51 protein-coding genes, 1 pseudogene and 1 riboswitch are annotated in these 56,360 nt (G+C 63.8%); of the genes and pseudogenes, 19 read left to right on the forward strand and 33 right to left on the reverse strand.

Annotated features, from left to right (window positions below; translation table 11 throughout):
- From EBB59_RS11495 to EBB59_RS11535, 10 genes are all read right to left on the reverse strand, one after another.
- Positions 1-2,610, reverse strand: a 2,610-nt coding sequence (locus tag EBB59_RS11495) for a phospholipase effector Tle1 domain-containing protein (protein WP_147455572.1), incomplete at its 3' end; no start/stop codon positions are given.
- 14 nt (positions 2,611-2,624) lie between these two features.
- The gene (locus EBB59_RS11500) at positions 2,625-3,173 is read right to left on the reverse strand and encodes a hypothetical protein (protein WP_122102297.1); all 549 of its coding nucleotides are present in this window, start codon (positions 3,171-3,173) and stop codon (positions 2,625-2,627) included.
- Between the two features lie 188 nt (positions 3,174-3,361).
- Positions 3,362-3,907 (reverse strand): hypothetical protein, encoded by a 546-nt coding sequence (locus tag EBB59_RS11505; protein ID WP_122102298.1) that lies wholly within the window; start codon positions 3,905-3,907, stop codon positions 3,362-3,364.
- 189 nt (positions 3,908-4,096) lie between these two features.
- Positions 4,097-4,645: a hypothetical protein gene (locus EBB59_RS11510; protein ID WP_122102299.1), complete on the reverse strand. Its 549-nt coding sequence runs from the start codon at positions 4,643-4,645 to the stop codon at positions 4,097-4,099.
- A gap of 27 nt (positions 4,646-4,672) precedes the next feature.
- Complete coding sequence (locus EBB59_RS13900) at positions 4,673-4,831, reverse strand: hypothetical protein (RefSeq protein ID WP_158601794.1); 159 nt, start codon at positions 4,829-4,831, stop codon at positions 4,673-4,675.
- A gap of 5 nt (positions 4,832-4,836) precedes the next feature.
- Positions 4,837-5,379 carry a hypothetical protein gene (locus EBB59_RS11515; RefSeq protein ID WP_122102300.1) on the reverse strand — a complete coding sequence of 181 codons (543 nt, stop codon included), beginning with the start codon at positions 5,377-5,379 and terminating at the stop codon, positions 4,837-4,839.
- A 27-nt stretch (positions 5,380-5,406) separates the two neighbouring features.
- Positions 5,407-7,158 carry a hypothetical protein gene (locus EBB59_RS11520; RefSeq protein WP_122102301.1) on the reverse strand — a complete coding sequence of 584 codons (1,752 nt, stop codon included), beginning with the start codon at positions 7,156-7,158 and terminating at the stop codon, positions 5,407-5,409.
- A gap of 226 nt (positions 7,159-7,384) precedes the next feature.
- Positions 7,385-7,726 (reverse strand): hypothetical protein, encoded by a 342-nt coding sequence (locus EBB59_RS13515; RefSeq protein WP_147455573.1) that lies wholly within the window; start codon positions 7,724-7,726, stop codon positions 7,385-7,387.
- On the reverse strand, positions 7,723-8,043 hold the full coding sequence (locus EBB59_RS13520) for a hypothetical protein (protein WP_147455574.1): 321 nt from the start codon (positions 8,041-8,043) through the stop codon (positions 7,723-7,725). Before EBB59_RS13520 ends, EBB59_RS13515 begins: the two co-directional genes overlap by 4 nt.
- Positions 8,044-8,904: 861 nt before the next feature.
- The gene (locus EBB59_RS11535; RefSeq protein WP_211327740.1) at positions 8,905-10,290 is read right to left on the reverse strand and encodes a serine hydrolase domain-containing protein; all 1,386 of its coding nucleotides are present in this window, start codon (positions 10,288-10,290) and stop codon (positions 8,905-8,907) included.
- A 218-nt stretch (positions 10,291-10,508) separates the two neighbouring features.
- Here EBB59_RS11535 and EBB59_RS11540 point away from each other — a divergent pair, with 218 nt between their 5' ends.
- From EBB59_RS11540 to EBB59_RS11550, 3 genes are read left to right on the forward strand one after another with little or no spacing between them, the layout of a single operon-like run.
- Complete coding sequence (locus EBB59_RS11540) at positions 10,509-11,852, forward strand: NTP/NDP exchange transporter (RefSeq protein WP_122102337.1); 1,344 nt, start codon at positions 10,509-10,511, stop codon at positions 11,850-11,852.
- A gap of 5 nt (positions 11,853-11,857) precedes the next feature.
- Positions 11,858-12,175 carry a hypothetical protein gene (locus tag EBB59_RS11545; RefSeq protein WP_147455575.1) on the forward strand — a complete coding sequence of 106 codons (318 nt, stop codon included), beginning with the start codon at positions 11,858-11,860 and terminating at the stop codon, positions 12,173-12,175.
- Positions 12,105-12,824 (forward strand): metallophosphoesterase, encoded by a 720-nt coding sequence (locus tag EBB59_RS11550; RefSeq protein WP_147455576.1) that lies wholly within the window; start codon positions 12,105-12,107, stop codon positions 12,822-12,824. Before EBB59_RS11545 ends, EBB59_RS11550 begins: the two co-directional genes overlap by 71 nt.
- 377 nt (positions 12,825-13,201) lie before the next feature.
- Here the strand turns inward: EBB59_RS11550 and EBB59_RS11555 are convergent.
- Positions 13,202-13,640: pseudogene (locus EBB59_RS11555) on the reverse strand (hotdog fold domain-containing protein).
- A gap of 110 nt (positions 13,641-13,750) precedes the next feature.
- Complete coding sequence (locus EBB59_RS11560) at positions 13,751-16,231, reverse strand: acyl-CoA dehydrogenase (protein ID WP_122102305.1); 2,481 nt, start codon at positions 16,229-16,231, stop codon at positions 13,751-13,753.
- Between the two features lie 173 nt (positions 16,232-16,404).
- Here EBB59_RS11560 and EBB59_RS11565 point away from each other — a divergent pair, with 173 nt between their 5' ends.
- Both EBB59_RS11565 and EBB59_RS11570 read left to right on the forward strand, forming a co-directional pair.
- Positions 16,405-16,995 (forward strand): TetR/AcrR family transcriptional regulator, encoded by a 591-nt coding sequence (locus EBB59_RS11565; RefSeq protein ID WP_122102338.1) that lies wholly within the window; start codon positions 16,405-16,407, stop codon positions 16,993-16,995.
- Between the two features lie 70 nt (positions 16,996-17,065).
- Positions 17,066-18,826, forward strand: coding sequence for a phosphoenolpyruvate carboxykinase (GTP) (locus tag EBB59_RS11570; protein ID WP_122102306.1), 1,761 nt, complete (start codon positions 17,066-17,068; stop codon positions 18,824-18,826).
- 134 nt (positions 18,827-18,960) lie between these two features.
- Here EBB59_RS11570 and EBB59_RS11575 read toward each other — a convergent pair whose 3' ends face one another.
- The 6 genes from EBB59_RS11575 to hslO all read right to left on the reverse strand — a co-directional run bounded on the left by EBB59_RS11575 (position 18,961) and on the right by hslO (position 28,220).
- Positions 18,961-20,253 carry a putative 2OG-Fe(II) oxygenase gene (locus EBB59_RS11575; protein ID WP_122102307.1) on the reverse strand — a complete coding sequence of 431 codons (1,293 nt, stop codon included), beginning with the start codon at positions 20,251-20,253 and terminating at the stop codon, positions 18,961-18,963.
- Positions 20,254-20,276: 23 nt separating this feature from the next.
- The gene (locus EBB59_RS11580; protein WP_122102308.1) at positions 20,277-22,250 is read right to left on the reverse strand and encodes an O-linked N-acetylglucosamine transferase, SPINDLY family protein; all 1,974 of its coding nucleotides are present in this window, start codon (positions 22,248-22,250) and stop codon (positions 20,277-20,279) included.
- Positions 22,243-23,241 (reverse strand): class I SAM-dependent methyltransferase, encoded by a 999-nt coding sequence (locus EBB59_RS11585; protein WP_158601795.1) that lies wholly within the window; start codon positions 23,239-23,241, stop codon positions 22,243-22,245. The genes EBB59_RS11580 and EBB59_RS11585 overlap by 8 nt, the downstream gene beginning before the upstream one ends.
- Before the next feature lie 79 nt (positions 23,242-23,320).
- On the reverse strand, positions 23,321-25,984 hold the full coding sequence (locus tag EBB59_RS11590) for a TonB-dependent receptor plug domain-containing protein (RefSeq protein ID WP_147455577.1): 2,664 nt from the start codon (positions 25,982-25,984) through the stop codon (positions 23,321-23,323).
- A 339-nt stretch (positions 25,985-26,323) separates the two neighbouring features.
- Positions 26,324-27,124: an XOO1806 family protein gene (locus EBB59_RS11595; protein ID WP_170156558.1), complete on the reverse strand. Its 801-nt coding sequence runs from the start codon at positions 27,122-27,124 to the stop codon at positions 26,324-26,326.
- Positions 27,125-27,284: 160 nt separating this feature from the next.
- On the reverse strand, positions 27,285-28,220 hold the full coding sequence (hslO, locus tag EBB59_RS11600) for an Hsp33 family molecular chaperone HslO (protein ID WP_122102312.1): 936 nt from the start codon (positions 28,218-28,220) through the stop codon (positions 27,285-27,287).
- Positions 28,221-28,294: 74 nt separating this feature from the next.
- Here hslO and mtgA point away from each other — a divergent pair, with 74 nt between their 5' ends.
- The 3 genes from mtgA to EBB59_RS11615 are packed head-to-tail and all read left to right on the forward strand — an operon-like array spanning position 28,295 to position 30,436.
- Positions 28,295-29,032 carry a monofunctional biosynthetic peptidoglycan transglycosylase gene (mtgA, locus tag EBB59_RS11605; RefSeq protein ID WP_122102313.1) on the forward strand — a complete coding sequence of 246 codons (738 nt, stop codon included), beginning with the start codon at positions 28,295-28,297 and terminating at the stop codon, positions 29,030-29,032.
- Positions 29,029-30,030: a glycosyltransferase family 2 protein gene (locus EBB59_RS11610; protein WP_122102314.1), complete on the forward strand. Its 1,002-nt coding sequence runs from the start codon at positions 29,029-29,031 to the stop codon at positions 30,028-30,030. Before mtgA ends, EBB59_RS11610 begins: the two co-directional genes overlap by 4 nt.
- Positions 30,005-30,436 carry a CBS domain-containing protein gene (locus EBB59_RS11615; protein ID WP_122102315.1) on the forward strand — a complete coding sequence of 144 codons (432 nt, stop codon included), beginning with the start codon at positions 30,005-30,007 and terminating at the stop codon, positions 30,434-30,436. The genes EBB59_RS11610 and EBB59_RS11615 overlap by 26 nt, the downstream gene beginning before the upstream one ends.
- Before the next feature lie 17 nt (positions 30,437-30,453).
- Here EBB59_RS11615 and trhA read toward each other — a convergent pair whose 3' ends face one another.
- The 3 genes from trhA to EBB59_RS11630 all read right to left on the reverse strand — a co-directional run bounded on the left by trhA (position 30,454) and on the right by EBB59_RS11630 (position 33,443).
- On the reverse strand, positions 30,454-31,107 hold the full coding sequence (gene trhA, locus EBB59_RS11620; protein WP_122102316.1) for a PAQR family membrane homeostasis protein TrhA: 654 nt from the start codon (positions 31,105-31,107) through the stop codon (positions 30,454-30,456).
- A gap of 145 nt (positions 31,108-31,252) precedes the next feature.
- Positions 31,253-31,765: a ClbS/DfsB family four-helix bundle protein gene (locus tag EBB59_RS11625; protein ID WP_122102317.1), complete on the reverse strand. Its 513-nt coding sequence runs from the start codon at positions 31,763-31,765 to the stop codon at positions 31,253-31,255.
- 73 nt (positions 31,766-31,838) lie between these two features.
- Positions 31,839-33,443, reverse strand: a complete 1,605-nt coding sequence (locus tag EBB59_RS11630; protein WP_122102318.1) for a peptide chain release factor 3 — start codon at positions 33,441-33,443, stop codon at positions 31,839-31,841.
- A 79-nt stretch (positions 33,444-33,522) separates the two neighbouring features.
- Here EBB59_RS11630 and EBB59_RS11635 point away from each other — a divergent pair, with 79 nt between their 5' ends.
- The gene (locus EBB59_RS11635) at positions 33,523-34,077 is read left to right on the forward strand and encodes a DNA-3-methyladenine glycosylase I (protein WP_122102319.1); all 555 of its coding nucleotides are present in this window, start codon (positions 33,523-33,525) and stop codon (positions 34,075-34,077) included.
- Here EBB59_RS11635 and EBB59_RS11640 read toward each other — a convergent pair.
- Together EBB59_RS11640 and EBB59_RS11645 are read right to left on the reverse strand one after the other, a co-directional pair.
- Positions 34,068-34,322 carry a DUF1272 domain-containing protein gene (locus EBB59_RS11640; protein ID WP_122102320.1) on the reverse strand — a complete coding sequence of 85 codons (255 nt, stop codon included), beginning with the start codon at positions 34,320-34,322 and terminating at the stop codon, positions 34,068-34,070. The two genes, EBB59_RS11635 and EBB59_RS11640, sit on opposite strands and share 10 nt — an antisense overlap.
- Before the next feature lies 1 nt (position 34,323).
- Complete coding sequence (locus tag EBB59_RS11645) at positions 34,324-35,232, reverse strand: M23 family metallopeptidase (RefSeq protein ID WP_122102321.1); 909 nt, start codon at positions 35,230-35,232, stop codon at positions 34,324-34,326.
- Between the two features lie 87 nt (positions 35,233-35,319).
- Positions 35,320-35,426, forward strand: a riboswitch (SAM riboswitch).
- Positions 35,427-35,488: 62 nt separating this feature from the next.
- Between EBB59_RS11645 and metX the strand changes: the two genes are divergently transcribed.
- The 3 genes from metX to EBB59_RS11660 are packed head-to-tail and all read left to right on the forward strand — an operon-like array spanning position 35,489 to position 38,706.
- Positions 35,489-36,481 carry a homoserine O-succinyltransferase MetX gene (gene metX, locus EBB59_RS11650; protein WP_122102339.1) on the forward strand — a complete coding sequence of 331 codons (993 nt, stop codon included), beginning with the start codon at positions 35,489-35,491 and terminating at the stop codon, positions 36,479-36,481.
- 3 nt (positions 36,482-36,484) lie between these two features.
- Positions 36,485-37,663, forward strand: coding sequence for a cystathionine gamma-synthase (gene metB, locus EBB59_RS11655; protein ID WP_122102322.1), 1,179 nt, complete (start codon positions 36,485-36,487; stop codon positions 37,661-37,663).
- Positions 37,660-38,706: a homoserine dehydrogenase family protein gene (locus tag EBB59_RS11660; RefSeq protein WP_122102323.1), complete on the forward strand. Its 1,047-nt coding sequence runs from the start codon at positions 37,660-37,662 to the stop codon at positions 38,704-38,706. Before metB ends, EBB59_RS11660 begins: the two co-directional genes overlap by 4 nt.
- On the opposite strand, the gene EBB59_RS11665 is transcribed toward EBB59_RS11660, so the two are convergent.
- Together EBB59_RS11665 and EBB59_RS11670 are read right to left on the reverse strand one after the other, a co-directional pair.
- Entirely contained in the window at positions 38,696-39,286 is a 591-nt protein-coding gene (locus tag EBB59_RS11665; protein WP_122102324.1) for an RICIN domain-containing protein, read from the reverse strand. The genes EBB59_RS11660 and EBB59_RS11665 overlap by 11 nt on opposite strands.
- A gap of 112 nt (positions 39,287-39,398) precedes the next feature.
- Positions 39,399-40,781 (reverse strand): L-serine ammonia-lyase, encoded by a 1,383-nt coding sequence (locus EBB59_RS11670; RefSeq protein WP_122102325.1) that lies wholly within the window; start codon positions 40,779-40,781, stop codon positions 39,399-39,401.
- Positions 40,782-40,847: 66 nt separating this feature from the next.
- Between EBB59_RS11670 and EBB59_RS11675 the strand changes: the two genes are divergently transcribed.
- Entirely contained in the window at positions 40,848-41,081 is a 234-nt protein-coding gene (locus tag EBB59_RS11675; RefSeq protein WP_122102326.1) for a glutaredoxin family protein, read from the forward strand.
- Position 41,082: 1 nt separating this feature from the next.
- Here EBB59_RS11675 and EBB59_RS11680 read toward each other — a convergent pair whose 3' ends face one another.
- Positions 41,083-41,631, reverse strand: a complete 549-nt coding sequence (locus EBB59_RS11680; protein WP_122102340.1) for a cytochrome b — start codon at positions 41,629-41,631, stop codon at positions 41,083-41,085.
- Between the two features lie 292 nt (positions 41,632-41,923).
- Between EBB59_RS11680 and EBB59_RS11685 the strand changes: the two genes are divergently transcribed.
- Entirely contained in the window at positions 41,924-45,475 is a 3,552-nt protein-coding gene (locus EBB59_RS11685) for a hybrid sensor histidine kinase/response regulator (RefSeq protein WP_158601796.1), read from the forward strand.
- Positions 45,476-45,518: 43 nt separating this feature from the next.
- Here the strand turns inward: EBB59_RS11685 and hemE are convergent, their stop codons facing one another.
- Genes hemE through EBB59_RS11705 form a run of 4 tightly spaced genes read right to left on the reverse strand, consistent with a single transcriptional unit; the run spans position 45,519 to position 48,522 of the window.
- Entirely contained in the window at positions 45,519-46,586 is a 1,068-nt protein-coding gene (gene hemE, locus EBB59_RS11690; protein WP_122102328.1) for a uroporphyrinogen decarboxylase, read from the reverse strand.
- Between the two features lie 10 nt (positions 46,587-46,596).
- Positions 46,597-46,851 (reverse strand): WGR domain-containing protein, encoded by a 255-nt coding sequence (locus EBB59_RS11695; protein ID WP_122102329.1) that lies wholly within the window; start codon positions 46,849-46,851, stop codon positions 46,597-46,599.
- Positions 46,852-46,879: 28 nt separating this feature from the next.
- Positions 46,880-47,968, reverse strand: a complete 1,089-nt coding sequence (aroB, locus tag EBB59_RS11700) for a 3-dehydroquinate synthase (RefSeq protein ID WP_122102330.1) — start codon at positions 47,966-47,968, stop codon at positions 46,880-46,882.
- Positions 47,965-48,522, reverse strand: a complete 558-nt coding sequence (locus EBB59_RS11705; RefSeq protein WP_245979285.1) for a shikimate kinase — start codon at positions 48,520-48,522, stop codon at positions 47,965-47,967. Before EBB59_RS11705 ends, aroB begins: the two co-directional genes overlap by 4 nt.
- Positions 48,523-48,551: 29 nt before the next feature.
- Between EBB59_RS11705 and pdxH the strand changes: the two genes are divergently transcribed.
- On the forward strand, positions 48,552-49,154 hold the full coding sequence (gene pdxH / locus EBB59_RS11710) for a pyridoxamine 5'-phosphate oxidase (protein WP_122102331.1): 603 nt from the start codon (positions 48,552-48,554) through the stop codon (positions 49,152-49,154).
- 64 nt (positions 49,155-49,218) lie between these two features.
- Positions 49,219-50,016 (forward strand): ABC transporter substrate-binding protein, encoded by a 798-nt coding sequence (locus tag EBB59_RS11715; RefSeq protein ID WP_245979287.1) that lies wholly within the window; start codon positions 49,219-49,221, stop codon positions 50,014-50,016.
- 10 nt (positions 50,017-50,026) lie between these two features.
- On the opposite strand, the gene EBB59_RS11720 is transcribed toward EBB59_RS11715, so the two are convergent.
- Genes EBB59_RS11720 through proC form a run of 3 tightly spaced genes read right to left on the reverse strand, consistent with a single transcriptional unit; the run spans position 50,027 to position 51,884 of the window.
- Positions 50,027-50,545, reverse strand: a complete 519-nt coding sequence (locus EBB59_RS11720) for a GNAT family N-acetyltransferase (RefSeq protein WP_245979288.1) — start codon at positions 50,543-50,545, stop codon at positions 50,027-50,029.
- Positions 50,542-51,021, reverse strand: a complete 480-nt coding sequence (locus EBB59_RS11725) for a DUF4426 domain-containing protein (RefSeq protein WP_122102333.1) — start codon at positions 51,019-51,021, stop codon at positions 50,542-50,544. Before EBB59_RS11725 ends, EBB59_RS11720 begins: the two co-directional genes overlap by 4 nt.
- 8 nt (positions 51,022-51,029) lie before the next feature.
- A complete protein-coding gene (gene proC / locus EBB59_RS11730; protein WP_211327741.1) occupies positions 51,030-51,884 on the reverse strand; it encodes a pyrroline-5-carboxylate reductase in 855 nt (284 codons plus the stop codon).
- Positions 51,885-52,056: 172 nt separating this feature from the next.
- Here proC and EBB59_RS11735 point away from each other — a divergent pair, with 172 nt between their 5' ends.
- The 3 genes from EBB59_RS11735 to EBB59_RS13525 all read left to right on the forward strand — a co-directional run.
- Positions 52,057-53,094 carry a type IV pilus twitching motility protein PilT gene (locus tag EBB59_RS11735; protein WP_122102334.1) on the forward strand — a complete coding sequence of 346 codons (1,038 nt, stop codon included), beginning with the start codon at positions 52,057-52,059 and terminating at the stop codon, positions 53,092-53,094.
- A gap of 48 nt (positions 53,095-53,142) precedes the next feature.
- Entirely contained in the window at positions 53,143-54,279 is a 1,137-nt protein-coding gene (locus EBB59_RS11740; RefSeq protein WP_122102335.1) for a PilT/PilU family type 4a pilus ATPase, read from the forward strand.
- Positions 54,280-54,442: 163 nt separating this feature from the next.
- On the forward strand, positions 54,443-56,360 hold a 1,918-nt coding region (locus EBB59_RS13525), incomplete at its 3' end, for a hypothetical protein (protein WP_147455579.1).

Genomic DNA, 56,360 nt, shown 5'->3' on the forward strand with positions numbered 1-56,360 from the left:
GAGCGCCCGCTGCGCCCGGATGTCCTGCCGCGCCTGTTGGATGTCGGCATCGGTGGTGAGGGCGGCGACGCGGATGACGCCATCGTCATCGCGGCGCAGATGGGCGATGGTGCTGTGGACGTCGTATTTGCCGGTGGCGTTCGGGTCGAGCGCGAGGGCGGTGTTGGCCGGGTCAAGCCCGGCCCGGGCACGGGTGGTGTTCACCGCCAGATGGACGGCGGCCAGTGTTTCGGTATGGGGAGCCACGCCGTGGCTGGCATAAGTATTGGCGAGGTGGGCGAGGTCGCGTTGCTCCTGGGTCGGGGTTTGCCAGACGGGTAGGGCGGCCATCGTCCGGGCGTGCTGGGCCAGTTGAGGTCGTAGCGCGGCGCGGGTGGCCGTGAGTTCGGCGGCGATAGGGCCGCTGGCCACTTCATGGCCGTGCCGCCACAGGCCATCGTTGCCGCGTTGGTAGGGGCGGGCGTTGGAGGCTTGTAGGTGGTTGGGGTCGCGGGCGGTGTGAATGGCGGCCGGGATGGAGACGGTCTCGATGTTCGCCCAGCCATTGAGCCGGTGGGCCACGTCGTAGCGGGCGGCAAGGGCGGCGGGGCCGTGGGCGATATTGGCCTGGATGACGTCGGCGGCCTGGCGGTCGAGTTGGGCGGCGCGTTCGGGGTTGGCCACTTCCGGCTGATAGTGATAGCCGCCATTGGGCCGCGCGTCGGTGGCGCGGTTGCGCTGCCATTGCTGGGTATCAGGGTCGTGCAACCACGGGGCGGGGGTAAGGCTGGGGCGATCCTGGTCGTTGGCGTCCAGGCGGTAGGGATTACGCGGGGGCGGCAGGCGGGCAAGACCGATTTCCACGGACTGATTGGAAGCCTTGTAATCCAACTCGCGGCGGGTGTCGAAATCGGCGGCGAACGCTTGCGGAGCGGCCTGGCCGTCGGCGTCGAGGTCGGCTTGCAGGGGGCTGACCCACTCGCGGCGGTTGAACGTCCATTGCCGGCCGAGGGCGTCGGTCTGGGTGGCGACCTCGCGGGCGTCGAGGCGCCGCATGGCTTCTTCGGACAACACATAGCCGGCGATACCGCCCGCGATTCCCCCGGCGACCGCGCCATATACGCCCCGCCGTCCCCCCAGTTCGGCGCCGAGTTTGCCCACGGTATACGCGGCGACCCAGGCGTTGGCATTATTGACGGCATAATCGCGCAATTCGTGCTTCGCGCCGAGCAGATTATCCTGAGCCAGGAGAGTATCGACGCGCTGGCCGGTGTGCATGGCGTCGGTAATGCTGGCGATGGCGCCGACGGCCCCCAAAGCGCCCGCGGCCCTGACGCCGGGGCGCTGGTGCATGGGGGGTTCGTAGGGCTTGAACTCCACAGGCCCCATTTGCCGCAACCGCGTTTCCAGCGTTTCTCCCTCGGTCAATGCCGGTGCGGACACCTGGGCCGTGCGTTGCACGGGTTGCGCTTCGCTCAGCATAGGACGCAACTCGGCCCGCAGGGGTTCCGGTGATTGTGCGGGAGCATGGGCGAGCATGCCTGGAGAGGTATGGTGTGAATAATCCGATGCGAGTTGCCGCACTTGCCCGGCAGGCAGGGCGCGCTCCATCTTGGGGGCGGTACGGAAAAGTAGATTGCCCTCTTCGGAGCGATGGATGACGTTCATCCTGGGGTCTTCCGGCTCGTGCAGGCGTGGCAGGATCGAGTCGCCGAGCAGCCGGTTGTGATAATCGGTCATCAGATTGAAGCTGCGGATGCCGAGCCCGTTGCGGATATAACTCCCGCCGACATCGGAATGCGCGCCGGCCACGGTGACGTTGAGGAATCGGCCATCCTCGGATAATCCTTTAGGGATGATCTGGTCGACTGGAAACAGCCCCCGACGCTCGTTGGCGGCGGTGATCTGGAAACCGGAAACGGTCGAAGACGGCAGCCTGCGGTCGAGCATTTCCATATAGCCGGTGGGCACCGGGTCGTATAGGCCGACGGTGAGTGGGGTTTGGCCGGGTGGTTGGAGGAAATGGGGAAAACTCTTCACCTCGTTACCTTGCGCATCCAGGGTGATGACAGGCCGATCAAGATCGGGAATACCTCTTTCGTCGATCATCCTTGCCAGTAATGGCACCTGGCTGGCGCCTCGACTGAAGCCTTCCAGGTGGATGGCGATCTTTGCATGGGGGTCCGCCTCGTAGATTTTTTGTGCTCGTATAAAAAGGCGGTCATACATTTCCTCGGCGCGGGCCAGGCTGGTATAGCCTGTGGCGCTATCTACGCCCTTTTCAAAAAAGTTTGTCTGCGTGCCTGGGCCCTCAATATATTCGTAATAAATTCTCGATCCGGTTTTTGAATTTATTATGTCGCGTATTTGTTCACGGAACTTCGCCACATTGGTGGCATGCACTGGGTCTTGAGCAATGTCATTTCCAGTGCCGTCCATCAATCCGATCAGTAAGTGCGAGTGAACATCGTTTGGATCGAATAGTTGGGGGGCTTTGAACTTGGATAGCTGATCGGAGGCTTGGTCGAAGCTGCGTAGATGTTCAGGCGTTGCCTCGTAGTGCGAGACATCGTCCATGGGTAAGCCATCCTGGCCCAGCATGAGGGAAACTTTCTTACGGTGCTCGGTCATGTCGCTCACTCCCCTTAATAGGTTTTTGTCCAGGCTAGTAACATGTCATAGTGGGATATTATTTTGTCTGGGCATTCAATGGGGTCTTCTATTATGTTTGTGGGGACGCGAGCTTCAATATAAATATTGATGGTGCGGTCGTTGATCTCTAGATAGATCCACGCATGGTGCTTCATGTGAGTGGCCCAGTATTCATCAACACTTTCGCGTGGCACGTTATGCAGGATTTCATGCCCCGGGAAGACCGTCTCCAGGTCTATCTCCGTTTCGCGTTCGATGCCATCCAATGCCGTCCATTTGATGTCGACAGGCGAAGGGAATCCGCGAGTCTCGAATTCTTCCGTACTGCCAAATCCCGCATTCCAGTGCTCCTTCCAGTCAGGTCTGTGTGGCTCCCCGGAAGGCCCATTTAGCTCTCTGGTTAATGCAAATTGTGTTCGATCAAAAATGATGCTGCATCTGAGTGTGTTGTGGCATCGTGCGTCGAATGAATAACTATCGAACCGGAGCGGCCACGGCTCTTTCGGTTCTTTTCGTCTGAAAAGGTTATCGATGATCTTCATGGTCTGGCTTCCTGGGTGGGGGTGTTTTCACAGGGATAGCTGAGGGGCTTTGAACTTGGATAGCCGATCGGAGGCTTGGTCGAAGCTGCGCAAATGTTCAGGTGTCGCCTCGTAGTGCGAGACATCGTCCATGGGTAAGCCATCCTGGCCCAGCATGATTGAGACTTTTTTAGTCATTGTTTCGCTCCCTAAAACGTTTTGGTCCAGGCCAGTAAAAGGTCGTTAAGTATTTCATGACTTTCCGGTTCGTCTGGTGCATTTCTCAGGTTTTTCGTGCGCACCATCGACTTCATATGGAAGTTGATAGTTCGGTCGTTGACTTCTAAGAAAATTTCGGCATGATGCCCCTTGCCAAAGAATCCTCCCATAGCCCACCACGGCTCCAAATCCGCCTGCTTGGCGTTATGCAGGATTTCATGCCCCGGGAAGACCGTCTCCAGGTCTATCTCCGTTTCGCGTTCGATGCCATCCAATGCCGTCCATTTGATGTCGACAGGCGAAGGGAATCCGTGAGTCTCGAATGCTTCCGTACTGCCAAATGAAGCACTCCAATTCTTCGGAGGACGGGGTTCTCCAGAAGGTCTGTCCAAGTATATGGAGTGTTGGTAGCGGTCAAAAATGACGCTGCATTTGAGCGTGTTGCAGCAATGCACGCCGAATGAATAACTATCGAACCGGAGCGGCCACGGCTCTTTCGGTTCTTTTCGCCTGAAAAGGTTATCGATGATCTTCATGGTCTGGCTTCCTGAGTGGGGGTGTTTTCACAGGGATAGCTGAGGGGTTTGAACTTGGATAGCTGATCGGAGGCTTGGTCGAAGCTACGTAGATGTTCAGGTGTTGCCTCGTAGTGCGAGACATCGTCCATGGGTAAGCCATCCTGGCCCAAAGGGATCAAAATTTTCTTTGGCATTACCATGGCTCCTTTAATACGTATTCGACCATGCAAGCTTCATGTCGGCGCGTACGACAATGGCTTTATGATCATTGCTCGGATCTTTTAAGCGATTGGTTGCTACGAGTGCCTTGATATAAATATTGATTGTGTGATTATTGACTTCGAGGAAAATCCAGGCATGGTGTCGTTCATTTGCGGCCCTGTACTCATCAATCTCTTCCCTGGGAACATCATGAATGATTTCATGCCCCGGAAATACCGTCTCCAGGTCTATCTTCGTTTCGCGTTCGATGCCATCCAATGCCGTCCATTTGATGTCGACAGTCGAAGGGAATCCGTGAGTCTCGAATTCTTCCGTACTGCCAAATCCCGCATTCCAGTGCTCCTTCCAGTCAGGTCTGTGTGGTTCCCCAGAAGGCCCATTTAGCTCTCTGGTTAATGCGAACTGTGTTCGATCAAAAATGATGCTGCATTTGAGTGTGTTGTGGCATCGTGCGTCGAATGAATAACTATCGAACCGGAGCGGCCACGGCTCTTTCGGTTCTTTTCGCCTGAAAAGGTTGTCGATGATCTTCATGGTCTGGCTTCCTAGGTGGGGGTGTTTTCACAGGGATGGCTGAGGGGCCTTGAACTTGGATAGCTGATCGGAGGCTTGGTCGAAGCTACGTAGATGTTCAGGCGTTGCCTCGTAGTGCGAGACATCGTCCATGGGTAAGCCATCCTGGCCCAGCATGAGGGAAACTTTCTTACGGTGCTCGGTCATGTGGTTCACTCCCCTTGGTAGGTTCTTGTCCAGGCCAGCAACATGTCACGGTGAGATATTATTTTGACCGGGCATCCAATGGGGTCTTCTATTATGTTTGTGGGGACGCGAGCTTTTATGTAGATATTGATGGTGCGGTCATTGATTTCTAAGTAAATTCGTGCATGATGCTTCATGTGAGTGGCCCAGTATTCATCAACACTTTCGCGTGGCACGTTATGCAGGATTTCATGCCCCGGGAAGACCGTCTCCAGGTCTATCTCCGTTTCGCGTTCGATGCCATCCAATGCCGTCCATTTGATGTCGACAGGCGAAGGGAATCCGCGAGTCTCGAATGCTTCCGTGCTGCCAAATGAAGCACTCCAATTCTTCGGAGGACGGGGTTCTCCAGAAGGTCTGTCCAAGTATATGGAGTGTTGGTAGCGGTCAAAAATGACGCTGCATTTGAGCGTGTTGCAGCAATGCACGCCGAATGAATAACTATCGAACCGGAGCGGCCACGGCTCTTTCGGTTCTTTTCGCCTGAAAAGGTTATCGATGATCTTCATGGTCTGGCTTCCTGAGTGGGGGTGTTTTCACAGAGACGGCCGGTCTGGCGCTGTCCCCGCACGGATCGATGTTTGCCGTTCGCCACGGATGTTTGCGGTTGCTGCTCGTTTCCCTCGCGGCCAGCATAACCGGCGTGGTCTGCGGGTGTGGACGTCGTATTTGCCGGTGGCGTTCGGGTCGAGCGCGAGGGCGGTGTTGGCCGGGTCGAGGCCGGTCCGGGCGCGGGTGGTATTCACCGCCAGATGGACGGCGGCCAGTGTTTCGGCATGGGGAGCCACGCCATGGCTGGCATAGGTATTGGCGAGGTGGGCGAGGTCGCGTTGTTCCTGGGTCGGGGTTTGCCAGACGGGTAGGGCGGCCATCGTCCGGGCGTGCTGGGCCAGTTGAGGTTGCAGGGCGGCGCGGGTGGCCGCGAGTTCGGCGGCGATAGGGCCAGTGGCTACTTCGTGACCGTGCCGCCACAGGCCGTCGTCGCCACGCTGGTAGGGGCGGGCGTTGGAGGCTTGTAGGTGGTCGGGGTCGCGGGCGGTGTGGATGGCGGCCGGGATGGAGACGGTCTCGATGTTCGCCCAGCCATTGAGCCGGTGGGCCACATCGTAGCGGGCGGCAAGGGCGGCGGGGCCGTGGGCGATATTGGCCTGGATGACGTCGGCGGCCTGGCGGTCGAGTTGGGCGGCGCGTTCGGGGGAGGCCACTTCCGGCTGATAGTGATAGCCGCCATTGGGCCGCGCATCCGTGGCGCGATTGCGCTGCCATTGCTGGGTATCAGGGTCGTGCAGCCACGGGGCGGGGGTAAGGCTGGGGCGATCCTGGTCGTTGGCGTCCAGGCGGTAGGGATTACGCGGGGGCGGCAGGCGGGCAAGACCGATTTCCACGGACTGGTGGGTGGCCTTGTAATCCAACTCTCGACGGGTGTCGAAATCGGCGGCGAACGCTTGCGGGGCGGCCTGGCCGTCGGCGTCGAGGTCGGCTTGCAGGGGGCTGACCCACTCGCGGCGGTTGAACGTCCATTGCCGGCCGAGGGCGTCGGCTTGGGTGGCGACCTCGCGGGCGTCGAGGCGCCGCATGGCTTCTTCGGACAACACATAGCCGGCGATACCGCCCGCGATTCCCCCGGCGACCGCGCCATATACGCCCCGCCGTCCCCCCAGTTCGGCGCCGAGTTTGCCCACGGTATAAGCGGCGACCCAGGCGTTGGCATTATTGACGGCGTAATCGCGCAATTCGTGCTTCGCGCCGAGCAGATTGTCCTGAGCCAGAAGGGTATCGACACGCTGGCCGGTGTGCATGGCGTCGGTAATGCTGGCGATGGCGCCGACGGCGGCCAGTCCCTTGATCGCTGGATGGCCGTGCAGGTTGGGTGTGCGATTGACGTTGCTCAAAATGCCAATCGGTTCACCCAGTCCTTTGGCGACGACGAGTTGATCGTGCAGAGCAAGGTCGTTGCCGATACGAGTGATGTGGACGGCTTCGGAAAACAGCGCTCGATTGGGGACGAGATATTGCTCCGCACCGCCAGCCCGGGTCACGAGGCCATTCAATTCGGATGTGGGGGCGATTGAACTGATGAAGACCTCCGTCGGCCCCTTGGGGGTGATGCGATAGAGGTCGTAGACTTGCGCCTCGCTGGCAATTGGCAGGCCAAAGCGATCGTTGAGCCTGTGGCCCTGGGCCAGGGTGGTTTCGAACTCGGATTGCTTGGAGAAATAAGGGGAGTATGGGGAAACTTTCTCGCCTACGGGGACGATCTTGGTCAGGGGCTCGTCGATGATCTCCATACGGGGAAGTTCCCGGCCGGACATGAGTTGGCCGATAGCACGATCATTAATTTCTCTCATGGATGCATTTGGGTCTGCCTCGATAAGCTTTTTTTGATAAATTCTTCCCTCTGCTGTTAGTAAATAACTCTCAACCTCTTGGGTGCTTACTCCAAGCGTCTTGAAGGTTTTGGCTTCATCAATATCAATATTTCGTCTCTGTCTAACATCGTCTGGAGTCAAGGAGTTATTCATTATTAAATCTCCTTCTCATTTCCTCCAGTTGTTCAATGTTTTTCTTTTCCTTGTCGGTTAGCCCGCCCCTTAATTCTATTCTGAATTCTGTATATGCAGATCCGACACTTGGGTTGCTGTAGGGAATAAAAGCGCCGTCAGAAAAACTGTAGGCTCCGGGGACATCTTGTCTTTCTATCGGTAATGACACCCTTCCTGCTTTGGCGTCTTTAATCAACGGGGATAGGCTTTGCAATAATTCTTGAATATCTTTTATGCCTGGATATTGCCTTAATACCCATTCCAGGTGCTCGGCGGCAGCCTTAAGCCTTTCTGGGTTGATGGTCTTTGTCATGACGTTGCTCTCTGCTGATTGGTAAATTGTTGTCGGTTATTTCTACAGGCTTGGCGAGGTATGGCCTGAATAATCAGATGCGAGTTGCCGCACTTGCCCGGCAGGCAGGGAGCGCTCCATCTTGGGGAAGGCCCGAGCAACTTGCTGTCGGGCATGAACTGGGAGTGGCTGAGCTTGACACTGCTACGAAGGGTATTGAAGCAGCGCACCCCGAAAGAGAGTGACTCAAAACGCAACGGCCACGGTGTGGGGATGGGCGTGAGCTTGGCCCGTTCTTCCTCGGATAGGTCGGATAGATAGACGAAACGCTTTTTCATGCGGGTCTCCCGGTGTTTGCCGCTTGCCGTTCGCCGCTGATGTTTACTGTCGCTTCCCGCTTCCCGCTTCCCGCTTCCCGCTTCCCGCTTCCCGCTTCCCGCTCCCCGCTCCCCGCTCCCCGCTCCCCGCTCCCCGCTCCCCGCTCGGCCAGCATAACCGCTCTGGCTTGCGACCGTGGACGTCGTATATGCGCTAGTATCAGTCGTTATGCGTGCTGCACGAAGCGTCTCCCGCTATCGGCAAGCACGCGTTGACGGGTGGCCGCCCGTCGCACATCCACGCCACGCCGCAAGCCTTGAACTCCGCGAAGAGTACCGCCGTAGCGCAATCGTTCGGTATTCCTTTTTGTTTCCATGGCGCGGCGCTTTTTCGTCGATGCGCGCGAATAGCCGGTCCGTGCCACAGGCCGCCAGGTCGGCCCGCGCTGCGGTCCAGGTAGGCGATCTCTTGTTTGCGTTTGTAGCCGTTTTGGGTGGCCAGTGGCCCGTTTTCGCAGGTGAGTTGTCAGGGGAACGGGCATCCGGGCCAAGTGCGTTGGGCTGTCCCTGCTTGCCCCGAACACTTAAGTGTGGGCTGTTGTTGGTCATGGCTTTGAAGCGACCGGTCTATAGCCATCGCTGGGGCTGCTGCTAGGTTGCCTGCAAAGGCGGAAACTCATGGGGAATCAAGCACCAGTGTGCTTTGGCCCGCGCATTCAGGGGGGCGTTGAACATCGGGCGCAAGTCGCGCTTGCGTTGCCGCGCTTGCGGGGCCATCACGGCCAGGTAAGGGGGCGGCGGCCCATTTTTTGTCGGAATCGACAGTGGCATAAGAGGGCTTTATCCCGGCGCGATGTATTGGCCGGAAACCAATGTCATGCTCTAGCGCGGATTGCTACTGCCAGTGGCGCTGGCGCCCTCGGCCATGTCCTCGAAAGCGTTGGCGCCGGGTATGCTTTCCAGCTTCAGCCAGCTCACCTGGGGCAGGCCAATGGCGCTATCGAGGATGGTCGGCAACAGGCCCGAGGGCAGGCTGCTTTCGCTGTTCCACAAGATCGCCACGCCCAGGTCGCGACCGGGTAGGAGCGCCATTGCCGCTCGATAGCCCTGCACTGCGCCGCCGTGGAAATAGAGCGGCTGGCCGGCGTAGTGGTAAACGCGCCAGCCGATGCCGTAACCAGCCGCGGTCAGGCGCTCGCGTCGCCAACTGGAGCCGTTCATTTCGCCCGGCGTATCGATGAGCGGGGTGTGGATGCTGCTCAACACCTGCGTGGAGAGCACGTCGGGGCGGTGCCCGGTTTGCGCCACCAGGTACTGCGCCATGTCGTGGATGCTGGCGTTGATGCCGGCCGCCGGTCCCAGCCGATAGTAGGTGGGCTTGGGCATCAGCGGACGCCAGCCGGCGCCACCGCGCACATGCGGCTTGGCCCAGCGCGGGCTGCGGGCGATGCCTTCCAGGCCCAGGCTGGCGTCGTTCATGCCCAATGGCTTGAAGATGCGGCGCTGGATGTTGTCGTCGTAAAGCTGGCCGGTGGCGGCGTGAACCACGTCGCCGAACACGCTGAAGGCGACGTTCTGGTAGGAATAGCATTCGCCCGGCCCACAGCGCAGCGGTGCTCTGGAAAGCTTGGCGCGCGCGTCGTAGTAGCTGGCATTGCCCTCGATATCGCGGTCGAAGGCGTTGCGCGGCAGGCCGGTGCTCTGGCTCAGCACGTTGGCGATCGACAGGCGTTGGGTGTAATCGAGGTTCTGTAGGCGGAAGCCGGGCACGTAGCGGGTGACGGGTTGCTGCCAGGCCAGGGTGCCTTCGTCCACCAGCATGCCGGCCAGTGTGCCGGCGAAGGATTTGGACAGCGAGGCCAGGCGGAACACGGTATGCGCATCGACCGGCTCCGGGCGCACGGTATCGGTGATGCCGTAGCCGCGCGCGGAGAGCACCTGGCCGTTCTGGACGATGGCGACGGCCAGACCCGGCACGCGCTGGTTGGCCACCAACTGCTGTGCCAGCGATTCGAAGGTGTGGACATCGAATGGCAGTGGCGCCGTCATCCCCGGCTGCGGATAGAGCGGCGCCTGTTGCTGGCGTTCCTGCAAGTAGCGGTCCAGCGGGGAACCCGGCTGTGCCACCGCGGGCGTGGCGGGTGGCTGGGGCTGGTTGGCGGGCCAGTGCGGATTGCTCTGGGCGGGCGAAACCGAGGCGACCGGCAGCAGCATGGCCAAGCCGCCGATTTGTAGGCCCGACAGGGCGCGACGGAGACGATTCGGCATGGCGGGTCTCATCGGGTTCGTTCCTGCGACATGGGCTGGAGGCATACTAGACCTTGGCTCTGGAAAGTGCATGAACAGGCATAGCTTGTTGTCGCAGGCGGTTGATTTCATAGGGGTATGCCTTGTCCGCGAAGGCCGGGTGGGCGTGACGGCGCGGGCCACGCTGGCCTGTGCGGCCTGCTTCGGCTAACGTGCGCGCCATTCGTATGGAGTCGCATATGCCGGAGCCGGTCGCCAACCAGGAAGTCTCCGCCCTTGCGCGCCTGCGCGAAGAACTGGCGGACTCGCCACCGCTGTGGTGGGCGCTTCTTTATTTCTTCTGCCTGCTCTGTGGCTATTACGTGCTGCGCCCGGTGCGCGATGCCATGGGTGCGGCCGGCAACGCCGTCACGGTGTTCCCGCGGGCGTGGATTGAATGGGCCGGGTCGCATGGCTGGGCGCTCAAGGATTTCACCTTGCAGATCCTGTTCACCGGCACTTTCATCGTCATGCTGGCGTTGCAACCGTTTTACGGCGCGCTGGTGGCGCGTTTCCCGCGCCGGGTGTTTCTGCCGATGCTGTACCTGCTCTTCATCGCCTGCCTGCTCGGTTTCTGGTGGGCGTTCGATCGGCAGATTTCCGGCCGGGGCGCGGTGTTCTTCATCTGGGTGGCGGTGTTCAACCTGTTCGCGGTGTCGGTGTTCTGGAGCTATATGGCCGATGTCTTCTCGCACGCGCAGGCCAAGCGTGTGTATGGCTTCATCGGCGCCGGCGGCACCATCGGCGCGCTGGTCGGCCCGGCGATCACCCGCGAGATGGTCGGGCGCATCGGCGTGGACAATCTGCTGCTGATCTCGGCCGGGTTCCTCGTGGTTTGCCTGCTGTGCATCGTGCAGTTGCGGCCGTGGGCGCAGCGGCGCGAGGGCGTGAGGTGGCCGGGCAACCGTGGCGAGGCGATGGGCGGCTCGATCTGGGCGGGGTTGAGGCTGGTGGCGCGCGATCCGTTGCTGGCGGCGCTGGCGATGCTGATGTTCTTCGGGGTTGGCGTCGGCACGCTGCTTTACAACGAACAGGCGGCGATCGTGAAGCTGGCCTATCCCGACGAGGCTTCGGCGACGCGCTTCTATTCCACCATTGACTGGGCGATCAACATCGTCACCATCGTCGTGCAGTTGTTCGTCACCCGTTGGTTGCTGCGCCGGCACGGGCTGGCGCCGGCGCTGCTGATCCCGGTCTTCGGCATTCTGATTGGCTATTGCGTGCTGGCGATGTCGCCCTTGCCGCTGTTCGTGGCGATCACCCAGGTGCTGACCCGCGCCGGCGAGTTCTCGCTGGCCAAGCCGGGCCGCGAGACCCTCTACACGCGGGTCGACCGCGAGTCGCGCTACAAGGCCAAGGCTTTTATCGATACCGCCGTCTACCGTGGCGGCGATCTCGGTTTCGTCTGGCTGCACAAATGGCTGGCGACGTTCGGCTCGCGGGCGGTGTTCGTGGCCGGCATCGGCGTGGCGCTGGCGATGCTGGCAAGCGCCTGGCAGGTACTGCGGCGGCAGAAGGCGCTCCAGGAGCAGGTCGAGCGGTGAAGCGCATGCGCCTGCCGCCCCGTTTCGTGCTGGCCGTGCGGGTGGTGTTCGTGGCCGGTATCCTGCTGGGCTTGTACGCGTTATCGATTGAGACACGCTGGTTGACCGAGCGTGCGTGCGCGCTCGAACTGCGCGGCTGGTCGAGCGCTTGCGAGGGCCTGCGCATCGATGTCGCCGCCGATTTGCATACCGGCTCGTTTGGAAATGGCACCGGCCAGATCGACACGGTGGTGGCGAAGCTCGTCGCCAGCGATGCCGGGATCGTTCTGCTCGGGCGATTACGTTACCTTCAAGGTGCTGTTCGGCGACTATGTGCCGGGTGAGGTGATCGCCGAGCATCTGAGGTCGCTGACGGCGAAAAAGCGCGTCTATGGCGTACTTGGCAACCATGATTGGTGGAAGGGCGGCAAGGCGGTGGCGCGGGCGATGCGCGCGGCGGGTGTGGAGATGATCGATCACCGCGCGGTGCCGGTGACGGCGGGCGAGTGTCACTTCCAATTGGTGGGCCTGGGCGACGAAATGGAGGACCGCTCCGATATCGCCACCGTGTTCGCGCCAGTGCCGGCGGGCGCGCCGGTCGTGGCGCTGACGCACGAATCGGCCACCTTCGCCCGCCTGCCGGCGCGGGTGGCGCTGACCGTCAGCGGGCATACCCACGCCGGCCAGGTCAACCCGTTTTCATCGCCGTGGCGGACTTCCGGGTTCAGGCCCGACTCGTACTGGCTGAGTGGGCAGGTGCGCGACGGTGAGCGGCTGCTGTTCGTCACGCCCGGTATCGGCACCAGCATCCTGCCGCTGCGGCTTGGCGTGCGCCCGGAAATCTCTTGGCTGACTCAGCGCCGCGAACCATGGAGCGGCAGCGAATGGCGGCGCGCCCAGTACACACCGCGTTCAATGCGCGCACCCGTGGCCGGTTGGCGCGGAGGAACACGAATCGCTCGATCGGGCGGCCGCTCCAGAACAGGCGCATGAAGCCAGGCGGGTGGCCGGCGAATGCTATAGGCGGGCCACGATACCCACGCCAAGCGCGGCTTGAGGATAGGAATGATCGCGCGGTCGGTCGACGGGGCGAATGGCCGCGGGCGTGGCCGGTGGAAGCGCCGCCAGAACGCGGGATGGCACCGCCCGAGTAGGCCGCCAAGAAATCCTGCACGTCGATGATGTTGTCATGGATGTCGTTCACGGCCGAGTGGGCCGCTTAGAAAGATTTGTGCCAGGAAGTGGGGCGCGCGGCGGGGTGCATGACCGCGTAGGCTGCTTGGAAATCAAGCGTTAGGTCGGCGCAGCCGTGGGCCAGGTTCACGGCCGCATAGTGCGCTTCGCGGGGCGCGCCGCCGGCAGCCGGCCGGTCATGCCGCGTGGTCGCGCGCGGCGGGCGATATCCACATTGCGATGTGGGCGCGGAATACTTCCCGGCCGGTCGGATCAGTCACCGAGACCAGAAACGACGGCGCGTAGCCGGCCTCGGCCACGCGCGGGTCGGCTTCAGGTGTCGCCACCGCGGTCATCCGGCCGCGCGCTTTTTTCAGGTATCCCACCTGCATGCCGCGAGGGATCCAGCGCATGCCGGGGGGGGGGGGGTCGCAGGCCAGGCCGCCGATCAACTCGGCCAGATTGCACAGGGCGATGGCATGGACGCCGCCGAGATGGTTGCCGATCGCGCGGCGCTGGCGCATCGAGGCGATGCCGCGGCCCGGCCGCAAATTGCTCGACGCGCGGGACGATGCTGGAGAAACAGGGGGCTTTCAGGCAGACCAGCCGGCTGAACAGCCAGCGGCCGCCATGCAGGTGGGAGAGGCGATTTCAAATGGCGGGGAGGTCCATGCGCGGCTCCGAGAGCGACTCCTGAAAAGACGATCCCCGCGCGCGGCGGGGATCGGTGGGGATGAAAGAGGGGATCAGGCCACTTCGCGCCGTTGGCCCTCCTCGCGGGCGACGAGATCGGCATAGCCTGCCGAGCGCAGTTCCTCGGGGTCGAAGTCGTCCACCGTGATGGTGTCGAGCGTCAGCACCCGCAGTTCCTTCAATTGGGCCGCCTCCTCGCCGGTAATCCAGCCTTCGCGCACGCCTTCGGCCAACTGGTCGTCGAATTCGAGCGCTTCGATGTCGCTGTTCTTCAACGCCTTCTGGAACTTGCGTTCGACCGGCTCGGCCAGCACGAACTTCGGCAGATAGCTGACGATGCGGCCGGCCGGGTTGTTCTCGGTCGGAGTGGTGAACACGCCGCGGGCCAGGCGGTCGCGGGCGTCGGATGGCGTCATCAGCAGGCTGGCGACCTTGTGGCTCAGCCGGTCGGAGGGCGCCTGGGCGCGGCGGCCCCACGGGAAGATGATCGGCCACAGCAGCCACGCCATCGGGCGCGCCGGGAAGTTGCGCAGTGCGGTGGACAGCGCGGTCTCGATCTTGTTGACCGAATCGTGCACCGCCCAGGCCAGCAGCGGGTGGTCGCTCTCCGGGCGGCCTTCGTCCTCGTAGCGTTTGAGCATCGAGCTGACGATGTAGAGCTGGGACAGCACGTCGCCCAGGCGGCCCGACAGCGATTCCTTGAATTTCAGCTTGCCGCCGAGCAGCAGCATCGACACGTCGGCCATCAGCGAGAGGTTGGCGGAATAGCGGTTGAGCTTGCGGAAGTAGCGGCGGGTGTAATCATCGCCCGGCGCGCTGCCGAACCTGGCCCCGGTCAGGCCGAACCAGCAGCTGCGCACCGCGTTGGAGATGGCGTAGCCGACGTGGCCGAACAGCGCCTGGTCGAAGGCGTCGATGCGCTCACCGCGCTCGGCGATCTGCACGGCCTTCATCTCCTTCATCACCCACGGGTGGCAGAGGATCGCGCCCTGGCCGAAGATCATCAGCGAGCGGGTCATGATGTTGGCGCCTTCCACCGTGATGGCGATCGGCGAAGCCTGCCAGGCGCGGCCAGCGAAGTTGCGCGGGCCGAGGATGATGCCCTTGCCGCCGATCACGTCCATCACGTCCTTGGCGACGATCCGACCCATTTCTGTGCAGTGGTACTTGGAGATGGTCGAGGGCACGGCCGGGTTCTCGCCGCGCGCCACGGCGGCGGCGGTGGCTTGCGACAGCGCGCTGATCGCATAGGCATGGCCGCCCATCCGGCACAGCGCTTCTTCCACGCCTTCGAAACGGCCGATCGACAGGCCGAACTGCTTGCGGATGCGGGCGTAGGCGCCCACCGTGACCGCGCCCATCTTGGCGCCGCCGCTGGCGGTGGAGGGCAGGGTGATGGAACGGCCGATGGACAGGCATTCCATCAGCATTCGCCAGCCCTGTCCCGCGTACTCCTCGCCACCGATCAATTGCGACAGCGGCACGAATACGTCGCGGCCCTTGATCGGGCCGTTCTGGAACGGGGAATTGAGCGGGAAGTGGCGGCGGCCGATCTCCAGCCCTTCGACGTCGCGCGGCACCAGCGCCAGCGAAATGCCGATGTCCTTCTTGTCGCCGAGCAGACCGTCCGGGTCGTACATGCGGAAGGCCACGCCGATCAGCGTCGCCACCGGGGCCAGGGTGATGTAGCGCTTGTTGAGGGTCAGCTTGATGCCCAGCACCTGGGCGCCGTTCCACTCGCCCTTGCAGACGATGCCGTAGTCGGGGATCGACGTGGCGTCGGAGCCGGCGAACGGGCCGGTCAGTGCGAAGCAGGGCACTTCGCGGCCATCGGCCAGACGCGGCAGGTATTGGCGCTTCTGCTCTTCGGTGCCGTATTGCATCAGCAACTCGGCAGGCCCCAGCGAGTTCGGCACGCCCACCGTCGAGCTGACCACGGAGCTTATCGAGGCCAGTTTCTGGATCACCTTGTGGTTCATCAGCGCGGAGAAGCCCAGGCCGCCGTATTCCTTTGGAATGTTCAAGCCGAAGAATTTGTTGCGCTTGATGTAGTCCCAGAGGTGCGGCGGCAGGTCGGCGCGGACGTGGTCGATCTCCCAGTTGTCGACCATCCGGCACAACTCCTCGGTGGGGCCGTCGAGATAGGCTTGCTCCTCGGCGGTCAGCTCGGGCTTGGGCTGGTCGAGCAATTGCTTCCATTCCGGCATGCCGGAGAACAACTGGCCCTCGAAGCCCACCGTACCCGATTCCAGCGCGGTGCGCTCGGTATCGGACAGCGGCGGCAGGATGCGCGTATAGAAGGCCAACAGCGGCGAAGTCACCAGCGCCTTGCGCACCGGCGCGATCAGCAGTGGCAGCGCGACGATGGCGGTGATCGCCGCGGCCACGGTGATCGCCGTGGTATTGGCGCCAAGCAGCCAGCAGGCGACCAGGCCGGTGGCGGTCAATGCCGCCCACACCGCTAGACGCCAGCGATGGTAGGCGGCCAGCGCCGCGGCCACCAGGATGACAAGGAAAGGAACGACGATGCTCATACTGCACTCCCGGAGCTGGATGGCAGGGTTTCGGATAAGGATGGAGGAGGTTGCGTCATGACTTCATCAACCTGATGACGCATCCATACGGAAAAGTATGGATTGGTTTGGCGGCTGTCAAGCTGCACTGCCGCATACGCATTCAGACACTTCCGTATGGTTACAATGGCGAGATGAACGACACCGCCAAGAAATCCGAACGCAGCGGCCGCCTGAGCGCCGACGACTGGGCGCAGGCCGCGCTCGAACAGATCGCCGAACAAGGCGTTTCCGCCGTCGCGGTGGAACCGCTGGCGCGCAAGCTGGGCGTCACCAAGGGCAGCTTCTACTGGCATTTCCCCTCGCGCGATGCGCTGCTGCAAGCGGCGCTGGAGCGTTGGGAAACGCATGAGCAGGAAGAAGTGTTCGGCCAGCTCAATGGCTTGTCCGACCCGGCCGAGCGCCTCGGCGCGCTGTTCAAGCTGGTCGCCCACGAGGTGCAGTCCCACGTCATCTACAGCGAATTGCTGAAGGCGCTGGACAATCCTTCCGTACAGCCGGTGATCGGCCGCGTTTCCAAGCGCCGCATGGACTACCTGACCGCCGCCTTCCGCCAGGCCGGTCTCGACGCCACCGACGCCCAGCATCGCGCGCGCCTGGCGTACGCCGCTTACGTCGGCTTCCTGCAACTCAACCTGCAACTCGGCCAGCGCGACATGCAGCGCGAGGAATTCGAGGATTACGTCGACCACATGCGGGCGACGCTGATTCCGCACAAATCCTGAGCGCGGCATCGTCCCGCGCCGTTGTGCCGGAATTTCCGGCCCTACGCCATCGCCAACACACGGATACGCCATGACCGCCACCACCAGCCAGCTTGCGTCGCTCAACCAGTGGATCGAGGAAGTCGCCCGGCTGACCCGGCCCGATCGCATCCACTGGTGCGATGGCGGCGATGCGGAGAACCAGGCGCTGATCGCCCGGATGCTTGAAGACGGCACGCTCCTCAGGCTCAACCAAGAGACCCACCCGAACAGCTACCTGCATCGCTCGCATCCGGACGACGTCGCCCGTGTCGAGCATCTCACCTTCGTCTGCACCGCCAAGCGTGACGACGCCGGCCCCAACAACCACTGGATGGAACCGGCCATCGCCCGCGAGCAGATGCGCGGGCTGTTCGAAGGCTGCATGCGGGGCCGCACCATGTACGTCGTGCCGTACTGCATGGGGCCGATCGATTCGCCGCTGTCGCGTTGCGGCGTGGAGATCACCGATTCGCCGTACGTTGTCGCCAACATGCGCATCATGACCCGCATGGGCGAGGCCGCGCTCAAGCGTATCGAGCGCGAAGGCGGCTTCGTCAAGGGCCTGCACTCCATCGGCGAGCTGAACCCCGACCGCCGCTTCATCATGCATTTCCCGGAAGAGCTGGAAATCCAATCCTTCGGTTCCGGCTATGGCGGCAACGCCCTGCTCGGCAAGAAATGCCACGCGCTGCGCATCGCCAGCCATCAGGCCCGCGGTGAAGGCTGGCTGGCCGAACACATGCTGATCCTCGGCATCGAAAACCCGCGGGGCGAGAAGCACTACATCGCCGCCGCCTTCCCCAGCGCCTGCGGCAAGACCAACCTCGCCATGCTGATCCCGCCGCGGGGCTACGTGCGCGATGGCTGGAAAATCACCACGATCGGCGACGATATCTGCTGGATGCGTCCCGGCCCCGACGGCCGCCTCTACGCGATCAACCCGGAAGCCGGCTTCTTCGGCGTCGCGCCCGGCACTTCGGAAAAATCCAACCCGAACGCACTCGCCTCGCTGCAAAAGAACGCCATCTTCACCAACGTTGCCGTCACCGACGACAACCAGCCGTGGTGGGAAGGACTCGACAAGCGCGCGCCCGCCACCGACTGGAAAGGCAACGCTTTCGATCCCGCCTCGGGCAATCCCGCCGCGCACCCCAACTCGCGCTTCACCGTCAGCGCCAGGCAGTGCCCGAGCTGGTCGCCGATGGCCGAAGACCCGCGGGGCGTGCCGATTTCGGCGATCGTCTTCGGCGGCCGTCGCGCTTCATTGGTACCGCTGGTGTTCGAAGCCCGCGACTGGACCCATGGCGTCCTGATCGGCGCCGCGATGGGCTCCGAAACCACGGCCGCCGCCACCGGCGCGGTCGGCGTGATGCGCCGCGACCCCATGGCGATGAAGCCCTTCTGCGGCTACAACTTCGCCGACTACTTCAATCATTGGCTGTCGTTCGACAAAGCGGGCGCCAACCTGCCCAAGGTCTTCCACGTCAATTGGTTCCGCAAAGGTGAGAGCGGCGATTTCCTCTGGCCGGGCTTCGGCGACAACATGCGCGTGCTGGAGTGGATGCTGAAACGCGTCGAAGGCAAGGCCGGCAGTATCGAGACACCGATCGGCCATCTGCCGAAGATCGAGGACGTCAACCTCGACGGTGTCGAGTTGACCCCCGAGGCCCGCGAAAAGCTGTTCGATTACGACCGCGAAGGCTGGGCCCATGAACTCGCCAGCATCGGCGAATACCTCGACGAGTACGGCGCGCGGATGCCGGAGGCGTTGAGGGATGAGCAGCGGCGGACAGCAACAGCGTTGGGTTGATAGGTCTGGATCAAGCTAGGATGGACTGAATAGCGCCCGATTCGGCACATATCCGAGACTGGGGCTGCCAAAACAGATAATTTGCATGATGGATTCTGAGCTGATTCTGTGATGTTGGAGCATCCTTGGGTTGTTCAGTGACTCGCCAGCGGGATCACATCGAATGCCAAACTGATGCGTGGACGGTTGCCGCGATAGGGGCGAGTGTGGTGGAAAAAGTACGAAGGGAAGCTGAGCAATTGTCCACTGGCGGGGGTGTACACATCCTCGCGTGGTGACAGACAGGCTTGGCTGGCCGGTGGATGGCCAAAGATCAATTGGCCGTCACATGCATCTTCGGCATCGCCGCTATCGAGATAAAACACGCCACTCATCCACCCAGCGGGATGGATGTGTGGACTTTGGTGTCCATCGTGATGAAGAACGGTGGCCCATGATTGTAAACGCCAGCGCTGTGGTATGTGGCTGGCCCAGGGATGAGAACGCAATGCTGAATTATTTCCAATCGCGGCGATCCGTGCGGCTACGTGTTGTTCAATCAAGTGCCCGTAATCGGCGAAGGCTGAGTTCCGGCTCAAATCCAGCATCACGCTTTGTTGGCCGTGGTGGGTGGAACGTCCGGTAGGCTCCCAGTGCAGTGATGGATGGGTGAGTGTGGCATCGCGCAAGGCTGAAATATCTAGAGCATGGTTTGTGTCCGGTTGCGGGCTAAGCAACTGTGGGTAATTCATCAGCTGATCCACCAGCGCGGTATCCCCCAAAGCATCGGCGGCCATGTACAAGCCGGCCAAGGCGGTTTGATCCAATGGACTGATTGCGAACGCGCGCTCGAATCGCAAGCGGGCTTCATCGACACGACCACTGGCCAACAGTGCCATGCCATGGTCGGTGAGGGTAGCTGGATCATGGCTTGCGTGTTGTTCGCAGTGCGAGAGGGCATGGAGGGCTTCTTCGGTTTGACCGGCGCCTCGCAGGGCATTGCCTAGGCTACGTAGGATTGCCAGATTGCTGGGTGCCAATTGTTGTGCGATACGCAAGCTGACAATGGCTTCTGTGTAGTGCTCCATGCGTAGCAGCAGAATACCGGCATTGGCATGGGCATCACTTACTGCCGGCTGCAAACACGCTACATGACAGAAATCTGCCAGGGCTTCTTCGGTGGCATCCACCGCGTTATGTGCTAGTGCGCGGTTGAACAACACTGCGGGATTATCCGGTGAAAGCCGTAAGGAGGCGCTGAAATCGACAATGGCGGCGTACATGTTGTTCAATCGCATCCGTGCCATGCCGCGCAGATACAACAACTCAGGTTGGTTAGCATCGGTGGCCAATGCGCTATCTAGCAAGACAATCGCCGTTGAGTTGTGACCCCGCCGGAGGGCGGTGTGTATGTTTTCCAGCAGGCGATTGACAGGTGGTGTGCCCATGATGGTAGGTGATGTTGCCGTGTTCAGTCGTGAAGTGGTTGCGAATGCGTGATCCAACTGACTGAGCCAGCAATTAATTCCGATGAGATGCGTTCTATTTCGGCTGCACAGCGACGTGGTGAGAGCAGATCGAACTTACTCACTTGCAGGGCAAGCTGTTGCCGTACGGTAGCCAGTTGCTCGCTATTATTTGCCAAGGTGGTGGCTCGCCTGATGTATTGCTCAGTATCGTTGCACAGCAGTTCATCCATGCCTAGATAGTGGTTGATCCCGGCACTCATCCGCGCTGCTGGCGTATTGCCTGCCACGGTGAGGAGTGGCAAGCCGGCAGCTATCGAGAATATCGCGGTGGCGCCCGCTTGATAGCGAAAAGCATCTAGAAACAAATCGCAACTGGCGGCGCGTTGCAGTTGTTCATCAAACGAAACTGCTTCGACAAATTGCAGTCGATTCAGGTCGCCGCCAAGCATATGCCAGGCTTCTAGAAAACCGGATCTGCTAGGTAAGTTGCGCATGAAAACCAGCAAATGCGCCTTTGGTGCACCCTGTAGGATACGTACCCAGGCGGAGAGCAGTGTGGTATCTAGTTTGTAGCTATTGTTGAAGCTGGCTAGGATCGGTGAGTCATGTGGGAAACCAAATTTTGCCCGGTCGGCTTTTGCTTGTGCGGGTTTCCATGCTGGAAACATCGGGGAGTCAATCCATATGATGCGATCCCGATACGGCCAATCGATGCTGGCTGGTGCGCAATACCTATCGAGGATGATGCCATCCAGCCAGGGCGCTTGTTGGCCGTGGATAAACCCCAGCCAGCCAAGCTGATGTTTGGCCGGGCGCATCGCTAGTACTTCGGGTTTTGCGCCTAGTGTATAGCCGCCCAGATCGATTAACAGATCAATGCCATCTCGGTGAATTCTCTGGGCGATTTCCGCAGCGGACATCGATTCGCACATTACGAAATGTTCAACGTCAATAGCGATCTCACGTGCTATCTCGTCCTGATGATCGTGCAGGCTGTAGGCAAATACTTCGAAGCCATCACGCTGGTGGGCTGCAAAATGCTGACGCAATAGCTGACCGACTGCATGGTTGCCTAAATCGGGCGAGAGATAACCAATGCGAATGCGATTGCCCATGTGTGCTGGGGGTGTGGAAGGCAATTCGATGCATGAGGCTTCGGCACGTTTTACCACGCGCGCGGCGTAGGTTGTCAATGCATCGCGCTTGAACGCTTCCGGTAATGGCAAATAGCTGAGCGGGAACGGTTCAATATGGTTGGCATCAAATTCATGGTATGGGTGGGAGGTGAGCTGTGCGACAGTGGCGCAGATGTCTTCCACTTCCTGCAAGTGGCACATTTGGGCGCAAACATTGGCTAGCCGCACTAAAATATCAAGCCGTCCCGGCGTGAGTTTGTTCGATTCCAAATAGTAGGCACGGGCGGCGGGCAAGTCGCCTGAAAGTTCGGCGCATATGCCGATATTGATGATATCGGTGGGCTGTGCCTGTGCAGACCGATGGTAGGCAGTTGCGGCTTCATGGTAGCGGCGCTGTGCCTGCAAGGATTCGCCCAGATAGTGCCAGGCCTCCGCAAAATCAGGGGCCAGTTGCAAAGCCTTGCGCAGGGCCGGCTCGGCGATGGCATGCTGGCTGTTCAACACGTACAGGCTGCCCAACATCAGCCAAGCGAGCGGGTGGTTCGGTAATAGTTGGGCTGCTGCCTTGGCGGCATGCAAGCCATCGCTAAATTGCTGTTGGGTGCGTAATACCGTAGCCAATGCCAACATTGCTTCGGGATGTGAATCGGCTTGTGGCGGGATGGCGGCTAACAGCAGGCCGGCGTCGTCGGGGCGCCCGTCTTGCAGTAAGGCGATGCCCAGATCAAACATCAGTTGGTGGTCGTGTGGTGCCTTCTGCAAGGCCTGCCGATAGAAGGTGACAGCCTGCCCGAGCTTGCCAGCTTGATGTAGTTGCCGTGCGTGTGTGGCTTTATCCATAACGGGCGGTCAAGCTCCAGCCCATTCGAATACCCTCTGCCTGCGTGATGGGGGTAGTTTCCACCACAAGTCCACGCTGGCGAAACCAGCTGGCAATGATGTTTAGGCGCTCAACACTGAGCAGGGCCTGTTGCAGATCGTGCAAGCGCTCATACTCGGCTTCTAGTCCGTCTCGCCAATCAGCGATGCGAGCATCAATGCCTGCATGGTCTGCGTGTTGAGCCATGTGCAGGATGTAGGCAATCTGTTGGGCGGATTGTGTCAGCACATGGGCTTTGGGGGTTTGATCGAGCCGATCCATTAACGAATGGACGGTATGATTGAATGCCAGCCGAACCCGTTCGGCGGCTGGGTTATCAGCCAACGCACGGCGTGCGGCGGGGGTGGCATGCTCGGCCAGTAATCCGGCCATCGCGCGGATGTTATCGAACAGGCTGCTATTGAGTAGGTAATCGATAGCATCGAGCTGAATTGGTGCGGTATGCGCCACTACTGAATCGTCGCTGTGTAGGATGAGGCCGATGCAGCCATCCCGTGCCAACACGCGGACAAGTTCGGCTGCCGTGGACTCGTTTGCGTTGTATTCAAAGCCATATTGCGAGCAGAGTAGATTGGCCGAGTTATCGCGGAATGGTAGTTTGGATATCGAGGTGCGGGGATGGAAGTGAATGTCCATCGATAACGGGTCAATGGTGATTACATCGCGTACGGGGTCTATATCAGCCAGGTCCACGCCGTGGATATCAAGTGCGATACCGTTTTGCTTGCCATACTGAGCTGCAAGGAGTGCCAAAGCACCGTTGCCGGTGGCTAGGTCGATTACCTGATCGCCGCTGTTCAGCGACTGGAACAGATCACCCCAGAAGCGGGCGATGGCGCCATCGTAGTTACCAGCGATGGCTGTAGCGCAAGAGTGTAGTACGCCACGCCGCCACAGGCGTGTCCATGCGTCAGCTTGTGCTGGCGTGTCGAATTCAAGACTGTTCTTCATCCGGGGATGATATGGCAAAAAAGAAAGCGGCCCGCACAAGTCGGGCCGCTCGTTTGTCACTACAGCATCACAACGGCAATCAGAAGCTTTGCTCGTAGCGGATGTATGGGGTGCGGCCCCAGATGTTGTAGATGGTGTTGTCGTAGTACGGGAAGCCGAACAGGCTGTCATTGAACGGAGGCATCTTGTTGCCGATATTGCGAATACCCAAGGTGACCTTGCCCTTCCACGGTGTGGCGACCGAAACTTGGCCGTCAAACGTGGTCCAAGACGGCAGGGTGGTGGCTGGTGTGCCATCGCTGCTGCCGGAGATGTAGTTGGTGATCAGGGCGGTACTAATCACGCTCTTATCCCAGCCGAGATACAGTTGGCCACGGTCCTTCGGAATACCGGCAGTGCCGGCCTGCTTCTGGGCCACGGTGTCGCCGATCGGGGTGAAGTTGCGCTCGATCACATGCGACCATGCTAGCTTGCTGCTGAAACGGCCCATAGTGTCGGTTTCAATACGGTAGCTTGCTTCGAAATCAAGGCCACGAGTGGTGCGCGATGCGCCATTGTCAATTGGCAACAGGATAAGGTTGGGAGCGCCTGGCAGGGTGACACCGGCGGCCGGAGTGAACGGATCAGAACGCGTCACGCCGTAGCCAGGACGTCCTTCATCGCCGTACTTGAACGCCAGTGCGCGCGGTACGGTGGTGATGATGTTATCAATCTTGATGTCGTAATAATCAAGTGCGAACGACAGGGTATTGGTCGGGCTCCACACCACGCCCAACCCCCAGTTCTTGGATTCTTCCGGCTTCAGGTTGGGGTTGGACGAAATCAGCCATGTGTACTGATCACTGCTGTTGCAGGGATTGACCGGGTACGGCTGGTATGCTGTATTTCCCGACGCTTGGCGGTAGGCAGTCAGGGCATCGCATGCCAGCTTGTCGCCACCCGGAAGACCGGCGGAGGCCAGAGGCGGGCTGTTGAGGTTGGTGCTAGAGGCCGACCGATGCAGATCCATCAGGGTTGGTGCGCGGAAGCCCTTGCCCCACGAGCCACGAACCAGCAATGAATCCAGCGGACGGAATTCGAACGAAGCGCGCGGCGAGAACTTGCCACCCACGTCGCTGTAATCATCGTAGCGGCCAGCCACGGTGAGGTTCAGCGAATCGAGAACCGGGAACAATGCTTCCATGTAGACGGCACTGTACTTGCGGCTGCCGTTGCCGCCTGCGCCTGCCGAGCCGAACACTTTGCGGGCAGCACTCTGAGCATCGTAGGTTTGACTCAGAGAGTCTTGGCGGTGCTCGAAGCCGGTAACGAAGCTGGCGGCGCGATCACCGATATTAAACAGATCGAACGAAATATTACCGTCGATGGTTTTGCTGACCAGCTCGGACTCTACGAATACCGTGTGGGCAATCGATGGGGCGGCGGCGGCCACGCTTGGATGGGTCGGGTCGAACGGGTTGTAGGTACCGGAATCGATGGCTTGTTGCAATGCACTGCCGATACCGTAGTTGTAGTTCAGACTGGTCTGGGCGACGCGGCCATGACCAACGCCGATTTGCCAATCTGCGCCACCGAACCAGCCGTTGCTGCCGCGCAGGCCGAAGCTGTAATCGCGCATGGTGTCCCTGCGGATCGTGTCACGGGTGCCTAGCGGGGTGAAGCGGTAGTACAGAGTGCCATCCACGCCATAGGGGTTGAATGGGTTGTTGGCCGAGATGGTTGGCAGCATGCCGGGACCACGACCGCCATTGTCCACCGGTGCCGAGGCATACACGCCCATGCTGGAGGTGCGCGAGGAAATGGCGCGGAAGAAGAACGAGGTGTTGTCAGTGATGTTGTAGGTGGCATTAACCAGTAACGAGTCACGGGTCAGCGATGACTCGTTGGCAGAGGTGGCACCATGATCGAAACCACAGGTGGGATTGGGGCCGGTACCGGTCACGATGCTATTTTCAAAGCTGCCACAATTCGGTGCACCGACTAAACCAGTCTTGGAGCTGAGGAAATTGGCGGCGGAGTTGTAGGCGCTGGTGCCCCATGGCATACCGGCACCGGTCACGATGTCCTTGATGTCGCGGTTGTACATCATTTCGCGCTGTTGATGGTCAAGCACGAAGGTCACGTTGCCGCGGTCTGAACTGATACCACCGGAAATGCTGGCGGTGTTGCCGTTCGGTCCTACTTTCGGCATTTCATAGCCTGCGCTGAAATTCAGACCTTCAAAGTCCTTGCGCAGGATGACATTGATTACGCCGCCGATGGCATCGGAGCCATACACCGCACCCGCGCCTTCACGCAGGATTTCGATGCGTTCGACGGCAGCAGTTGGGATCAGGTTGATATTGGCGGCACCGCCGGCAAGCGCAGCCGAAGTGGTCATGCGACGACCATCCAGCAGCACCAGGGTGTATTGGGAACCCAGGCCGCGCAGGCTGATAGTAGCTTGCGAACCGGTAGCCGAGCCGGACGATTCGCGGGTCGAGCCGAAGGAGTTATACACGTTGTTGCGCAGGTAATCGGCAACCGAGATTTCACCGGCGGCGTCCAGTTCCATGCGGCTGATAACGGTGACCGGGTTCGGGCCTTCAACTTCAGCGCGCTTGATGCGTGAACCGGTCACTTCAACACGGTCAAGGGTCTTCGAGCCTTCCGAGTCCTGGGCTGAGGCGATATTGGGAATGGCGACGCCGACGGCAAGCGCGACGATGATCGCATCGCGAAGTTTGTGGGTTTTGAAGCTCATGATCTCTTTGGTCTCCAAGGGCTGGGACTGCAATAGGCAGGTCTTTCGTAAAGGCCATGCAAGGACCCGGTTGGGGGCCAGTGAGCATGGTCTGCCGGATACTAGCCACTACCAAAGAGAAATTAAAGTGTCGTTAATTTGGACTGCTTGTGACTAAAATATGAATAGGCCGGAATTTTTTTTAACTTATTGATTTTAAAGAAAAAACCGTCTATATGAACGAATTATTAACGAGTTGCCTCAAGGGGAAGGCGAAGGTACTTTGGCGAGATTACGAGGGGAGGGGGAGCTGGACAGAGCCGTTGGGAGGTGCAGTGCGACAGAAATGGAAAGCAGGGTTCAAAGATCCTGCTGATACCGTACATACGGTACCGTGCCTTCGTCTTCGTTCTTGCTGTTTTGAGGCGCAAAGGGGTTGCGACCGCGGGTGACGACGTTCTCGGCGCCGACGCTGAGTTGCCCGCTCCAGGGGGTACGCCAGGTGAGGCCGACACCGAAGCCTGTCCACTTGCCGGGTTGGCCGGGCACTTCGATCACGCGCCCGAAGATGTTGGCGCGGAAGTTGCCAATGCCGCCGCCGACCGATAGGCCCAAGCTGTTCCACTGGGTGAGTGTGTGCGGCAGTTCGGCTGCCGACATCAAGCGGGCGCGGGCGGTGGTGCCGGCGATCGATACCATGCCACTGCGGCCGATGTTGTATTCGGCGAAGAGGGCGATGTCGCTTTGGTCGATCCGACCGCGCTGGCCGGCGGTCAGCCAGTTCAGAAGGTTGCCGCCGCCCTTGCCGAGGGCGATACCGATGCGGCTGCTGCGGTTGCCGTAGGTCGCGCTGGCGGTGGTCGGGCCGATGGTGCCGAGCGCGCAACTGGCGGATAGCCGGTCCATGCGGTTGGGGATGCCGCCGTTGCCATCGCAAAGCAGAGCCAGCGACTGGCCGGAGGACAGGCCGAAGGCGGATTCGAGGGTGTTGCTGCCGAAACGCCAGCGGGCGGCGTTGGTGGGCTGGCCGGTCGGTTCGAGGGCGATCGCGCCTTCCACCTTGCCGCTCTTGCTGTTGACGATGGGCAGTACGGTCACATCGTGACGTTTCACCTGCGCGGCCGCAGACCCGCCCGCGAGGGCAGCCGATATCGCCAGCATTAGGATGGGAAGGTGACGGTGTTTCATGCGTGATCGATTGACTTTGCCCCAACCGGAAAGTTCCCCATTCCGGTAACGGTTTCAACATACCTGATTTATGTTTATTTAACAATCATTCTGTCGGGTCGGATGTGAACGTGATGAGGCCGGAGTGTGGACTTCATTGCAGCCGCGCCGGTGGCTCGCTGTTGGCCGATGGGGCGGCGAACAGGGCCTCGATCTCGTCGGCATTGAAGAAGTGACGTTGGCCGCAGAATTCGCAGCGGACTTCGGCGCGGCCCGCGTGGCCGGCTTCAACCGCGCTGCGGGCTTCGTCGATGCCCAGGGTGCGCAGCACGTCCTCGACCCGCGCCCGCGAGCAGGAGCAGCCGAAGGCCAGAGACCGCTCGCTCAGCCATTGGCATACTTCCTGGTGGAACAGCCGGTGCAGCAGGGTATGGGCATCGAGGGTCTGCAACTCGTCGCCGCCCAGTGTGGCGAACAACTGTTCGATGCGGTTCCAGCCATCCGCGTCGGCTTCGTCGCCCGGCAGTTTTTGCAGTAGCAGGCCACTGGCGTGCCGGTCGTCGGCGGCGAGCAGGAGCCGGGTGGGCAGTTGTTCGGACTGGCGGAAGTAATGCTCCAATGCGCCGGCGAGGTCGGGGCTGTCGAGTGGTACCAGGCCTTGATAGCGCATCGGGTTGCCGTCGAGGGTCGGGTTCTCGATGGTGATGGCCATCAGGGCGCCATCGCCGCTGCGGCGCAGGTCGCGGGCCACCTCGGCGGTTTGTTCGGGCGTGGCGTCCTCGGCCGGCCGGGCCAGCCCGCGCACGGTGCCGGCGGCGGTGCATTCGGCGAACAGGCCGCGCAAAGCGCCAGGCGCGCGCAGTTGCAGGGAGAGCCGGCCATCGACCTTGGCGTGGGCGCTCAGCAGGGCGGTGGCGGCGATGGCGTGTCCGAGCAGGTCGCGCAGGGGGCCGGGATCGTCGCTGCGGGCGATGGCCTCGCGCCAGGCGGGGCCGAGGCGGATGTGGGCGCCACGCACGCCGGCCTCGGGCAGCAGGAAGCGGGTGAGGCGGTCGTCATGGCCGGCGGAAGTGTCGGGGGGCAGGGGCATCGGGTTCTCGCGGCGGCGGCGCGGGCGTTTCTTGCCGATAATGCGCCATCAATGCAGCGAAAAGTGGGGGCGAAGTGAGCCAAGCGCAAGATGCACGACCTGTCCGCCGTCGCCGCTGGTTGTGGTGGGCGACGTGGCTGGCGGCTTTCGCCCTGACGTTTCCGGTCTTGCAGGTGGCGACGCTTCGTGTCATCGATCCGCCTTTCTCCAGTTTCATGGCGATTCGGCTGGCGCAGGCCTGGGGCGGTGGCGATTTTGGCTTCCGCCTCGCTTACCAGTGGCGCGATCTTGGCCGGATGTCGCCTTCGGTGCCGGTGGCGCTGGTGGCGTCGGAGGACCAGACGTTCGCCGAACACAGTGGCTTCGATCTCAAGGCGATCGAACGGGCGCGCGCCGCCAACGAGCGCGGCAAGCGCATCCGCGGCGGCAGCACCATCAGCCAGCAGACCGCGAAGAACCTGTTCCTGTGGAGCGGTTCCGGCTGGAGCCGCTGGCTGCGCAAGGGGCTGGAGACGTATTACACCTTCTGGATGGAGCGCCTGTGGCCGAAGCGGCGCATCCTTGAGGTGTACGCCAATGTCGCCGAGTTCGGGGATGGCGTATATGGCGTGCAGGCCGCCGCGCGCACCTGGTTCGGCCGCGATGCCTCGCGCCTGAGGCCGGCAGAGGCCGCGCGTCTGGCGGCGGTGCTGCCCAACCCGAAGCGTTACAGCGTGGCGAAGCCCGGCCCTTACGTACAGCGGCGCGCGCGTGCGATCCAGCGGCAGATGGGCTACATCGGCGGCCCGTCCTATCTGGGGGAATTGGAATGAGCATGCGCCTGACCGTGGTGGTGGCCGCATTCAACGAGGCCGAGGCGTTGCCGTTGCTGCATGCGCGTCTGATGCCGGTGTTGGATGGGCTTGATGGCATCGAGGCGCGCGTGTTGTATGTCGACGACGGCAGCGGTGATGGCACCTGGGCGACGATGCGGCGGCTGGCCGCGGGAGACCGGCGGGTGGCGTTGCTGCGGCTGTCGCGCAACTTCGGCAAGGAGGCGGCGCTGACCGCTGGTCTCGACCAGGTGCGCGAGGGGGCGGCGATGATCCTCGACGCCGATGCCCAGGACCCGCCGGAATTGATCCCGCGTTTCGTCGAGAAATGGCGCGAAGGCTGCGACAACGTGTATGGTCGCCGCATCGAGCGCGCCGGCGAAAGTTTCGCCAAGCGCGCCACCGCTTCCATGTTCTACCGTGTCATCGGTCGTCTCTCGCGCACGCCGATTCCCGAGGACACCGGTGACTTCCGCCTGCTTTCGCCACGCGCGTTGGCCGCCCTGCGCGAGCTGCGCGAACGCCATCGTTTCATGAAGGGGCTGTTCGGCTGGGTGGGTTTCAATGGTGCCGAGATCGCCTACGAGCGCGAGGCTCGGGTGGCCGGGAAGAGCAAGTTCAATTTCTGGAAGCTGTGGAACTTCGCGCTGGAGGGCATCACCAGTTTTTCCACCGTGCCGCTGCGGGTGGCGACTTATCTCGGCATCGCCACGGCGTTCGTCGCGTTTGGCTATGGCGTGTTCGTGGTGGGCAAGGCATTGGCGTATGGCGATCGCGTGGCCGGCTGGCCGACGATGATGGCGGTGATTTTGTTCCTTGGCGGCGTGCAGCTGATCGCGTTGGGGATGATCGGCGAATATCTGGGCCGGCTCTACACCGAGGTCAAGCGGCGGCCGTTGTACTTGGTGGCCGATTGGCGGCCCGGGGCGGACGCGGGGTATGCTGGCGGCGGTTCCGAAGCGAGGAGCGGCCATGCGCCAGATGCGTCATCTGCTTGAAGCCAAGAACAAACCCGGGGTGGTCTGGATCGCGCCCGGGGCCCCGGTGATCGACGCGCTGCGGCTGATGGCCGAGGAGGGCATCGGCGCGGTGCTGGTGATGGACGAGGGCAGGCTGGTCGGCATCCTTTCCGAGCGCGATTACGCCCGCAAGGTGGTGTTGCTGGGGCGTACCTCGGCCACCACGCCGGTAAGCGAGATCATGAGCCATCAGGTAGTCTGCGGGCGGCTGGGCGACAGCATCGACCAGTCGATGCAGGTGATGACCGAGAAGCGCATCCGCCATCTCCCGATCGTGGAGCACAAGGAGGTCGTCGGTATCGTGTCGATCGGCGACCTGGTCAAGGCGGTGATCGCGGCGCAGCGCGCCGAGCTGCGCCATTTGCAGGACTACATCGCGGGTTGAGTTGCCGGGCGGTTGGTTCAGTCCGGCACTACCAGCGCCCACACCGCCACGAAGTGGCAGACCGTGCCAGCGATGCAGGCCAGGTGCCAGAGCGCGTGCGAATACTTCACGCGCTTGTTGAGATAAAACCCGGTACCCAGCGTGTAGCCGATGCCGCCGGCCAGCAGCCAGCCGAATTGCCAGCCGGTCAGCGCGTGGTAAACCGGTTTGGCGTAGAGCATGACCAGCCAGCCCATCGCGATATACACCAGCGTGGAAACGACGTTGAAGCGGCCGGTGAAGAACAGCTTGAACACGATGCCGACCGCCGCCAGCGACCAGATCGCGATGAACAATGTCCAGCCCGGGCCGCCGCGCAGCACGGTGAGGGTGAACGGCGTATAGGTGCCGGCGATTAGCAGGTAGATCGCGCAGTGATCGACGATCTTCAGCCGGGCGCGCTTGAGCGCTTCGACCGCGCTGTGGTAGGCGGTGCTGGCGAGGTAGAGCGCCAGCATCGAGGCGCTGAACACGATCGCCGAGGCCCATTGCCAGGCATTGCCGCCGCGTGCGACCGACGTTGTGACCATGGTCAGCCCGGCGCCGAGCGCCAGTAGCGCACCGAGGCCGTGGGTCAGCACGTTGGCGCGTTCCTCTTCGGGTGAGTACGCGGAGGTATGGGGTGGGGTCATGTGCCGAGCATACAGGGATGTTGCGTTGCGCAATCGGGCTTGGCATTCGTTGCTTCGCTACGTTCAGTCCTCGCGCATGTTCACGCCCCGGAGGAGCGGCGCGGCGCATCGATCGGGTCGTATGAATGCTGATGAGGCGGAAAAGTTAGACGATGCCGTTGGCCTTCTTCCACTTGCGCAGCCGCGCCCGCGCGTTGGCGTAGGGCGAGGACGTGTTGAGCTGGATCATCCGGCCCTGGGGATATTTTTCGTACCAGGGCGCGCCGTACAGCGATGCGTCGGTTTCGCTTTCCACCAGCGCCAGGATGCGGGCATGCACGTCCGCGAATTGCCGCAACAGCGCCGGGTAGTCCTGGCCGGCGTGGTCGGCATAGAACTTCCGCGCCAGACGTCCGAGCTCGTTCCACCGGTAGCCGGTTTCCGGGAAATCGACCGGCAGCCCGCGGGCCTTGGCGTCGCACCACTTCAGCACGAGCAGGTTCCAGCCGATCAGATAGGCCACCAGGTCGGCCACGCTCATCGATGTGCCCCGGGCATGGCCTTCCATCGTTGCCTGGCGGGCGTGTCCGGCCGGGATGCCGGCCAGTTCGCCGGCCAATTTCCGGTAGGTCGAGGTGATCGCGTCCAGCAATTCCCGTCGGTTTTGCGGCACTGCCATTTCGTGTCTCCGGTATGCGGGGGCATGGGCGCCCGCCTTCGGCGTGGCGCTTCGTCCGGTGGTCGGGCGGGCGTCAGTCGATGCGCTCGGCGTGCGCGTGTTCGCGGGTGGCGAGGAATTGCACGTCCGGCGCGCGCTCCTGGGCCAGTTGCAGGTTGACCCGGGTCGGGGCGAGATAGACCAGTTGGCCGGCGGCGTCGACGCCGAGATTCACCGCGTTCTTTTCGCGGAACTCTTCCAGTTTTCTGGCGTCGTCGCATTTGATCCAGCGCGCGGTGGCGACCGTCACCGGCTCGAAGCTGGCGTCGACGCCGTATTCGTCCTTCAGCCGGTAGGCGACCACGTCGAATTGCAGCACGCCGACCGCGCCCAGGATCAGGTCATTGCTCATCAGCGGCCGGAAGAACTGCGTGGCGCCTTCCTCGGAAAGTTGCGCAAGTCCCTTCTGCAACTGCTTAAGCTTCAGCGGATCGCGCAGACGGGCGCGGCGGAATAATTCGGGCGCGAAGTTGGGGATGCCGGTAAAGGCGATGTTCTCGCCCTCGGTGAAGGTGTCGCCGATCGAAATGGTGCCGTGGTTGTGGATGCCGATGACGTCGCCCGGCCAGGCGTCCTCGGCGATCTCGCGGTCGCTGGCCATGAAGGTGAGTGCGTTGGCGAGCTTGAGGTCCTTGCCGGTGCGTGGCTGGAACGCTTTCATGCCGGCGCTGAACTTGCCCGAGCAGATGCGCATGAAGGCCACGCGGTCGCGGTGCTGCGGGTCCATGTTGGCCTGGATCTTGAACACGAAGCCGGAGAGTTTGGCCTCGGCGGGCTGTACCTCGCGGCTGGTGGTGGCGCGTGGCTGCGGCATCGGCGCGTGCTGGACGAAGAAATCCAGGAGCGGTTGCACGCCGAAGTTGTTGACCGCCGAGCCGAAGAACACCGGGGCCTGTTCGCCGCGCAGGTAGGCATCGCGGTCGAAGGGGTGCGAGGCGCCTTCGACCAGTTCCAGTTCCTCGCGCAGTTCGGCCAGCATGTCGGCGCCGATGGCGGCCTCGACGCCCGGGGCGTCCAGCGAGGCGAAGATGGTGGAATCCTGCCGGGTGTGGTTCTTGCCGGCTTCGTACAGATGCACCTCGCCGGTGATGAGATGCACCACGCCCTTCAGGCGCTTGCCCATGCCGATCGGCCAAGTCACCGGGGCGCACTGGATCTTCAGTACGTGTTCGATTTCGTCCATCAGCTCGATCGGGTTCTTGCCCTCGCGGTCGAGCTTGTTGATGAAGCTCATGATCGGCGTGGTGCGCAGCCGGCAGACTTCCATCAGCTTGATCGTGCGCTCCTCCACGCCCTTGGCGACGTCGATCACCATCAACGCGGAATCCACCGCGGTCAGCACGCGGTAGGTGTCCTCGCCGAAGTCGGCGTGGCCGGGGGTGTCGAGCAGGTTGACGATGTTGCCGGCGTAGGGGAATTGCATCACCGAGCTGGTGACGGAGATGCCGCGCTCCTTTTCCAGCGCCATCCAGTCCGACGTCGCGTGACGCGCGGCCTTGCGGCCCTTGACCGAGCCGGCCATCTGGATCGCGCCGCCGAAGAGCAGCAATTTTTCGGTCAGCGTGGTCTTGCCGGCGTCGGGGTGGGAAATGATGGCGAAGGTGCGGCGGCGGGCCGCTTCCTGTTGGATTTCGGACATGCTGAACGCGGCGTGCGGGCGCCTGCGGATAAGTCGGTGAGGGCGGCGATTATACGGCCAATGGCCTTACCCTTCCGCCATGTCCAGTTATTGCGATATCGCCCCCGGCCACCCCTTGCACGGGCCGTACCACGATCAGGAGTACGGTGTGCCTGAACGCGGGGAGGCGGTGTTGTTCGAGCGGCTGTTGCTGGAAATCAACCAGGCCGGATTGAGTTGGGAAACCATGCTGAGGAAGCGTGAAGGCTTCCGCCGCGCCTACGATGGTTTCGATGTCGACAAGGTGGCCGCTTATGGCGAGGTTGAACGCGCGCGCCTGCTGGGCGACGTGGGGATCGTCCGCAACCGTTTGAAGGTGGGGGCGGCCATCCACAATGCGAAGGTGATTCAGCGTTTGCGCGACGCGCATGGTGGATTCGCCGAATGGCTGGATGCGCATGTCGAGTTGCAGGGCCGGGCGCGCAACAAGGCCGAATGGGTCGCGTTGTTCAAGCGTGATTTCCGTTTCGTCGGCGGCGAGATCGTCGGTGAGTTCCTGATGAGTCTGGGCTATCTTCCCGGGGCGCATCGCGCCGATTGCCCGGCGGCACGGCGGATTGCCCGGCTCGATCCGGTGTGGATGCGTTATCGCTGAAGCGGTGCGGGGCAATCCTCGTCACGCACGATGCGCTGGGTGGACGCCGGGTACTGGGCCAACCGGTGGTTTGGCCCGGCTGGGCGTGGCGAGAAACCACCCCCGCAGTTCGGGCGGACGCCTTGCAGCCGTTCGTGGACGCAGTCCGCGCGGAAGGTGCATTCCAACGAGCAGATGAGCGCCCGGGCCGAGTCGGGCGGAAGGTCGCGTTGGCGGCATTCGCAGTTTGGCCGCATGTCCAGCATGTCATTTTCCGGCGGTGGAATTGCCCGGCATATGCTGCGTGTCCATGTGGGGCAGGCGCAGTTCGCCCTCGTGGCCGAGGATGCGCACGGGCACCGACTCCAGCCGCAGCCCGGTGTTCACCTGCACCGCGAAATGCAGGTGCGGGCCGCTGGAATAGCCCGAATTGCCGCTGCGGGCGATGACTTGCCCGGTTTCCACCCATTGCCCTGGCGTCACTTGCAGGCTGCCGTGTTGCAAGTGGGCGTATACCGCCATGCTGCCGTCGCCGTGCAGGATGCGGAGAAAGTTGGCTTGATCGAACCGGCCGGGGGTGTCGCCGAAGCGGCCTTCGGCCCGCATCACCGTGCCGGCGCGGGCGGCGATCACCGGCGTGCCGACCGGCGCGACGAAATCGATCGCCTCGCGGTTTTCCGCATCGGCATGGCTGAAGGCGCCTTGTGGCGGCTGGCCGATGCGCGGCTGTGGCAGTCGCAGCGGAAAGCGATAGGCGATGTCGTGCGCGCGCGCGCCGGGTGCGCCGGGCACGGCCAGGAGTTCTAGGCGCAGCGCGCCGCCACCGGGCAGGCGGGCGATGCGATACGCGCCGCGCCGTGGCAGCAGCCGCTGGATGGGCAGGCCCGGCACCGGCTGTTTCGCGTTGACGTGTACCTCGACGGGGCCTGAGAGTGCATTGTCGACCCACACCTCGCGCGCGTCGGTCAGCGCCAGGATGCGCAGGCTTACCTCGGGGGCGGGCGGGGAATCCGCCGCCGGCGTGGCGGGCGGCGCTTCCGGCGGCCAGCCGATCCACTGTGCCGGCGCGGCCAACGGCAGCGTGACCAGCAGCCACGGCAGGCAGTTCAGCGCCAGACGGATGGGGCGGGCCAAGCGTGGGTGGCGGGCGGCGGCGGGGGCGTTGCATCGGTGCATGGCGATCAGTATCGCCCGGATGGGATATTGATCGTTTCATCCGAATAAAGCGATTGACTTTGCTGGATGGCGCGGGCAGACTGCGCCCATCCATCGAGATCGGCGGAGGGACAGGCCCTTTGATGCCGAGGCAACCCGGGGGTTTCCCGAAGGTGCCAATTCCTGCGGTGACGCCGTCGCCGCGCAGATGGTCGAGCCGCGCCCCATGCCGCCCGACATCCGCAACCGCAGGACTCGACTCACTTCGGAGTCCGTCATGAGCCTGGTTGCCGCTTCCTTTGATTCTTCCCACGACGAGGCCGCCTGCCGTTTCGTCGGCGCGGCCGCGGCCGAGCCTCTGGCCCTGCGCGGCGTGCATCGTTGCCGGCTGGCGCTGCGCCATGCCGGCGAGCGCGACGTGGCCATCCGTTGGGAATTGTCCGGCCCCGCCGATGCGCCGTTGCTGATCGTCGCCGGCGGCATCTCGGCGCATCGCCACGTCATCGCCAACGAACTGGATGCCGCCCCCGGCTGGTGGCAGGCGCAGGCCGGCCTGCTGGGCCGTCACCGTGTGCTGGCGATCGACTGGCTGGGCGATGGCGATGGGCTCGATGTCGCCATCGACAGCGCTGACCAGGCCGATGCGCTGGCGGCGGTGATCGCGGCGCTCGACCTGCCACGCGCGCACGCTTTCATCGGGGCTTCCTACGGCGCGATGGTCGGTCTGCATTTCGCCGCCTGTCATGCCGGCAAGCTGGGAGCGCTGGTCGCCATCAGCGGGGGGCATCGCCCGCATCCGTGGTCGAGTGCGTTGCGCTCGGTGCAGCGCAAGATCGTGACCCTGGGCGATGACGGCGCCGGTCTCGCCTTGGCGCGGCAGTTGGCGATGCTGTCCTATCGTACGCCGGCGGAGTTCGCCGAACGGTTCGCCGCGCCGGTGGAACTGCGCGAGGCGCGCGCGGTCTGCCCGGCCGAGGATTACCTGGAAAGCTGCGGCCAGCGCGTGCTGGCGCGTTTCGATGCCGCCTCCTACGTGCGCCTGTCGCAGTCGATCGACCTGCACCGGATCGAGCCGGAGCGCGTGCGCGTGCCGCTGTCGGTGATCGCCGTCGATAGCGACCTGCTGGTGCCACGCGAGGACCTGGCCGAACTCGCCGTGCGCGCGCCGGACGCCTGGTTGCAGGTGATCGCCTCACGCTACGGCCATGATGCTTTCCTGAAAGAAACCACGGCGATTTCCGCCGCCCTGACCGCCGCCCTGGATGCCTGAGCTGTGAGCCACGAGAAGAAAAACCACATCGCCACCCGCGCCGTGCGCGCCGGCATCGACAGCGATACCGCCTTCGGCGCGGTGACGCCGCCGATCGTGCTGTCTTCCAATTTCAGCTTTGCCGGTTTCGACGACAAACGTCGCTACGACTACACTCGCAGCGGCAACCCGACTCGCGACCTGCTGGCCGATGCGCTGGCCGGGCTGGAAGGCGGCGCCGGCGGTGTCGTCACCGCCACCGGCATGGGCGCGATCACCCTGGCGCTGAACGCGCTGCTGGCGCCTGGCGATACGTTGGTGGTGCCACACGATTGTTATGGTGGCAGTTGGCGGCTGTTCGATGCGCTGGCGAAGAAGGGCGCGTTCGAACTGATCACCGCCGATCTCACCGACGCCGCCGCGCGCGCCGCCGCGTTCGCCTGTGGGCCGAAACTGGTGTGGATCGAAACGCCTTCCAACCCGCTGTTGCGCATCACCGACCTGGCCCGGGTGGTGGGCGAGGCGAAAGCGGCGGGCGCTTCGAGCGTGGTGGACAACACCTTCCTCTCGCCGCTGTGGCAGCGCCCGCTGGACTTCGGCGCCGACGCGGTATTGCATTCCACCACCAAGTACGTCAACGGCCACAGTGACGTGGTGGGCGGCGCGTTGATCGCACGCGAACCCGCGCTTGCCGAACAGTTCGCCTGGTGGGGCAATGCGCTCGGCCTGACCGGCTCGCCGTTCGACAGCTTTCTCACCCTGCGCGGCGTGCGCACGCTCCCCGCGCGCCTGGCCGTGCACGAGGCCAATACCCGCGCCATCGTCGAGCTGCTCGATGGCCATCCGGCGGTACGCGCGCTGCACTGGCCGGGGTTGGCCACCCATCCGGGGCACGAAATCGCCGCGGCTCAGCAGTCCGGTTTCGGCGCGATGCTGTCTTTCGAACTGGCCGGCGAAGCCGCGGTGCGCGCCTTCGTGGCGGGGCTGGAATACTTCACCCTGGCCGAATCGCTGGGCGGCGTGGAAAGCTTGATCGCCCATCCCGCCACCATGACCCATGCGGCGATGAGCCCGGAAGCGCGCCACGCCGCCGGGATTTCCGATGGGCTGCTGCGGCTGTCGGTGGGTATCGAGCACGCCGGCGATCTGTTGGCCGATCTCGCCGCCGCCCTGGCGCGGGCCGAAGCGGCGCGTGACGCATGAGTCTGCCGAAGCGGCTGGTGCTGCTGGGTACCGGCACCGTCGGCGGCGCCTTCACCGAGCGGCATGCGCGGCTGCGCGCGGCGGGCGTCGCGGTACCGGCGATTCGCGCCATCGCCAATGCGCGCGGCTGGCGCGAGGTCGATGCCGATGGCGATGCGGCGCCGTGCCTGCGCGATCTGCGCGCCGCCGCCGCGCCGCGCGACGGCCAGTGGCTGGCCACCGCGCGCTTCGGCCGTGGCGACGTGGTGGTGGACGCCAGCGCCAGCGATGTCCTGGCTTCCCGCCACGCCGACTGGCTGGCGGCCGGCGCGGATGTCGTCACCGCCTGCAAGCTGGGGCAGGGCACGGCGCTTTCGCGTTGGCGCGCGATTCGTCAGGCCGCCGCCGACGGCGGTGGCGGCTATGGCGATAGCGCCACGGTCGGCGCGGGGCTGCCGCTGATCCGTTCGATCCGCGAATTGCGGGCCGGTGGCGACCGCATCCATGCCATCGCTGGCGTGCTGTCGGGATCGCTGGCGTGGCTGTTCAATCATTACGACGGGATGCGCCCGTTCTCCGGTTTCGTGCGGGAAGCGCGCGATGCCGGTTATACCGAGCCGGATCCGCGAGACGACCTGTCCGGTGAGGACGTGCGCCGCAAGATCGTCATCCTCGCCCGTGCGGCTGGGGTTGAACTGGAGGCGGATGCGGTGCGGGTGGCGTCGCTGGTGCCCGAAGCGTTGGCATCGTTGCCGCTGGCGCGGCTCGACGCCGCGCTGCCGGTGTTGGACGAGCCGCTGCGCCAGCGTTACGCCAAGGCGTATCGCAATGACGAGGTACTGAAATTCATCGCCCGCTACGCGCATGGTGAGGCCAGCGTTGGCCTGGAGGCGTTGCCGCGCGCGCACCCGCTGGCGGCCGGCGGTGGTACCGACAACCGGGTGGCGATCTGGTCGGATCGCTACCGCGCGCAGCCGCTGGTGATCCAGGGGCCGGGCGCGGGGGCGGAAGTCACCGCCGCCGCGCTGCTCGACGACGTATTGCGGCTGACCCTCAGCGGCTGAAGCGCCATTTCTGGTTGCGCCCGCCGTTGCAGCGCCAGGCCACCACGTTGCGGCCCGGGCCGTTCAACGTGGTCGGTGCGCCCAGGGCCACGTCCAGGCACCACTTGTCGCCGCGTGTATGGTTGATGAGTTGCCCGCCGAAGAGTTCCCAGCGTTGGTTTTCGTCGCCGTGGCAGGGCCAGGCGATGACGTTGCGGCCGGCGCCGTTGGTGCCGATGCGGCTGTTGAAATCGACATCCAGGCACCAGTTGCCGCGGCCGGCACGGCTGCGCAACAGCCCGTGATCGAAAGACCATTGTTGGTTGTCGCGGCCATGGCAGGGCCAGGCGATGACGTTGCGGCCGCGCCGGGTTTCGCCGACGCGGCTGTCCATGCCGATGTCGAGACAGCCATAGGCCGAGGTCAGCCGACCGGCGAGCGTGCGGTAAGGCGGGTCGGCGGGCCAATCCGGCCAATCCATCCGTGGCGGGGAGATGATGGGCGGCGGAGGCATGGCCGGGGGCTGCGGCATGGCCGGCGGCGGCGGAAAGAGGGGGCTGGGGGCGAAGAAGGCGGAGAGCAGTAGAAGCGAGGCGTTCATTGGCTGGAAAAGGATGGATGATTGCGCAAGGCGGGTGGATTCGGGGCCGTATTGTGCGGTGCGGAAAATTTACCGGAGTGCAACCGGCCGGCCGCGCGATGGCGGCCCGTTTTCAACACTCGATCACGTTCACCGCCAGCCCGCCGCGCGAAGTCTCCTTGTACTTGTCCTGCATGTCGCGGCCGGTGTCGCGCATGGTCTTGATCACCTTGTCCAGGCTGACCTTGTGCTTGCCGTCGCCGCGCATCGCCATGCGCGTGGCATTGATGGCTTTCACCGCGCCCATCGCGTTGCGTTCAATACAGGGGATCTGCACCAGCCCGCCAATCGGGTCGCAGGTCAGGCCCAGGTTGTGTTCCATGCCGATTTCCGCCGCGTTCTCGATCTGCGAGGGCGTACCGCCGAGTGCGGCGGTGAGCCCCGCCGCGGCCATCGAGCAGGCCACGCCGACCTCGCCCTGGCAGCCCACTTCGGCACCGGAGATCGAAGCGTTTTCCTTGTAGAGGATGCCCACCGCGGCGGCGGTCAGCAGGAACTCGAATACGCCCTGCTCGTTGGCGCCGGGGATGAAGCGGTCGTAGTAGTGCAAGACCGCCGGGATGATGCCGGCCGCGCCATTGGTGGGCGCGGTCACTACCCGGCCGCCGGCGGCGTTTTCCTCGTTGACCGCCAGCGCGTAGAGGTTCACCCAGTCGAGGATGGTCAGCGGGTCGCGCATGCCGGCCTCGGGCCGCGAGCGCAGTTCGGCGTGCAACGTCGGCGCGCGTCGCGAGACGTGCAGGCCGCCGGGCAGCGTGCCGGATTCGCGGATGCCGCGCGCCACGCAGTCTTGCATCGCCACCCACAGCTCGCGCAGACCCTCGACGATCTCCTCGTCGCCGCGCCATGCGCGTTCGTTCTCCAGCATCAGTTGGGCGATGCCGAGGCCGGTGTCGCGCGTGCGCGCCAGGAGTTCGTCGCCGCTGGAGAAGGGGTGCGCCACCTCGGTGGTGTCGGCGACGATGCGGTCTTCCGCGGCTTCGTCCTCGTTGACCACGAAGCCGCCGCCGACCGAATAGTAATCGCGGCTCGCCAGTTCGTTGCCTTCGCCGTCGTAGGCGATGAAACGCATGCCATTGGTATGGAAGGGCAGTTTCTGGCGCTTGTTCATGATGAGGTCGGTTTTCTCGTTGAAGCCGATCTCGTGTTCGCCGTCGAGCCGGATCTTCCGGGTCGAGCGAATGCGTTCCAGCGCCTCGGGAATGATGTCCGGATCGATCCGGTTCGGGCGGTGGCCTTCCAGGCCCATCAGGACCGCCTTGTCGGTGCCGTGTCCGCGCCCGGTGAGCGCCAGCGACCCGAACACCTCGGCGCGCAGACGCGCCACGCGCGCCAGCTTGCCCGGCCGCTTCAGGTGATGGGTGACGAACCGCGCCGCCGCCCGCATCGGCCCGACCGTATGTGAGGAGCTGGGCCCGATGCCGATCTTGTAAAGGTCGAAGACGCTGACGGCCATGGATGCGGCTGCTGTGGGAGGATCGCTATTCTAGGCGCGATCCTCCACCGCACCCGACGCCCGCGCATGGCCCTGATCCTCTACCAACGCGACGATTGCCACCTGTGCGACGAAGCGCTGGCGGTGCTGGCTGCGGCGCGCCTGCCGGAATTCGAGAGCGTCTTCATCGATGACGACGCGGCGCTGGCGTCGCGCTATGGCCTGCGCGTGCCGGTGCTGCGCGACGCCCGGCGCGGCAGCGAGCTGGATTGGCCGTTCGATCCCGCGCAGGTCGCGGCATGGCTGCGCGAGGTGGCCTGAATCAGCCGCGGCGGCCGGGCAGCATCCGCCTGAGGGTGTCGTCGTTCTTGAAGAAGTGGTGGTAGAGCGCCGCCAGCGCATGGCCGGCGGCGGCCACGGTCAGCAGCCAGAACAGGATTTCGTGCAACTCGCCGGCAAGTTCGCGCAGGTCGCGGTTTTCGCCGACCAGCGCCGGGAACCGGAACAGGCCGAAGAAGTCGACCGGCCGCCCGGCCCAGTCCGACAGCAGCCAGCCCGACAGCGGCACCGTCAACAGCAGCAGATAGAGCGCGACGTGGCCAAGCGCGGCCAGACGATGGTTGAGCAAGCTGACCCCGGGCACCGCGCCCGGCCGGCCCGCGCCCAGCGCCCAGGCGAGGCGGGCGAGCGCCAGCAGCAGGATCAGCATGCCGATTGACTTGTGCAGCGGTACCAGCTGGCTGCGTAGTTCGCGGCCGAAATCGCCCATCACCAGCCCGAGAACGCCCTGGCCGAGCAGCAGCAGGACGATCGACCAATGGAAGGATTTGCTGATGGAACCCCATTGGGTGGCGGTGTTGCGCAGGCTCATGACTTGGCTCTCGAACGAATTGGGCGTTGCCTATTCTAGGTTCTGGGCGATGAGGAAGTGGGGACGCTTTCACCTGGAACCTTGGCGCGGCGGGCCAAGGTCCGGCGCGTTGCCCGGAAGGGCGGACATCAGGTCTGATCTGGCGCGTGGCCGGGAGGGGCCGGTGCCAGGTTTGCCCCATGCCGGCCCGGGCGCGGCATCGCCACTGCCGGCGCTGGGCGGACGATCGGCTTGCGCTGAATGCGTTCACGCGCCAGGATCGCCACCTGGGGAGTCGGGCGGGGAGGTCGCCATGCGAAAGATCATCGCCGGTTTCATTGCCTGCCTTGCCTGGATGGCGATGGCCCCGGCGGCGGCGAAAGTGCCGGAGAGTCCGCACCTGCGCGTGCTCGGCTCGCGCGATGGCGTGCCTTCGACCCAGCTCAACGTCATCGATGTCGACCGCGCCGGTTTCGTCTGGATCGGCAGCCTCGATGGCCTGGCGCGCTACGACGGCAATGGCTTCCGCATCTGGCGGCACGACCCGCGCGATTCACGCTCCCTGCCCGGCAACATCGTGCAGGCCGTGCATGTGGATGCCCGCGACCGGGTATGGGTGGCCACCGAGTTCAGCGGCCTCAGCATGCTGGGGCCGGGGCGCAGCGGCTTCACCACCGTGCGCCGGGAGAGCCACCCGATGCTGGGCAGCAACGACATCTATAGCATCGCCAGTCACGGCGACACGTTGTGGTTCGGCACCGCCAACGCCGGCCTTTACCAACTGGATGCGCATGGTGACGATCCGGAGAAATGGCGGTTGCGGCAATTGCCGGGGCTCTCCACCCAGCCGGTTCTGTCGCTGGCGAAGGATGCCAAGGGGCGGCTGTGGATCGGCAGTCTTGATGGCCTGTCGATGTGGGATGGCCAACGCATGGTGGCCCAGCCCCTGCCGGGCGAAACCGTGCCGGGCATCGTCTATTCGCTGCTGGCCGAGGGCGGCCGGCTGTGGGTGGGCAGCGCCGGTGGCGTGTTCCGTCGAGAAGCCGACGGACGCTGGCTGCGCCTGCCCTGGGCCGACATGTTCGAGCGGCCGAATGCGGTGGTGGCGATGGTGCGCGACCACGAGGGTGTGATGTGGCTGGGTAGCCAGCGCCGGCTGTGGCGGGTGCGCGACGACGAAAGCATCCCGTTGCCGGTCAACTTGCTGAAGGACAGCTTCATGCGCCCGTTCATGGCGTTGCGCCTGCAACCCGATGGCGGGCTGTGGGTGGGGATTCCCGGCGTCGGGCTTGGCTATCTGCGCTCGGACTGGCGCGGGATCGCCGAGCTGAGCCACAGTACGAGCGGTCCGGGATTGGCGGGCGAGAGCTATCGCGCCGTCACGCCGGCGCGCGATGGTGGGGTCTGGGTGGCCGGTACCGATGGCCATGTCGAGCGGGTCGATGGACAGGGCGTTGCCGAGAGTCTGCTCGATCGCATCGACAAGGCCACTTACGAACGCGAACTGCAAAAAGCCAAGCCCAGTGGATTCCTTGAGGATGCGCGAGGCCAACTGTGGCTGGGCGATGGCCGTGGCATCCTGCTCAGGATCGATCGTGCGGGTCGCATCGACCACTGGCACCGCAGAAGCCCCGTCGCTCCGGTGCCCCAGGGCGGCGCTATCGACATGATCTGCGCTGGGCCGGGCGATACCCTGTGGCTGTCGGTACAGGGGGGCGGGTTGCAGCAGCGCGACATCGTCAGCGGTCGGGTGCTGCGCAATGTCCCCATCGGCAGCGACAGTGGTTTGGGCGATGGCGACAACGAAGCGCTGCGCCTCGACCGGGAAGGGCGGCTGTGGATCGCCGGTGGCTTTGGCCTGGGCTGGCTGGACGAGGCCACGGGCCGGGTGGTGACGCCTCCCGGGCTGGCCGGCAACCGGGTGTTCGGGTTCGATTTCGACGGTCCCGACAGTCTTTGGCTGCACCGGCTGGATGGGCTGGAACAGTACCGCCGCATCGGTGGGCAATGGCGGCGCGTTGCCCGGGTGCTGGCCGGGCGCGACCTGCCGGCGCTGGAGGCGGCAGGGTTGAGGGTCGATGACCGCCGCCGGGTCTGGCTCACCAGCCAGCGCGGCTTGTTTCTGTGGGACCCCGCGCGCCGCCGCCTGCGCAGCTATGGCATCGCCAACGGCTTGTCCAGCCAGGAGTTCGCCAAGCGCGCCCTGGCGTTTTCGCCCGATGGCATGCTGGCGGCCCCCACCAGCGTCGGCAGCGTGGTACTGGTGGACACCCGCTACCCGGACCCGCCGGCGCATCCCGTGACCTTGCGCATCGACGGCATCGATGTGCGTCAGGCGGGGCGCTGGGTGAGCCGGGTGGACGATGGCAATCTCACCTTCGCCCCCGATGACCGGGAAATCCGCCTGACCGGCCACCTGCTGGCTTTCGACGACCCGGGAGCGATCCGCTATCGCAGCCGACTGGATGGCTTCGAACGCGATTGGGTGGAGCAGGGGGCGCTGGGCGAGCGCATCTTCACCGGGCTTGGCCCGGGCCGCTACGTGCTGCACATGCGCGCCAGCGATGCCGATGGCAACGTAGCCGACGAGCAACGCCTCGAATTCACCGTGACGCCGCCGTGGTGGCGTGCCCCGCCGGCGATGCTGGCCTATCTGTTGGCGCTGCTGGCGGCGGTCTTGCTGGGTTCGCGTAGCTGGCGGCAACGCCTGCGCCGGCGCAACGAATGGCGGTTGGCCGAGCAGCAGCGGGAACTGGCCGAGCAGGCTTCGGAGGCCAAGACCCGCTTCCTCGCCACTCTCGGGCACGAGATCCGCACGCCGATGACCGGGGTGCTCGGCATGGCCGAGCTGCTGCAATCCTCGCCGATGGACGCCCGTCAGCGCGGCCAGGTCGATGCCATCCATCGCGCCGGCCGGCATCTCTTGCGGCTGGTCAACGATGCGCTCGACCTGGCCCGGATCGAGGCCGACAAGCTGGAGCTCTCCGAAGCGGATTTCGATTTCCGCCAGTTGATCGACGATGTGACCGGGCTGATGCGGCCGATGGCCGAACGCAAAGGTTTGGGCTTCCGGCGGGTGCTCGACGCGGCCACCCCACGCGGGTTGCACGGCGATCGCACCCGGGTCGAGCAGATCCTGCTCAACCTGCTCGGCAATGCCATCAAGTTCACCGAGCGCGGCGAAGTGCGGCTGTCGTTGTCAGCGCTGTCGCCACAGGGCGTGGTGATCGAAATCAGCGATACCGGCCCGGGTCTCGACGACGAGCAGCGGCAGCGGCTGTTCCGTCGCTTCGAGCAGGCCGAAGGCGCGCGCACCAGTACCCGTTACGGTGGCAGCGGCCTTGGGCTGGCCATCAGCCAGGAACTGGCAGCGATGATGGGTGGGCGGATCGACGTGGACAGCGCGCCTGGGCAGGGCGCCCGTTTCCGGGTTGAACTGCCGCTGGTGGCGGCGCGGGACACGCGGGCGGCCAAAACCGCGGCCGTGGCGGGAGGCCGGTTGCGGCCGCTGTCGCTGCTGCTGGTGGAGGACGACGCCACCGTGGCCGATGTGGTCGGTGGCCTGTTGCGGGCGCAGGGCCATGCGGTGAGCCATGCGGCGCATGGCCTGGCCGCCCTGAGTCAGGCGGCGACCACGCGTTTCGATGTCGCCCTGCTCGATCTCGATCTGCCGGGCATGGATGGCTTCGAGTTGGCGCGGCAGTTGCGTGCGCAAGGCCACGTCATGCCGCTCTTGGCGGTCACGGCGCGCGCCGATGCCGAAGCCGAACCGCTGGCCGTCGAGGCGGGGTTCGACGGGTTCGTGCGCAAGCCGGTGACTTCGGAGATGCTGGCCGAGGCGTTGGAAAAAGTGCTGGCGGCGTAATCCCGCCCGACCTCGTGCCGGCCAGGCGGGGTGGAAACGGGCGTCAGCGCCGGCTGTAGGCGTGGACTTCGTCCACCAGCACGGCGACGTGTTCCGGGTCCATGTCCGGCGACATGCCGTGGCCCAGGTTGAAGACATGGCCATCGCGCGAGCCGCCGTTGCCGTTGGCGTAGCTGTCGAGCGTTTCGCGCACCTGGGCGCGGATCGCCGCCGGCGAGGCGTACAGGGTGGCGGGGTCGAGATTGCCCTGTAAGGCCACCTTGCCCTTGCTGCGCCAGCAGGCGTCTTCCAGCGAGACCGTCCAGTCCACGCCCAGCGCCTCGGCGCCGCTGGCGGCGAGCTGATCCAGGTACGGCCCATTGCCCTTGCCGAAGAGGATCAATGGCGCTCGTTCGTCGCCTTCGCCGCGTTCCAGTTCCCGGGCGATGCGTTGCAGGTACTTCAACGAGAACTCGCCATACAGCGCCGGCGACAGCACGCCGCCCCAGGTGTCGAATACCTGCAACGCCTGCGCGCCGGCTGCGCGTTGCGCGGACAGGTAGGCGATGACCGCATCGGTGGTGATCGAGAGCAGCTTGTGCAGCAGTGCCGGCGCGCTGTAGGCCATCGCCTTGATGCGGCCGAAATCCTTGCTGCCGCCGCCTTCCACCATGTAGCAGGCCAGTGTCCACGGGCTGCCGGAGAAGCCGATCAGCGGCACGCCGCCATCCAGCTCGCGGCGGATGGTGCGCACCGCGTCCATCACGTAGCCCAGCTCGGTTTCCATGTCCGGCACGGCCAGGTTGGCGATGGCCGCCTCGTCGCGCGCCGGGCGTTCGAACTTCGGGCCTTCGCCTTCGACGAAATACAGACCCAGCCCCATCGCGTCCGGCACGGTGAGGATGTCGGAAAACAGGATGGCCGCGTCCAGCGGAAAGCGGCGCAGCGGTTGCAGCGTCACCTCGCAGGCGATGTCCGGGTTTTTCGCCATCGCCAGGAAACTGCCGGCCGCCTTGCGGGTGGCGCGATATTCCGGCAGATAGCGTCCGGCCTGGCGCATCAGCCAGATCGGCGTGCAATCCACGGGTTCGCGGCGCAATGCGCGCAGGAAGCGGTCGTTCTTCGGGGTCATGTCGGTTCCTTCAGCGAGGGGTGTCGATGCCGCGCGCGAACATCAGCTGGAAGCCTTTCCTCAGTTGCGCGTCGCGGGCTTTTTCCAGTGCGGCCAGCGCGCTCGGCTGGTCCAGGAACTGTTCGCGGCGCAGCGTGCTGCGGCTGCCTTGCTGGCCGCTTTCACGCAGCAATTCCCAGCCGCCGAGCAAATCGGGTTGCAGGGTGAGCTGGGCGAAGCGCGGCGCTTCGCGGCCATCGGGCCGTTGTTGCAGGAGCAGGCGCATGGGGGGATTGTACGGGTTGGCGAGGCCGCTACTTCAACACCGCCCGCACCTCGGCTTCGTCCACGCCGCCCAGCGCGCGCGCGCGCCCCATACCCTCCAGCAACACGAAGCGCAGCCCGCTGGCATTGGCCTTCTTGTCCAGCCGCATCCGCGCAAGCAGCGCATCGGCGTGCAAGCCCGGCGGAATCGCCACCGGCAGGCCGAATTTTTCCAGCAATGCCCGCAGACGCGCGGCGTCCGTTTCGTCCGCCATGCCCAGGCGCGCGGACAGTCGCGCCGCCAATACCATTCCGATGGCCACCGCCTCGCCGTGCACCAGCTCGCCGAAGCCCTGCTCGGCCTCGATCGCGTGGCCGAAGGTGTGGCCGAAGTTGAGCAGCGCGCGCTCGCCTTGTTCGTAGGGGTCGCGCGCCACCACCGCCGCCTTGTAACGGCAACTGGCGGCGATGGCTTCGGCCAGGGCCTCGGCATCGAGCGCCAGCAGCGCGTCGGCGTTCGTTTCCAGCCAGGCGAGGAAGCCGGCATCGAAGATCGCGCCGTATTTCACCACCTCGGCCAGTCCCGCGTGCAGTTCGCGTGGCGGCAGGGTGCGCAGCACGTCGGTATCGATGACGACCGCGCGCGGCGGGTGGAAAGCGCCGACCAGGTTCTTGCCCGCCGGGATGTCCACCGCGGTCTTGCCGCCGACCGACGAATCGACCATCGCCAGCAGCGAGGTCGGCAACTGCACGCAGTCGATGCCGCGCATCCAGCAGGCGGCCGCGAAGCCGGCCAGGTCGCCAACCACGCCGCCGCCGAGCGCGAACACGCAGGCGTCGCGGGTGGCGCCCAGCGCGGCCAGCGCGTCGATCGCGCCGCCGAAGGTGTCCAGCGTCTTGTGCGCCTCGCCGGCGTCGATCACGTGGGTGGCGAGGCGGGCTTCGGGCCTGGCCGCGTGCAGGGTTGCCGCCACGGCTTCGGCGTAAAGCGGCGCGACGTGTCCATCGCTGACGATCAGAGCGTGACGGCCGCGCCAGCGCTCGCCGAGCAGTGCGCCATTGCCCAGCAGGCCGGGGCCGATGTCGATGCGGTAGGGCGATGGCCCGCCGACTTCGACTCGCTGCGCGCGCGCGTTCATGCCGCCTCTCCAAGCCATTGCCGACGGAGCAGCGGCAACAGCATGCGGCAGGCCGTTTCCGGCGTCTGGCCGTCGGTATCGAAGGTGAGGTCGGCGACTTCGGCATACAGCGACGCGCGCGCGCTGGCGAGATCGCGCAGCACCTGCTCACGGTCGGGCCGTTGCAGCAGCGGGCGGGTGCGGTCGCGCGCCAATCGGCCGAGTTGTTCCTCCACGCTCACGCCCAGGTGCACCACGAAGCCGTGCGCCGCCAGTTGCGCGCGGTTGGCTTCGGCCAGCACCGCGCCGCCGCCGGTGGCGATCAACTGGCCGTGGCCGGCCAGCAGTTCGGCGAGCATGGCGGATTCACGCTTGCGGAAGCCGGCCTCGCCCTCGCAAGTGAAGATGTCGGACACGCTGGCGCCGGTGCGCGTTTCCAGCATCCGGTCGGTATCGATGAAGGCGAGGCCCAGCATCTCGGCCAACCGCCTGCCGATGGAAGTTTTGCCCGCCCCCATCGGCCCGACCAGCACCAGATTGGCGTGGCTTCGGGACGGGGCGGAGGTGGCGTGCATCGCGTGGCTCATCGCGAGACAATACCGCAATGGACACGCCTCTTTTGTTGACCGAAGCCCTCGACACCTTCGCCAGGTTGTTCGAGCAAGCCAAGCCGCTGGAAGCCGACGCCACCGGCATGACGCTCGCCACCGTCGACCGCGCGGGGCGGCCGGCGGCGCGCATCGTCCTGCTGAAATCGTTCGATGCCCGCGGCTTCGTCTTCTACAGCCACACCGATGGCCGCAAGGGCGAGGAAATCGCCGCGCAACCGCGGGCGGCGCTGCTGTTCTGGTGGCCGCACGTCGGCGAAGCCGGGGTGCAGGTGCGGATCGAGGGGGATTGCGAAGCGGTTTGCGACGAAGAGGCCGATGCCTATTTCGCCAGCCGCCCGCGCATGAGCCAGATCGGCGCCTGGGCCTCGGAGCAGTCGCGCACGCTGGATGCGCGCGAGTGCTTCGAGCACCGTATCGAGAACTTCGAGCGCGAGTTCGAAGGCCGGCCGGTGCCGCGCCCGAACGACTGGTCGGGTATCCGGGTGGTGCCGCGCGCCATCGAGTTCTGGCATGGCGCCAAGTTCCGTCTGCACGAGCGCTGGCTGTACGAACGTGGCGACGATCGCGGCTGGTCGAAGCGGATGCTGTATCCGTGAACATGCCGCCCGGGCGCGCGCCGCGTCGATGCACGCGGCGGCGGCCTGGGCCGGGCGAGGTGCCGTGACAGGCCCGCGTCGCATCGTCTGCCTGACCGAGGAGCCGACCGAAACGCTTTACGCGCTCGGCGAGGCGGCGCGCATCGTCGGCATCTCCGGCTTTACCGTGCGGCCGCCGAGGGCGCGCCGGGAGAAACCGAAGGTCAGCGCGTTCACTTCGGCGAAGATCGACGAAATCCTGCGGCTGAAGCCGGATTTCGTCATCGGCTTCTCCGACATGCAGGCCGATATCGCGGCCGAACTGGTACGCCGGGGCGTGGAGGTGTGGATCGCCAACCATCGCAGCGTGGCGGGCATTCTCGATTACATCCGCCGGCTCGGCGCACTGGTGGGCGTGGCGGAGAAAGCGCACGCATACGCCGATGGATTGCAACGCGGCCTTGCCGCCATCGCCGCCGAAGCCGCGCGTTTGCCCCGGCGGCCCAAGGTGTATTTCGAGGAATGGGACGCGCCGCCGATCACTGGCATCGGCTGGGTGTCCGAGTTGATCGCCATTGCCGGTGGCGACGACATCTTTCCCGAGCACGCCGCCGAGCCGCTGGCCCGGCAGCGCATTCTGGCCGATGCCGGTGAGGTGGTACGGCGCGCGCCGGAGATCGTCATCGGCAGTTGGTGCGGCAAGAAATTCCGCCCGGAGAAAGTGGCGGCGCGTCCGGGCTGGAGCGCCATTCCCGCCGTGCGCGATGGCGAATCGCACGAGGTGAAGTCGCCGTTGATCCTGCAACCCGGCCCGGCGGCGTTGACCGACGGCGTGGGTGAACTGGCGCGGATCGTGCGGGCGTGGGCGGTGCGGCGGCGCTGACGCGGGTGGTTCAGGCGGTGGCCGCGAACGCGGGCGCGAAGGCGACTTCGCCCTCGGGCGTGGCGGTATCGAAAGGCAGGGACTGGAAGTATTCGGCCGGCATACCGGGCAGATGCAGCGCCGGCCCGGCGTGGAAACCGAAGCGGCCGTAATAGCCCGGCTCGCCCAGTACGACGCAGCCGGCGCCGCCTTCCGCGCGCAGCCGCGCCAGGGCTTCCGTGACCAGGCGCTGGCCGATGCCGCGTCGCTGCCAATCCGGCCGGACCGACAACGGGCCAAGGCCGTGCCAGCCGAGGTCGTGGCCATCGATGGTGACAGGCGATGCGGCGAGGTGGCCGATGATTTCGCCGCCGAATTCGGCCACCAGCGAAAGGCTCAGCCGACCATCGCGGCGCAATGCGTCGACGATATGTTGCTCGCTGCCGCCGCGATGCGCGGCCTCGCGGAAAGCGGCTTGGACGACGAGATGGATGGCGTCGGCATCGCCGGTGTCTTCCGCGCGCAGGACGAGGCCCGCAATCGTGTTCACGGCTTCGGCAATTCGCGGTTGAAGCGCATTTCGGCGCGGGTGCCGCCTTGGCGCGCATCGATTTCGACCCGCAGCGTCATGGGCGCCCTGGCCTCGATCTCGCCGATGAAATCGCCGAAACCCTCGGCATCAATCCGGCGCAAGGCGACCGGCTGGAGGGCGTCGATCAGACCGCCGGCGCGGGCCTTCACTTCCATGCCGTCGAGCGTGACGGCATCGCCGTTGGCCGTGCGCGGCGAAACCATCAGCAGCCAGGTATCGCCATCGCGGCGGAGGCCGTAGTGCTTGGCCATCGCTTCGCTCAGATCGCTGCTGCGGGTCAGGCGCGCTTCCAGCACCGTGTTGCCCAGCGTGGCGCGGGCGGCCTGGCTTGGGGCGTTCTCGCCCACCGGGGCGGCGGGCTGTGGCGCGGGCGCGCGATTGCAGGCGCCCAGGACGATGGCGAGCGGCAGGGCGAAACGGATACAGGCGTTCATCGGTGTTCTCAATCGTGGGCGGCGGCGAGCTCGGCACCGCGCGCGCGCGCGGCGTGGATGGCGCGCGCGACGATGGCGCGGAAGCCGTCGTGCTCGAAACTTTCGAGCGCGGCCTGGGTGGTGCCGTTGGGCGAAGTCACGCGGCGGCGCAGCTCGGCGGCCGGGGTGTCGTCATGGGTCAGCATGCGCGCCGCGCCCAGCAGGGTCTGAATGGTGAGCGCGCGGGCGGCCTCGGCCGATAGCCCCTCGGCCTCGCCGGCGGCCTGCATCGCCTCGGCCAGCAGGAACACGTAGGCCGGGCCGCTGCCGGATACCGCAGTCACCGCGTCCATCAGCGCTTCGTTCTCGACCCAGACGGTCGCGCCGGCGCTGGCGAGCAGTGTTTCGGCGCTGGCGCGCTGGCCGGCATCGACCTCGGCGTTGGCATGCAGGCCGGTGACGCCGGCGCCGAGCAGGGCGGGGGTGTTGGGCATGCAGCGCACCACCGCGATGCCGCCGCCCAGCCAGCGGGCGATCTGCGTGCCGGTGATGCCGGCGGCGATCGAGACGACCAACGGCCGTTCCGCTTGCGCGGTGGCGGCCAGCGCTTCGCAGACCGTTCTCATCACCTGCGGCTTGACCGCCAGCACCCAGACGCCGGCGCCCGGCGCGGCTTGGCCGGCCTCGGCGAATACGCGTGCGCCGAAATCGCGTTGCAGGGCGTCGCGCAGTTCCGCCACCGGCTCGGCGACGCGGATCGATGCGGCATCGCCGCCGCCGCCCACCAGGCCGCCAATCAGGCTGCGGGCCATGTTGCCGCCGCCGATGAAAGCGACGGGAGGAAGAGACGCGGTACGCATGTCGTTCATGATCTTGGGGGCCATGGGGAAGCGGGGCAGGATACCGGCTTGGCGGATTCCGTCGTCGCGATGCGGGCGGCGGCGTCCGGCCGCCGCCGCCGCCCGCGAGCACGGAGTGCCAAACCGGCGAGTTCTGGTTATTCTGCTCCCATTATTTGGCCGGAGCAGGGGCCGGCCGCTCACCGGGGATAAAACTATGGATATCGCAGAACTGCTGGCCTTTTCGGTCAAGAACAAAGCCTCCGACCTGCATCTTTCCGCGGGTCTGCCGCCGATGATCCGCGTCGATGGCGACGTGCGCCGGATCAACATTCCGCCGCTCGACCACAAGACCGTGCACGCGCTCGTCTACGACATCATGTCGGACAAGCAGCGCCGGGATTTCGAGGAATTCCTCGAAACCGACTTCTCCTTCGAGATTCCCGGGCTGGCGCGCTTCCGCGTCAACGCCTTCAACCAGAACCGCGGCGCCGGCGCGGTGTTCCGCACCATTCCAAGTGAGGTGCTGACGCTCGACCAGCTAGGCTGCCCGCCGCTGTTCCGCGAGCTGGTCGACCAGCCGCAGGGGCTGATTCTGGTCACGGGGCCGACCGGCTCGGGCAAATCGACCACGCTGGCGGCGATGCTCGACCACATCAACAAGAACGAGTACGGCCACATTCTCTCGGTGGAAGACCCGATCGAATTCGTCCACCAGTCGCAGAAATGCCTGATCAACCAGCGCGAGGTGCACCGCGACACCCACGGCTTCAACGAAGCGCTGCGTTCGGCACTGCGCGAAGACCCGGACTACATCCTGGTCGGCGAATTGCGCGACCTGGAAACCATCCGCCTGGCGCTGACCGCCGCCGAGACCGGCCACCTGGTGTTCGGCACCCTGCATACCTCGTCGGCGGCGAAGACCATCGACCGCATCATCGACGTGTTCCCCGCCGGCGAGAAGCCGATGGTGCGCTCGATGCTGTCGGAAAGCCTGCGCGCGGTGATTTCGCAGGCGCTGCTGAAGAAGGCGGGCGGCGGCCGTACCGCCGCCTGGGAGATCATGGTCGGCATCCCGGCCATCCGCAACCTGATCCGCGAGGACAAGGTGGCGCAGATGTATTCGGCGATCCAGACCGGCCAGCAGCACGGCATGATGACGTTGGACCAGCATCTCCAGGATCTCGTCGCGCGCAGCATGGTGACGCGCCAGCAAGCGCGCGAATACGCCAAGGACAAGCGCCTTTTCGATTGACGCACGGCGGCGGCCAGGCCGTCGCTCCAGCCCCCGCGGAGAATCAGCATGACCACACCCACCGAATTCACTTCCCTGCTCAAACTGATGGCCGCGCAGCGCGCCTCGGACCTGTTCGTCACCGCCGGCATGCCGCCGACGCTCAAGGTCGACGGCAAGCTGAGCCCGGTCAGCGAGGCGCCGTTGACCTCGCAGCAAAGCCGCGACCTGGTGCTGTCGGTGATGACTTCGCCGCAGCGCGAGGAATTCGAAAAAACCCACGAATGCAATTTCGCGATCGGCCTGGCGGGCGTCGGCCGCTTCCGTATTTCGGCCTTCTACCAGCGTAACCAGGTCGGCATGGTGCTGCGCCGGATCGAGACCCACATCCCCACGGTGGAAGCGCTCAACCTGCCGCAAGTCATCAAGACACTGGCGATGACCAAGCGCGGCATCATCATCTTCGTCGGCGCCACCGGCACCGGCAAGACCACCTCGCTCGCGGCGATGATCGGCCATCGCAACCGCCATTCGAGCGGCCACATCATCACCATCGAAGATCCGATCGAATTCGTGCACCGCCACGAAGGCTGCATCGTCACCCAGCGCGAAGTGGGCATCGACACCGACAGCTGGGAAAGCGCGCTGAAGAATACCCTGCGTCAAGCGCCGGACGTGATCATGATCGGCGAGGTGCGTACCCGCGAGGGCATGGATCACGCCATCGCCTTCGCCGAGACCGGCCACCTGGTGCTGTGCACCCTGCACGCCAACAACGCCAACCAAGCGATGGATCGCATCATCAACTTCTTCCCCGAGGACCGCCGCAATCAATTGCTGATGGACCTGTCGCTCAACCTCAAGGGCGTGGTCGCCCAGCAACTGGTGCCGCGCGTCGATGGCAAGGGCCGCCGGGTGGCGGTGGAAGTGCTGCTCGGCACGCCGCTGGTGCAGGACTACATCCGCGACGGCGAGATTCACAAGCTGAAGGAAGTGATGAAGGACTCCACCCAACTCGGGATGAAGACCTTCGACCAGAGCCTGTTCGAACTGTACCAGGCCGGCGAGATCAGCTACGACGACGCGCTCCGCTACGCCGACTCGCAGAACGAAGTGCGCCTGAAGATCAAACTGGCCCAGGGCGGCGATGCCCGCACCCTGGCGCAAGGGCTGGATGGGGTGGAAGTGGCGGAGGTTAGGCCGTAGAGGAGGGGGCTTTAAGAATGGATTTAAATCAGGGGGTTTGTCGTTGAGTGAGGCTGTGTTTGTTTTATGCGCGGATTAAAATCATCCGAATGAAATTTAATGTGGGGTTATAGGGGAGGTTGCTTTTATGTGGGGAAGATTCTTGGGTAGGGTTGTGGGAGGGGTGTTTCTCCTGTCATGTGCAGGGGGTGCCAGGGGGCAGTCCAACTGGGTTGATGTTTATCAGGAATACTCCAAGGTCGTCAAGGCTGCTGAGATATCTGGCCCTCTGGAAAGAGGGCTGTTTGGTGAAAGTGTCAGTTTGTATAATGGCGCCACGGAATTCTCCGTGGTCGACATAGATATTCCTGGAAGCAATCGTCTCCCAGTCCAGTTGGGACGGCGGTTGAAAATAGAGGCTCGTAGTCATAATTCCGAAAACATTGGTGGCTTTGGTGTCTGGGATATCGATATTCCATATTTATATGGTGTTTTTGACTCCTCTTATAAGTGGAATCAAGCTGGGAATGGGGCAACGGCTCGCTGTTCGCAGCTCTGGTTCCCGAAGGTGCATTTCAATGCAAATGTTGTTGAAATATGGTCAGGAAACTATATCCACCTTCCTGGAAAGGGTGATCAGGAAATATTGAGTCTAATACCAAATACACCTGCTCCGATTGATGGAAGAGGTTATCATTGGACTACGCGTGGTGATATTCGCTTCACGTGCAAGCCAACTACATCAAATGGTTATCCAGGTGAAGGATTCGTTGCGGTCACGGGTGATGGTACAAGAATTACGTTTGACGTGGGGGTTGAGCGTATGGCGCCCGATGTCGATGCTGGTAGAAAGTTCTATGCAGGACGAGTTAAGGTGCTGTTTCTGGCTAGTCGAGTCGAGGACGTATCCGGGAATTGGGTAAATTACTCATACTCTGGTCACCTTCTTACAAGCATCACTTCAAGTGATGGTCGGAGAATTGATCTTGCGTACGGTAGTAAAGGTGAAATTGTAAGGGCGACGGCTCATGGGAGGACATGGGAGTATTCTTATTTGTATCCCGACTATAATAAGGCATTTAATAATCTTAAGGAGGCGATTCTTACAAAGGTCACTAATCCAGGTGGGCAGTATTGGGAATTCAGCTATTCCGGTGGTTTGATTCCGGGGCTGTATGGTGGTGGAAGCGTTAATGTGGGGTGTCCGGAGCCTTCAATGAATGGTTCTTTGGGCTTTTATATTAAAATAAAGCATCCTTCTGGCGCAGGGGGTGATTTTGATTTCTCATATTCAAGGCATTATCGTAGCGGTGTTCCAGATACATGTAAGGCTCAATTGCAGGGATGGGAGGATTTGCCGAATAATTTCGAGGGTGGTGGCGGGAGAACCCATGCTCTTGATACTACTGATTTTTTTGATTCTTTTTCAATTGATGCGAAACGTATAACCGGCTTGGGGCTGGGGGAAATGCTGTGGCGTTATGATTATGGGGCTGTTTCGTATGGTCGCACTTATGGAGGGGCGGAAGTTCCATGCTTAAGTTGTCCGGCCAGTAAGACGGTTGTGGTGAAGAATCCAGATGAAACCTCGACCCATTATATATACGGTGTTCGCTATCATGATAATGATGGGCGGCTGATTGAGACCAGGGTTGTAAACTCTTCCGGGGAAGTGATTCGTTCTGTCGTAAATACCTATTTGACTGATGCGGAAGCTTCATCTCAACCTTTTCGGGATATATATGGTGGGGCAGGGGCGGCGGGAGATGATCCGGTCAGCTATCGGATTCGCCCGGTAAAGCGGGTGGATACCCTGGAAGGAGGGGTGAAGTTTTCTTATTCGGTCGAGAGCTTTGATAATTTTGTTCGTCCCATGGCATCGACAAGGAAGGTGGAACTTTTGGGAAGCCCTGCGCGCACAGAAGCTACCACTTACTACGATAATCTTGTCAAATGGGTAATTGGCAGAACTAAACGCCAGACCACCAACGGCACCGAAACCACCCGCACCGACTACGACCCCGCCACCGCGCTGCCCATCCGCCAGTATGCCTACGGCAAACTCCAGCAAAGCCTGACCTACCACCCCGACGGCACCGTGG

Source organism: Solilutibacter pythonis, from assembly GCF_003697345.1.
Classification (GTDB): domain Bacteria; phylum Pseudomonadota; class Gammaproteobacteria; order Xanthomonadales; family Xanthomonadaceae; genus Solilutibacter; species Solilutibacter pythonis.

Excerpts from the sequence above, each read along its gene's own strand:
- EBB59_RS13900 (WP_158601794.1), bottom strand. The coding sequence starts at position 4,831 with ATGACCGAGCACCGTAAGAAAGTTTCCCTCATGCTGGGCCAGGATGGC.
- EBB59_RS11505 (WP_122102298.1), bottom strand. The coding sequence starts at position 3,907 with ATGAAGATCATCGATAACCTTTTCAGGCGAAAAGAACCGAAAGAGCCG.
- pdxH (WP_122102331.1), top strand. The coding sequence starts at position 48,552 with ATGGACACGCCTCTTTTGTTGACCGAAGCCCTCGACACCTTCGCCAGG.
- trhA (WP_122102316.1), bottom strand. The coding sequence starts at position 31,107 with ATGACCCCACCCCATACCTCCGCGTACTCACCCGAAGAGGAACGCGCC.
- EBB59_RS11645 (WP_122102321.1), bottom strand. The coding sequence starts at position 35,232 with ATGCACCGATGCAACGCCCCCGCCGCCGCCCGCCACCCACGCTTGGCC.
- EBB59_RS13520 (WP_147455574.1), bottom strand. The coding sequence starts at position 8,043 with ATGAAAAAGCGTTTCGTCTATCTATCCGACCTATCCGAGGAAGAACGG.
- hslO (WP_122102312.1), bottom strand. The coding sequence starts at position 28,220 with ATGCCCCTGCCCCCCGACACTTCCGCCGGCCATGACGACCGCCTCACC.
- EBB59_RS11575 (WP_122102307.1), bottom strand. The coding sequence starts at position 20,253 with ATGGGCACACCACCTGTCAATCGCCTGCTGGAAAACATACACACCGCC.
- EBB59_RS11590 (WP_147455577.1), bottom strand. The coding sequence starts at position 25,984 with ATGAGCTTCAAAACCCACAAACTTCGCGATGCGATCATCGTCGCGCTT.
- metX (WP_122102339.1), top strand. The coding sequence starts at position 35,489 with ATGAGCCTGGTTGCCGCTTCCTTTGATTCTTCCCACGACGAGGCCGCC.
- EBB59_RS11670 (WP_122102325.1), bottom strand. The coding sequence starts at position 40,781 with ATGGCCGTCAGCGTCTTCGACCTTTACAAGATCGGCATCGGGCCCAGC.
- EBB59_RS11565 (WP_122102338.1), top strand. The coding sequence starts at position 16,405 with ATGAACGACACCGCCAAGAAATCCGAACGCAGCGGCCGCCTGAGCGCC.
- EBB59_RS11520 (WP_122102301.1), bottom strand. The coding sequence starts at position 7,158 with ATGGAGATCATCGACGAGCCCCTGACCAAGATCGTCCCCGTAGGCGAG.
- EBB59_RS11500 (WP_122102297.1), bottom strand. The coding sequence starts at position 3,173 with ATGAAGATCATCGATAACCTTTTCAGACGAAAAGAACCGAAAGAGCCG.
- EBB59_RS11595 (WP_170156558.1), bottom strand. The coding sequence starts at position 27,124 with ATGCTGGCGATATCGGCTGCCCTCGCGGGCGGGTCTGCGGCCGCGCAG.
- EBB59_RS11665 (WP_122102324.1), bottom strand. The coding sequence starts at position 39,286 with ATGAACGCCTCGCTTCTACTGCTCTCCGCCTTCTTCGCCCCCAGCCCC.
- EBB59_RS11625 (WP_122102317.1), bottom strand. The coding sequence starts at position 31,765 with ATGGCAGTGCCGCAAAACCGACGGGAATTGCTGGACGCGATCACCTCG.
- EBB59_RS11740 (WP_122102335.1), top strand. The coding sequence starts at position 53,143 with ATGACCACACCCACCGAATTCACTTCCCTGCTCAAACTGATGGCCGCG.
- proC (WP_211327741.1), bottom strand. The coding sequence starts at position 51,884 with ATGGCCCCCAAGATCATGAACGACATGCGTACCGCGTCTCTTCCTCCC.
- EBB59_RS11695 (WP_122102329.1), bottom strand. The coding sequence starts at position 46,851 with ATGCGCCTGCTCCTGCAACAACGGCCCGATGGCCGCGAAGCGCCGCGC.
- EBB59_RS11735 (WP_122102334.1), top strand. The coding sequence starts at position 52,057 with ATGGATATCGCAGAACTGCTGGCCTTTTCGGTCAAGAACAAAGCCTCC.
- EBB59_RS11610 (WP_122102314.1), top strand. The coding sequence starts at position 29,029 with ATGAGCATGCGCCTGACCGTGGTGGTGGCCGCATTCAACGAGGCCGAG.
- EBB59_RS11660 (WP_122102323.1), top strand. The coding sequence starts at position 37,660 with ATGAGTCTGCCGAAGCGGCTGGTGCTGCTGGGTACCGGCACCGTCGGC.
- EBB59_RS11705 (WP_245979285.1), bottom strand. The coding sequence starts at position 48,522 with ATGCACGCCACCTCCGCCCCGTCCCGAAGCCACGCCAATCTGGTGCTG.
- EBB59_RS11570 (WP_122102306.1), top strand. The coding sequence starts at position 17,066 with ATGACCGCCACCACCAGCCAGCTTGCGTCGCTCAACCAGTGGATCGAG.
- EBB59_RS11725 (WP_122102333.1), bottom strand. The coding sequence starts at position 51,021 with ATGAACGCCTGTATCCGTTTCGCCCTGCCGCTCGCCATCGTCCTGGGC.
- EBB59_RS11510 (WP_122102299.1), bottom strand. The coding sequence starts at position 4,645 with ATGAAGATCATCGACAACCTTTTCAGGCGAAAAGAACCGAAAGAGCCG.
- EBB59_RS11630 (WP_122102318.1), bottom strand. The coding sequence starts at position 33,443 with ATGTCCGAAATCCAACAGGAAGCGGCCCGCCGCCGCACCTTCGCCATC.
- EBB59_RS11540 (WP_122102337.1), top strand. The coding sequence starts at position 10,509 with ATGCCGGAGCCGGTCGCCAACCAGGAAGTCTCCGCCCTTGCGCGCCTG.
- EBB59_RS11585 (WP_158601795.1), bottom strand. The coding sequence starts at position 23,241 with ATGAAGAACAGTCTTGAATTCGACACGCCAGCACAAGCTGACGCATGG.
- EBB59_RS11680 (WP_122102340.1), bottom strand. The coding sequence starts at position 41,631 with ATGAGCCTGCGCAACACCGCCACCCAATGGGGTTCCATCAGCAAATCC.
- EBB59_RS11635 (WP_122102319.1), top strand. The coding sequence starts at position 33,523 with ATGTCCAGTTATTGCGATATCGCCCCCGGCCACCCCTTGCACGGGCCG.
- aroB (WP_122102330.1), bottom strand. The coding sequence starts at position 47,968 with ATGAACGCGCGCGCGCAGCGAGTCGAAGTCGGCGGGCCATCGCCCTAC.
- EBB59_RS11675 (WP_122102326.1), top strand. The coding sequence starts at position 40,848 with ATGGCCCTGATCCTCTACCAACGCGACGATTGCCACCTGTGCGACGAA.
- hemE (WP_122102328.1), bottom strand. The coding sequence starts at position 46,586 with ATGACCCCGAAGAACGACCGCTTCCTGCGCGCATTGCGCCGCGAACCC.
- EBB59_RS11640 (WP_122102320.1), bottom strand. The coding sequence starts at position 34,322 with ATGCTGGACATGCGGCCAAACTGCGAATGCCGCCAACGCGACCTTCCG.
- EBB59_RS11545 (WP_147455575.1), top strand. The coding sequence starts at position 11,858 with ATGCGCCTGCCGCCCCGTTTCGTGCTGGCCGTGCGGGTGGTGTTCGTG.
- EBB59_RS11615 (WP_122102315.1), top strand. The coding sequence starts at position 30,005 with ATGCGCCAGATGCGTCATCTGCTTGAAGCCAAGAACAAACCCGGGGTG.
- EBB59_RS13515 (WP_147455573.1), bottom strand. The coding sequence starts at position 7,726 with ATGACAAAGACCATCAACCCAGAAAGGCTTAAGGCTGCCGCCGAGCAC.
- EBB59_RS11580 (WP_122102308.1), bottom strand. The coding sequence starts at position 22,250 with ATGGATAAAGCCACACACGCACGGCAACTACATCAAGCTGGCAAGCTC.
- EBB59_RS11685 (WP_158601796.1), top strand. The coding sequence starts at position 41,924 with ATGCGAAAGATCATCGCCGGTTTCATTGCCTGCCTTGCCTGGATGGCG.
- EBB59_RS11550 (WP_147455576.1), top strand. The coding sequence starts at position 12,105 with ATGCCGGGATCGTTCTGCTCGGGCGATTACGTTACCTTCAAGGTGCTG.
- EBB59_RS11535 (WP_211327740.1), bottom strand. The coding sequence starts at position 10,290 with ATGCCGAATCGTCTCCGTCGCGCCCTGTCGGGCCTACAAATCGGCGGC.
- EBB59_RS11515 (WP_122102300.1), bottom strand. The coding sequence starts at position 5,379 with ATGAAGATCATCGATAACCTTTTCAGGCGAAAAGAACCGAAAGAGCCG.
- EBB59_RS11560 (WP_122102305.1), bottom strand. The coding sequence starts at position 16,231 with ATGAGCATCGTCGTTCCTTTCCTTGTCATCCTGGTGGCCGCGGCGCTG.